This window comes from Blautia sp. An81 (assembly GCF_002161285.1).
Classification (GTDB): domain Bacteria; phylum Bacillota; class Clostridia; order Lachnospirales; family Lachnospiraceae; genus Blautia; species Blautia ornithocaccae.
In genome coordinates, this window is the sequence record NZ_NFHH01000001.1 from 1 (window position 1) to 57,671 (window position 57,671).

50 protein-coding genes, 1 tRNA gene and 1 other RNA gene (1 of these 52 running past the window's edge) are annotated in these 57,671 nt (G+C 45.2%); 6 read left to right on the top strand and 46 right to left on the bottom strand.

Going from position 1 to position 57,671, the window contains the following annotated elements; genetic code table 11:
* Positions 1–303 precede the first annotated feature (303 nt).
* The 25 genes from B5G33_RS00005 to glgB all read right to left on the bottom strand — a co-directional run bounded on the left by B5G33_RS00005 (position 304) and on the right by glgB (position 23,003).
* The gene (locus tag B5G33_RS00005; protein ID WP_242974365.1) at positions 304–630 is read right to left on the bottom strand and encodes a hypothetical protein; all 327 of its coding nucleotides are present in this window, start codon (positions 628–630) and stop codon (positions 304–306) included.
* Entirely contained in the window at positions 620–1,897 is a 1,278-nt protein-coding gene (locus tag B5G33_RS00010) for an AAA family ATPase (protein ID WP_087416336.1), read from the bottom strand. The genes B5G33_RS00005 and B5G33_RS00010 overlap by 11 nt, the downstream gene beginning before the upstream one ends.
* Before the next feature lie 252 nt (positions 1,898–2,149).
* Positions 2,150–2,329: a hypothetical protein gene (locus B5G33_RS21515; RefSeq protein ID WP_204247309.1), complete on the bottom strand. Its 180-nt coding sequence runs from the start codon at positions 2,327–2,329 to the stop codon at positions 2,150–2,152.
* Positions 2,316–2,552 carry a hypothetical protein gene (locus B5G33_RS00015; RefSeq protein WP_140403168.1) on the bottom strand — a complete coding sequence of 79 codons (237 nt, stop codon included), beginning with the start codon at positions 2,550–2,552 and terminating at the stop codon, positions 2,316–2,318. Before B5G33_RS00015 ends, B5G33_RS21515 begins: the two co-directional genes overlap by 14 nt.
* 150 nt (positions 2,553–2,702) lie before the next feature.
* Entirely contained in the window at positions 2,703–3,596 is an 894-nt protein-coding gene (locus B5G33_RS00020; protein WP_087416337.1) for a dihydrodipicolinate synthase family protein, read from the bottom strand.
* A 17-nt stretch (positions 3,597–3,613) separates the two neighbouring features.
* Positions 3,614–5,341 (bottom strand): dihydroxy-acid dehydratase, encoded by a 1,728-nt coding sequence (gene ilvD / locus B5G33_RS00025; protein ID WP_087416338.1) that lies wholly within the window; start codon positions 5,339–5,341, stop codon positions 3,614–3,616.
* A 159-nt stretch (positions 5,342–5,500) separates the two neighbouring features.
* A complete protein-coding gene (locus B5G33_RS00030; protein WP_087416549.1) occupies positions 5,501–6,262 on the bottom strand; it encodes an SDR family oxidoreductase in 762 nt (253 codons plus the stop codon).
* Positions 6,262–7,983, bottom strand: a complete 1,722-nt coding sequence (gene ilvD / locus B5G33_RS00035) for a dihydroxy-acid dehydratase (RefSeq protein ID WP_087416339.1) — start codon at positions 7,981–7,983, stop codon at positions 6,262–6,264. The genes B5G33_RS00030 and ilvD (B5G33_RS00035) overlap by 1 nt, the downstream gene beginning before the upstream one ends.
* A 123-nt stretch (positions 7,984–8,106) precedes the next feature.
* Complete coding sequence (locus tag B5G33_RS00040; RefSeq protein WP_087416340.1) at positions 8,107–8,835, bottom strand: FadR/GntR family transcriptional regulator; 729 nt, start codon at positions 8,833–8,835, stop codon at positions 8,107–8,109.
* 62 nt (positions 8,836–8,897) lie between these two features.
* The gene (locus tag B5G33_RS00045) at positions 8,898–9,227 is read right to left on the bottom strand and encodes a DUF1648 domain-containing protein (protein ID WP_087274009.1); all 330 of its coding nucleotides are present in this window, start codon (positions 9,225–9,227) and stop codon (positions 8,898–8,900) included.
* A gap of 15 nt (positions 9,228–9,242) precedes the next feature.
* Positions 9,243–9,671, bottom strand: coding sequence for a DUF3887 domain-containing protein (locus B5G33_RS00050; RefSeq protein ID WP_087416341.1), 429 nt, complete (start codon positions 9,669–9,671; stop codon positions 9,243–9,245).
* Positions 9,672–9,691: 20 nt separating this feature from the next.
* Positions 9,692–10,471: a DUF3784 domain-containing protein gene (locus tag B5G33_RS00055; protein ID WP_087416342.1), complete on the bottom strand. Its 780-nt coding sequence runs from the start codon at positions 10,469–10,471 to the stop codon at positions 9,692–9,694.
* Positions 10,472–10,545: 74 nt separating this feature from the next.
* Positions 10,546–11,715 carry a sensor histidine kinase gene (locus B5G33_RS00060; RefSeq protein WP_087416343.1) on the bottom strand — a complete coding sequence of 390 codons (1,170 nt, stop codon included), beginning with the start codon at positions 11,713–11,715 and terminating at the stop codon, positions 10,546–10,548.
* Between the two features lie 52 nt (positions 11,716–11,767).
* On the bottom strand, positions 11,768–12,481 hold the full coding sequence (locus tag B5G33_RS00065; RefSeq protein WP_087274033.1) for a LytR/AlgR family response regulator transcription factor: 714 nt from the start codon (positions 12,479–12,481) through the stop codon (positions 11,768–11,770).
* A 117-nt stretch (positions 12,482–12,598) separates the two neighbouring features.
* Positions 12,599–12,790 carry a DUF6472 family protein gene (locus tag B5G33_RS00070; RefSeq protein ID WP_087274000.1) on the bottom strand — a complete coding sequence of 64 codons (192 nt, stop codon included), beginning with the start codon at positions 12,788–12,790 and terminating at the stop codon, positions 12,599–12,601.
* A gap of 68 nt (positions 12,791–12,858) precedes the next feature.
* On the bottom strand, positions 12,859–14,379 hold the full coding sequence (locus B5G33_RS00075; RefSeq protein ID WP_087416344.1) for an AAA family ATPase: 1,521 nt from the start codon (positions 14,377–14,379) through the stop codon (positions 12,859–12,861).
* Positions 14,376–15,764, bottom strand: a complete 1,389-nt coding sequence (locus B5G33_RS00080; RefSeq protein ID WP_087416345.1) for a vWA domain-containing protein — start codon at positions 15,762–15,764, stop codon at positions 14,376–14,378. Before B5G33_RS00080 ends, B5G33_RS00075 begins: the two co-directional genes overlap by 4 nt.
* A 12-nt stretch (positions 15,765–15,776) precedes the next feature.
* Complete coding sequence (locus B5G33_RS00085) at positions 15,777–16,610, bottom strand: leucine-rich repeat protein (protein ID WP_087416346.1); 834 nt, start codon at positions 16,608–16,610, stop codon at positions 15,777–15,779.
* A complete protein-coding gene (locus B5G33_RS21275; protein ID WP_158229554.1) occupies positions 16,603–16,749 on the bottom strand; it encodes a hypothetical protein in 147 nt (48 codons plus the stop codon). Before B5G33_RS21275 ends, B5G33_RS00085 begins: the two co-directional genes overlap by 8 nt.
* Before the next feature lie 237 nt (positions 16,750–16,986).
* Positions 16,987–17,059, bottom strand: a tRNA-Thr gene (locus tag B5G33_RS00090).
* A 56-nt stretch (positions 17,060–17,115) separates the two neighbouring features.
* Complete coding sequence (locus B5G33_RS00095; protein WP_087273992.1) at positions 17,116–17,559, bottom strand: hypothetical protein; 444 nt, start codon at positions 17,557–17,559, stop codon at positions 17,116–17,118.
* 759 nt (positions 17,560–18,318) lie between these two features.
* Positions 18,319–18,735, bottom strand: coding sequence for a hypothetical protein (locus tag B5G33_RS00100; protein ID WP_087416347.1), 417 nt, complete (start codon positions 18,733–18,735; stop codon positions 18,319–18,321).
* Positions 18,728–19,261 (bottom strand): flavodoxin family protein BilS, encoded by a 534-nt coding sequence (gene bilS / locus B5G33_RS00105; RefSeq protein WP_087416348.1) that lies wholly within the window; start codon positions 19,259–19,261, stop codon positions 18,728–18,730. The genes B5G33_RS00100 and bilS overlap by 8 nt, the downstream gene beginning before the upstream one ends.
* A gap of 128 nt (positions 19,262–19,389) precedes the next feature.
* The gene (locus B5G33_RS00110) at positions 19,390–20,265 is read right to left on the bottom strand and encodes a mechanosensitive ion channel family protein (protein ID WP_087273984.1); all 876 of its coding nucleotides are present in this window, start codon (positions 20,263–20,265) and stop codon (positions 19,390–19,392) included.
* Between the two features lie 116 nt (positions 20,266–20,381).
* Positions 20,382–23,003, bottom strand: a complete 2,622-nt coding sequence (gene glgB / locus B5G33_RS00115) for a 1,4-alpha-glucan branching protein GlgB (protein WP_087416349.1) — start codon at positions 23,001–23,003, stop codon at positions 20,382–20,384.
* Between the two features lie 215 nt (positions 23,004–23,218).
* On the opposite strand from glgB, the gene B5G33_RS00120 reads away from it, so the two are divergent.
* Genes B5G33_RS00120 through B5G33_RS00130 form a run of 3 tightly spaced genes read left to right on the top strand, consistent with a single transcriptional unit; the run spans position 23,219 to position 27,270 of the window.
* The gene (locus tag B5G33_RS00120; protein ID WP_087273981.1) at positions 23,219–23,698 is read left to right on the top strand and encodes a complex I 24 kDa subunit family protein; all 480 of its coding nucleotides are present in this window, start codon (positions 23,219–23,221) and stop codon (positions 23,696–23,698) included.
* A complete protein-coding gene (locus tag B5G33_RS00125; RefSeq protein ID WP_087273979.1) occupies positions 23,695–25,569 on the top strand; it encodes an NADH-ubiquinone oxidoreductase-F iron-sulfur binding region domain-containing protein in 1,875 nt (624 codons plus the stop codon). The genes B5G33_RS00120 and B5G33_RS00125 overlap by 4 nt, the downstream gene beginning before the upstream one ends.
* 12 nt (positions 25,570–25,581) lie before the next feature.
* Positions 25,582–27,270, top strand: a complete 1,689-nt coding sequence (locus B5G33_RS00130; RefSeq protein WP_087416350.1) for a [FeFe] hydrogenase, group A — start codon at positions 25,582–25,584, stop codon at positions 27,268–27,270.
* Positions 27,271–27,370: 100 nt separating this feature from the next.
* Here the strand turns inward: B5G33_RS00130 and B5G33_RS00135 are convergent, their stop codons facing one another.
* From B5G33_RS00135 to tgt, 10 genes are all read right to left on the bottom strand, one after another.
* Positions 27,371–28,606 (bottom strand): DUF1015 domain-containing protein, encoded by a 1,236-nt coding sequence (locus B5G33_RS00135; RefSeq protein ID WP_087416351.1) that lies wholly within the window; start codon positions 28,604–28,606, stop codon positions 27,371–27,373.
* 162 nt (positions 28,607–28,768) lie between these two features.
* Positions 28,769–29,932, bottom strand: a complete 1,164-nt coding sequence (locus B5G33_RS00140; protein WP_087416352.1) for a phosphoglycerate dehydrogenase — start codon at positions 29,930–29,932, stop codon at positions 28,769–28,771.
* A gap of 2 nt (positions 29,933–29,934) precedes the next feature.
* Positions 29,935–31,017, bottom strand: a complete 1,083-nt coding sequence (serC, locus tag B5G33_RS00145; RefSeq protein ID WP_087273970.1) for a 3-phosphoserine/phosphohydroxythreonine transaminase — start codon at positions 31,015–31,017, stop codon at positions 29,935–29,937.
* Positions 31,018–31,171: 154 nt separating this feature from the next.
* Positions 31,172–32,854 carry a biosynthetic-type acetolactate synthase large subunit gene (gene ilvB / locus B5G33_RS00150; RefSeq protein ID WP_087273968.1) on the bottom strand — a complete coding sequence of 561 codons (1,683 nt, stop codon included), beginning with the start codon at positions 32,852–32,854 and terminating at the stop codon, positions 31,172–31,174.
* Between the two features lie 20 nt (positions 32,855–32,874).
* Positions 32,875–34,545 carry a dihydroxy-acid dehydratase gene (ilvD, locus tag B5G33_RS00155; protein ID WP_087273966.1) on the bottom strand — a complete coding sequence of 557 codons (1,671 nt, stop codon included), beginning with the start codon at positions 34,543–34,545 and terminating at the stop codon, positions 32,875–32,877.
* A gap of 24 nt (positions 34,546–34,569) precedes the next feature.
* Positions 34,570–35,652, bottom strand: coding sequence for a 3-isopropylmalate dehydrogenase (leuB, locus tag B5G33_RS00160; RefSeq protein WP_087416353.1), 1,083 nt, complete (start codon positions 35,650–35,652; stop codon positions 34,570–34,572).
* Positions 35,653–36,188: 536 nt separating this feature from the next.
* A complete protein-coding gene (gene sdaAA, locus B5G33_RS00165) occupies positions 36,189–37,082 on the bottom strand; it encodes an L-serine ammonia-lyase, iron-sulfur-dependent, subunit alpha (protein WP_087416354.1) in 894 nt (297 codons plus the stop codon).
* A 14-nt stretch (positions 37,083–37,096) separates the two neighbouring features.
* Positions 37,097–37,765: an L-serine ammonia-lyase, iron-sulfur-dependent subunit beta gene (gene sdaAB / locus B5G33_RS00170; protein WP_087274031.1), complete on the bottom strand. Its 669-nt coding sequence runs from the start codon at positions 37,763–37,765 to the stop codon at positions 37,097–37,099.
* A gap of 111 nt (positions 37,766–37,876) precedes the next feature.
* Positions 37,877–38,155, bottom strand: coding sequence for a preprotein translocase subunit YajC (yajC, locus tag B5G33_RS00175; protein ID WP_442856347.1), 279 nt, complete (start codon positions 38,153–38,155; stop codon positions 37,877–37,879).
* Between the two features lie 157 nt (positions 38,156–38,312).
* Complete coding sequence (gene tgt / locus B5G33_RS00180; protein WP_087273959.1) at positions 38,313–39,449, bottom strand: tRNA guanosine(34) transglycosylase Tgt; 1,137 nt, start codon at positions 39,447–39,449, stop codon at positions 38,313–38,315.
* 316 nt (positions 39,450–39,765) lie between these two features.
* On the opposite strand from tgt, the gene B5G33_RS00185 reads away from it, so the two are divergent.
* Complete coding sequence (locus B5G33_RS00185; RefSeq protein ID WP_087416355.1) at positions 39,766–44,013, top strand: 2-hydroxyacyl-CoA dehydratase; 4,248 nt, start codon at positions 39,766–39,768, stop codon at positions 44,011–44,013.
* A gap of 66 nt (positions 44,014–44,079) precedes the next feature.
* Here B5G33_RS00185 and B5G33_RS00190 read toward each other — a convergent pair whose 3' ends face one another.
* The 5 genes from B5G33_RS00190 to ssrA all read right to left on the bottom strand — a co-directional run bounded on the left by B5G33_RS00190 (position 44,080) and on the right by ssrA (position 49,296).
* Positions 44,080–45,720: a putative polysaccharide biosynthesis protein gene (locus B5G33_RS00190; RefSeq protein WP_087416356.1), complete on the bottom strand. Its 1,641-nt coding sequence runs from the start codon at positions 45,718–45,720 to the stop codon at positions 44,080–44,082.
* 5 nt (positions 45,721–45,725) lie between these two features.
* Positions 45,726–46,409: a uracil-DNA glycosylase gene (gene ung / locus B5G33_RS00195; protein ID WP_087416357.1), complete on the bottom strand. Its 684-nt coding sequence runs from the start codon at positions 46,407–46,409 to the stop codon at positions 45,726–45,728.
* A gap of 96 nt (positions 46,410–46,505) precedes the next feature.
* The gene (locus tag B5G33_RS00200) at positions 46,506–48,014 is read right to left on the bottom strand and encodes a sensor histidine kinase (protein WP_242971374.1); all 1,509 of its coding nucleotides are present in this window, start codon (positions 48,012–48,014) and stop codon (positions 46,506–46,508) included.
* A gap of 3 nt (positions 48,015–48,017) precedes the next feature.
* Entirely contained in the window at positions 48,018–48,692 is a 675-nt protein-coding gene (locus B5G33_RS00205) for a response regulator transcription factor (protein ID WP_087273950.1), read from the bottom strand.
* Positions 48,693–48,943: 251 nt separating this feature from the next.
* Positions 48,944–49,296: a transfer-messenger RNA gene (gene ssrA / locus B5G33_RS00210) on the bottom strand.
* A gap of 195 nt (positions 49,297–49,491) precedes the next feature.
* Here ssrA and B5G33_RS00215 point away from each other — a divergent pair.
* The gene (locus B5G33_RS00215) at positions 49,492–50,580 is read left to right on the top strand and encodes a LysM peptidoglycan-binding domain-containing protein (protein ID WP_242974372.1); all 1,089 of its coding nucleotides are present in this window, start codon (positions 49,492–49,494) and stop codon (positions 50,578–50,580) included.
* Positions 50,581–50,700: 120 nt separating this feature from the next.
* On the opposite strand, the gene B5G33_RS00220 is transcribed toward B5G33_RS00215, so the two are convergent.
* Positions 50,701–51,261, bottom strand: coding sequence for a hypothetical protein (locus tag B5G33_RS00220; RefSeq protein WP_087273946.1), 561 nt, complete (start codon positions 51,259–51,261; stop codon positions 50,701–50,703).
* 228 nt (positions 51,262–51,489) lie between these two features.
* Here B5G33_RS00220 and B5G33_RS00225 point away from each other — a divergent pair, with 228 nt between their 5' ends.
* A complete protein-coding gene (locus B5G33_RS00225; RefSeq protein WP_087416358.1) occupies positions 51,490–53,169 on the top strand; it encodes a DUF975 family protein in 1,680 nt (559 codons plus the stop codon).
* Positions 53,170–53,227: 58 nt separating this feature from the next.
* Here the strand turns inward: B5G33_RS00225 and B5G33_RS00230 are convergent, their stop codons facing one another.
* From B5G33_RS00230 to B5G33_RS00250, 5 genes are all read right to left on the bottom strand, one after another.
* Complete coding sequence (locus B5G33_RS00230) at positions 53,228–54,184, bottom strand: ABC transporter ATP-binding protein (protein ID WP_087416359.1); 957 nt, start codon at positions 54,182–54,184, stop codon at positions 53,228–53,230.
* Complete coding sequence (locus B5G33_RS00235) at positions 54,177–55,184, bottom strand: ABC transporter ATP-binding protein (protein ID WP_087416360.1); 1,008 nt, start codon at positions 55,182–55,184, stop codon at positions 54,177–54,179. Before B5G33_RS00235 ends, B5G33_RS00230 begins: the two co-directional genes overlap by 8 nt.
* A 4-nt stretch (positions 55,185–55,188) precedes the next feature.
* Positions 55,189–56,190 (bottom strand): ABC transporter permease, encoded by a 1,002-nt coding sequence (locus B5G33_RS00240; protein ID WP_330396600.1) that lies wholly within the window; start codon positions 56,188–56,190, stop codon positions 55,189–55,191.
* A 4-nt stretch (positions 56,191–56,194) separates the two neighbouring features.
* Positions 56,195–57,148 (bottom strand): ABC transporter permease, encoded by a 954-nt coding sequence (locus B5G33_RS00245; protein WP_242974374.1) that lies wholly within the window; start codon positions 57,146–57,148, stop codon positions 56,195–56,197.
* A 176-nt stretch (positions 57,149–57,324) separates the two neighbouring features.
* A protein-coding gene (locus B5G33_RS00250) for a peptide ABC transporter substrate-binding protein (protein ID WP_087416361.1) crosses the window boundary here: on the bottom strand, positions 57,325–57,671 show its 3' portion. 1,339 nt of this gene lie beyond the right edge of the window; 347 of the gene's 1,686 nt are visible here — the last part of the coding sequence; the start codon falls outside the window, past its right edge — the gene reads right to left on this strand; its stop codon occupies positions 57,325–57,327.

Genomic DNA, 57,671 nt, shown 5'->3' on the forward strand with positions numbered 1-57,671 from the left:
ATAAACAGATAAGTAATTCGACAGCCAAAAAGCAGAAGTTCCGACAAGACAATTATACATATCTGTTTCTTATCAAAGAAGAATTTTTCCCATAGACACAGAAAATTTTACGCCCTCCTGTCGTTGTGGAAACACCTCTTTCCATAACGACAGCTTTCAATTTCAAATCCTGCATCAATGTCGCTTTTTCAGCTTTAGATTATCTATTTTTCCAATTCTGCATTAATCTCATCAATCCATCTGCTGTCTTCACTTTCAAACAGCTCCATAAACTTTCCAAAATTGCTGCTTCCGGCAACTGTATCAGTTGTTTCTAATCCGTCCACCCGGTGACGCATAATCCACTCCATGAAACTCATTAACTTTTCGTTTGATATCTACATACTGTTCGTGAGGTTTCTTTTCTGTATCGCAAAATATAAGCACTAATTCATATGTACCATTCTGGTAACGATCCTGATATCTTGCCGGAATATTTCCATTTCCGCCTGCATTGTCAAGGAAAATTTCGTACTGATCATTCCATACGTTCATGGACTTTAATTTGTCCAGATAAGCATACTCCTCATTTCCTTCACAGATAATACATATCTTTTGCTTGTCAGAAAAAACAGGAAGCCTATTTATCATCCGTAACGCCTCCCTTTTCATTTCCCTTAATGTTTAAAAGAGAATTAATTAAATCAGGATCTGGAAGTGCCCCTAATGCTCCTTTTCTATATTTTTCCATAATATCTGTAGTATCACGCACACCCTGCTGCGCAGTAAAATCTGCCAGTGAGTACACATATACCCCTTCTTTATCTTTGTGCACAAACCAGATCTGCTCTTTTCGGAACATTTTTTTACAATCCATGAGATTTATATCATGAACAGTAAATATCATCTGTGCATTTACGTTTAGTTCATTATTAAACATTGCTACGATTGCTCTGGTCAGTTTAAAATGTATACTGCTGTCAAGTTCATCTATTACAAGAATCCTTCCCTGTTCAAGTCCTTCTATCACATACCCTGCCAGTGCAGCGATTTTCTTTGTTCCGGTAGAATCAAACAGCATACTTGGAACATGGACACCTTTATAGGTAGATACAAGCCGAATTTGATCCATAATTGTCTCTGGAAGCTCCAGAACCTTCTCATCCGGCTTTTCTCCTTCATCTTCTGCCCTCAATTTAATCTGATCCATATCCACGTATTCATAATTATCCATATAAAGATCCGCATTTTTAATAAAATCAACAATCTTCTGCTGAAGCTGATCTCGATTTTTCATCAGCTTAATCGTATGCTCCATAGGAATATTATTCATATTAATGATGTCGATTTTTTCTGCAAAAGCAATAATAATCTTTTTCATCTCTTCCAGATGTTCAAATTTACTGGTATCAATCAAATAACACAGCAAATTATTTTTTGCCATTAAGGGCATCATCTGAATAGCATCTTTATCGGCGCAAAAATACTGCTCTTGTATAGCATCCTTTACCAGCCAAGATACTTCTTTTTCATTTCCATACTGATCTTTTAATAATTCAGAGAAATTTTCATAAACAAATTCTTTTTTTTCAGCATCATATTTAAAATCATATGAAAACTTCCTGCCAAATCCAAGGAAAGTCACACCCAACTCGCAGATTGAACTGTCTGTAAAAATATTCGTCATTAGTCCCGGTTTTTTATTAAGTAAAATTTGTCTGATTGCCTTTATACATTTTATAAGACAAGTTTTTCCAGCGTTATTAGGGCCATAAATCCCAGCCGTTTTCAAAATGTTAAAATTGTTTTCTTTATGCACATTCGAAGCAAACTTCCTATTTCTCATATCAGCTTTCATAGAAAAGGCAATCTGTTCATCAAAGGCAAAACAGTTCTTTGCTCTAATCTCTATAATCATAAGTATTTCCTCCGTACTACAATTTTGTCGTTCTTTATATATTATATACCATTCTTTATTTTTTATGCAATTTTTTTTCATAAAATATATATTTTGTCAATAATTGTTCTTTTTCTTATTATATATATTACAGTACATACATTGGAGTAGATTGCAAAAGTGTTCCAAAGTTGTTGCTACACTCCCGAAAGTGCAAAAAGAGAACGGCCAATCTCTCAAAATGCTTGGCCGCTCTCTTTCCAATTTTATTTATCATCTCAAACCAAATGCTTTTTCTACCAAGGTCAGTGTTTGCTCAATACTTCTGTTTTCATCTCTATGTATTACATGAAACCCAGAATATAAAAAACGGTCATACCGCTCTTGAGAATGAATTCTCATTAAGCTCTGCCGATAGTTTTCCAATGCCTGCTCCGGGTCAGGTTCTTCCATGGTCGGCAATAGCTCTCAGCGTTTCAATGGAAATATTGGTATCTACAAAAATCGGCTTTTCTTCTTGGCTCATATCCGATAATATTTTCAATTCTAAGGTTTCGCATTCTTTCGATGCCCCATCAATCCATGCTTCATATTCTTCTGGCGTTCTTCTGATAAAATCATGCCAATCAGTTAAATCTCGTGTATACGTCAGACAAGGAAAATCTTCTTTGCTCAATTCAGGTAATAGCTTGTCATGATAATTTTCTTCGCACGCAATTCTTGGAAAGTATCTGAAAATGGCACTTCTGGATGACCTTGTAGGCATTCTGGATATTATCCAGGTTGTGGATGCCGTGGCGGAACGGACCCGTTTTCCTTTATCTCCTTACAGCAGATTTCCCTCTTCCAAGATCCTGCGGATTTTCTCTGTCTCTTCTTCAGTAGACGCCAGCAGAGGCTGGGTGCAGAGAGGCTCCATCTCCACTCCTCTTAAAACCATTGCCTTCTTAATAGTGGGAATAAACTGAGGCGCCACGTCATAAATAGCCATAAGGCCATCGATCTGCTGCTGACACTTCTTCATTCCCTCCAAATCATCTGCTCTTGCCGCAGCGGCATAGGCAGAGGCCACATCCGGAGCAAAGTTAGACAGACCGGCTACACAGCCGTCTCCTCCGGATAATACATTGTGACCGAAAAACTCATCAAATCCCGAATAAACCAGAAAACCCGGAAACTCTTTTTTCACTTTCTGGATAATCCCTCTGGTATGGCCCATAGTAGCTACTGTATCTTTGATTCCCACAATATTTTTATGTCTGGATACCAAAGTATAAATCAGGTCCGGCGACAGGTCATGTCCCGTCCTGTCGGGAAAATTATATAATAGCAGCGGGCCATTGACCCGGTCTGCCAAAGTGTCATAAAAATTCAGCAGAGCGCTGTCAGGAAGGCTGAAATAGTAAGGAGAGATCACCATCACCCCGTCTGCACCTTGTGCCAATGCATAGTTGGACAGTTCCACACACTGCTCAAACTCCATATGGCAGGTTCCCACATATACGGTCACCCGATGGCTGATATGAGCTATAGCCTCTTTTATAAGCGCCTTTTTTTCTTCCATGGAAATAGCAAAAAACTCTCCGATACTGCCGAAAAGCAGGATCCCGTCCATTCCATGATCAATCAGGAAGTCATAAATTTTTTTATTGGCTTCAATATCAACATGTCCCTCTTTATCCAGCGCCGTCACTGCCGGCGTGATCCATTTTGCTTTCATCTTCCTACTCCTTTTCTCTAACAGTCATAGCCGGCCCCTTCCATAGCGGAAAGAGCGTGGCTGGTATAACGCTTCAGCAGACCTTTTCTCTCTGGTCTTGGCAGTATTCCTGCTTTTCTTCTCTCCTGAAGTATCTCTTCAATCTCTTCCGGAGACTTTTCTTCTCCCCGGGTTCCTACAATATCCAGGCTCCGGTTTTTTACACTGTAGGCCAGGAGATCCCCGTCCTCAACAAAAGCCAGAGGACCTCCTGCCGCAGCTTCCGGAGAAACATGACCGATAGCCGCCCCTCTGGTCGCACCGGAAAACCTTCCGTCTGTAATAAGCGCCACTTCTCCATTTAACTCTTCATCGCAGACAATGGCTTCCGTAGTCATCAGCATTTCCGGCATACCGGACCCTCTCGGCCCTTCATACCGTATGATCAGCATATCTCCCGGAGCTACTTTTTTATCCACTACTGCCTGATAGGCATCTTCCTCACAGTTAAATACCCTGGCAAGGCCCTTCCGTTCCCGCATGTCTTCTGTGCAGGCTGAATATTTGATCACCGCCCCGTCCGGAGCCAGATTTCCTCTTAAGATAGCCACCGAGCCCTTTTCTCTGGCTTTTTCCACTGGGAAGATCACCTGTTCTCTCTCCAGACCGTAATTGTGGAGATAACCCAGATTTCTCTGGAAAAAGTTTTCTTTTTCCAAGTCTTCCAGGTTTTCTCCCAGGGTCTTTCCTGTAACCGTCATCACATCCAGATGGAGCATATCCCGCAGCTCCAGCTCTACCATGGGAATTCCTCCTGCAAACCAGAATGCCTCGGTAAGGTGTTCTCCGCTGGGTGTAATATTTCCCAGATGAGGCACCTGATGATTGATCCGGTCAAAAAGTTCCGGTTCCAGAATAATTCCCAGTTCTCTGGCAATCGCCGGAAGATGGATGGTTGCATTAGTGGAACCTCCGATGGCGCTGTGAATGATCACTGCATTTTCCAGAGCCTCTCTGGTCACAATATCGCTGACCTTGATCCCCTTATCCACCAGTTCCATGATCTTGCGCCCTGCCATTCTGGCGCTTCCCAGAATATCCCGCATAGTAGCCGGCATAAGAGCCGCTCCTGGCAGGGTCAGTCCAAGAGCCTCTGCCATACACTGCATGGTGCTGGCAGTTCCCAGGAAGGTACATGCCCCACAGGAAGGGCAGCCGGTCAGTTTATAGTCCCGTACCTCCTGAGGAGTAACTGCGTCCTTCCTCTTCTGCCGCAGAGAAATATCCCCTGCCACCAGAGAGGTGGTCATATCCGGTCCCGGACGCATACTTCCTCCGGGAATAAAAATCGTAGGGATATCCAGTCTGGCCGCTGCCTTTAGCTGTGCAGGAATCGATTTGTCACAGGAGGCTGCCAGGATCATGCCGTCCCAGGGATAGACCGAACCATGGACTTCGATCATATCGCAGATAGCCTCTCTGGAAGCCAGAATATAATTCATGCCGTCATGGCCCTGAGCGCAGCCGTCACAGATATCTGTGGTATGGTACTGGGCGGGAAAACCTCCTTTTTCAAATACCCCGTACTTTGCCTGTTCCATAAGCCCCGCCAGGTGAACGCTGCCTGGATGGCTGTCTCCAAATACATCCTCCAGGAGTATCTGAGGCTTTGTAATGTCCTCTTCGTCCCAGCCTGATCCCATCTGCAGGGCGTCAAACTGGGCCCACAAAAGCCGCTGAGGCGCACTTTTCTGTCTGTTTTTCATTTTTCCAGTCCTCACATTACCTTAAAATTTTATCTTTATTGTACTACGGAAGATCGGGTTCCTCTATACAGTTATTGCTGAATTAAAGCAAAAAACGGGACATGGAAATGCCTTCTCTTCTTTCCGGCTGTCCATGTCCCGTTATCCTGTATGCCTTATTTATTTTACCAGATAGCCGCCGTCTACAGGAATCACTGCTCCGCTGACATAGTCGCTGGCATGGGAAGCCAGAAAAATAGCGGTTCCCTTCATATCCTCGCCGGTTCCCCAGCGGCCTGCCGGAATCCTCTCTGAAATACTTTTGAACCTGGGGTTCTCCGGATCCATCAGTGCTTTGTTCATTTCTGTGGCCATATAACCCGGGGCAATGGCATTTACATTTACTCCTCTTCCCAGCCAGTCATTGGTAAGCTCTTTGGTAAGCTGAGCAACACCGCCCTTCGCCGCCGCATAGGCCGGGATGGTCTGTCCTCCAAAGAAAGAATTCATAGAGGCAATGGTAATAATTTTCCCATACCCTTTTTTCAGCATGATCTTTCCTGCTTCCTGACAAAGAATAAATATAGAAGTCAGATTGACATTAAGTACTTCATCCCATTCCTCTACTGGAAATTCCTCGGCGCTGTGACGTCTCTGTATTCCATGGGCCGTAAGGAGAATATCCACATCGCCGCCCAGCTTTTCCAGACACTGATTAAAGACTGCATAGACTTCTTCCCTCACGCCAAGGTTTCCCTTTACACCCTGGCAGTTAAAGCCTCTGTTCCTGAAGTCTTCTGCCACATCATAAACCTTATCAGAAGTTCCGACGATCACCACCTGTGCACCGGCTTCCAGATAGCCCTCTGCAATCCCATATCCCAGACCTCTGGTTCCTCCTGTGACAATGGCCTTTTTCCCTTTAATATCAAACAGATTCATCATTCCATGTAACCGCCCTTCATAGGAGATACAGCTTTTTCGGAGAAAATCTTCAGCACGCCTTTCTCATATTTGGCCGGCTTAGGTGTCCAGCGTTTCTTTCTCTCCTTTAATATCTCTTCAATTTCTTCCGGCGTCTTTTTCTCCCCGGCGATTCCCACGATCCGCAAGATACGTTTGGGAATGTTCACTTCGATCAAATCCCCTTCTTCCACCAGAGCAATAGGGCCTCCTGCCGCCGCCTCGGGAGAGATATGTCCGATAGCAGGACCTTTGGAAGCTCCTGAGAATCTGCCATCAGTGAGAAGAGCAATGGAAACTCCCAGCTCAGCGTCAGAGGCAATGGCTTCTGTAGTATAGAACATCTCCGGCATACCGCTGCCCTTTGGTCCTTCGTAACGGATAATCACCGCATCACCTGGTTTGATCTCATGAGTCAGAACTGCATGGATAGCATCCTCTTCACAGTCAAAAGGACGGGCTTTCAGAGTCGCCTCAAACATTTCTTTAGGCACTACTGTGTGCTTCACCACGGCGCCATCAGGGCAGAGATTTCCATACAAAATGGCAATACTTCCGTCTGTTCCAAACGGCTTGTCAAAGGGACGGATCACGTCTTCTCTTTTCAGACCTACCTTTGCCAGATAAGCGTCGCACTTATCATAAAATCCGTTTTTCTTCAAGTCCTCCAGATTTTCTCCCAAGGTCTTTCCTGTAACGGTCATTACATCCAGATGAAGCATATCCTTGATCTCTTCCATGATCGTAGGAACTCCTCCTGCATAGTAGAAGAACTGTGCGGGCCATTCTCCTGCAGGACGGATATTCAGCAGGTAATGGGCTCCTCTGTGCAGTCTGTCAAAAGTATCGCCGTCAATTTCAATACCAAATTCATGGGCAATGGCCGGCAGATGAAGAAGAGAATTGGTAGAGCCAGAAATTGCTGCATGTACCATTATAGCGTTTTCAAAAGATTTCATGGTCACGATCTTGTCCGGAGTCAGATCATGAAGAGCCAGCCATACGGCCTGTTCCCCGGCTTTTCGTGCCACCTCTCTTAAATCCGGGCTTGTGGCAGGCATCAGGGCACTTCCCGGAAGCATCAGTCCCAGAGCTTCCGCCATGATCTGCATAGTGCTGGCCGTTCCCATGAAAGAACATGCGCCGCAGGAAGGGCAGGCATTGTGTTTATAATAAGTGAGCTTCTCCTCTGTAATCTCTCCTCTTTCACACATGGCGCTGTATTTTCCGATCTGTTCCAGGGTCAGAAGGTCCGGGCCGGCATCCATAACTCCTCCGGTCACAATGATGGAAGGAATATTGACTCTCCCCACACCCATAAGATGGGCAGGCATTCCCTTATCGCAGCTTGCAATAAACACCCCGCCGTCAAAAGGCGTAGCATTTGCATGAATTTCAATCATATTGGCGATCATATCCCTGGATGCCAGAGAGTAATTGATGCCGTCGTGTCCCTGGGCTTCTCCGTCACAGATATCAGTGGTAAAATATCTGGCTCCGTGTCCTCCGGCCTGAGCCACCCCTTTTCTGGCCTCTTCCACCAGTTCCAGCAAATGTCCGCTGCCTGGATGACTATCTCCAAAAGTGCTCTCGATCATAATCTGGGGTTTTGACAGATCCTCCAGTTTCCATCCCGTTCCCAGACGCAGCGGGTCCAGTTCCGGAGCAATTTTTCTTAGTTCCTGACTTCTCAGCTTCATAACTTTTCTCCTTTTCTTTTATCATATCAAGATCAACTGTTTCTGTATTTCATGGTTACATAACAGACATGAAAACAGTCTATGTCATAACACGTATGACGTCTTATGTTAAGAATAAACCTTTTATCCTTCTCCGTCAATAAAAGTTTCGGATTTATTCTCCCATAGCTTCTCCTGTATTTTTTTCTGATTCAGGAGAAGATGTTCCTTCATAGCTTCTCTGGCCCCCTGGGAATCATGATCCTGTATAGATGTCACGATCTTCCGGTGGGTCCTTAAAGTTTCTTCCGCCAGAGAAAGCTCCGTGACTTCTATAAACAGGGAAACACCCTCCTGAATAATAGGCACTAATCTAGGCATTACATAGTTTCGGCTGATCCGGGCCAGCAGTTCATGAAACTCCATATCTTTTTTCAGATAAGATTCTCCCTGCCTGCAAAGTTTTTCGATCTGTTCCTGGATCACCTCCAGTTTCCGGATCTCTTTTTCTCCTGCTCTTTTGGCCGCCAGGGCCGCCAGTTCCGGTTCCAGGATCAGACGGACCTCACACAGATCCAGAGCCAGTCTCTCCTTATCTTCCACCAGGGCAAGGCCCAGAGGATCCTCCATCAGTCCCGGATGCTCACATACAAATGTCCCCCTTCCTCTTCTGATCTCCACGATATTTCTGGATTCCAGGATTTTCACAGCCTCCCGGATGGTTCCCCTTCCCACAGAAAGCTGCTGGGCCATATCAAATTCATTAGGCAGCTTTTCCCCTGCCTGAAGCTGGTTTTCCCGGATCAGTTTTATGATCTGTTCCGCAGCCTGCCGGGGAAGCAGCTTTTTATTGTTATTTAATGATTCAAGCATAGTCCTAACCTCTCTTGGATTCTTATCTGTATTATAGCAGGACCGAGTCTCGGATTCCAGAATTAAAATACATACCAGATACTCAAACCTTCCACAAAAGCCAGAAGGAAAATGATAAAAAAGATTCTAAAGTAATACTGGCTCTCATTTCCTTCCATCCCCGTTTTATTAACCAGGCACCACTGTTTTACCCCAGGGATCCGGCTCACAAGCAAGATTCCTGCCTGAAGGGCCGGGAAGAGAAAAACCGCCCATTTTCCCGCAAATCCGTCTGCTGTTCCGGCGCTCCAATGCACCGGTATCTGTTCCGGCAGAAAAGGGAAAGCCACCCCTGCGGCCAGGAGAGTGATTGCCCACAGGATCCAGGATTTTTTATTATTAAAAAATAACATTGCAAGATTACTCCCCTATTTCACATAAAAGCCTGCGCATTTCATATCCGTGTCAAAGGAAATGGTAAACATGACTTTGCCATCTTCATAGGCTGCCAGGACCATGGCTGTGGCATAAGGAGTTCCAGTATCCCGGTCTGTGATCCCCCGGACCTGGATCCTGTTAAAGTCCTGAAATTCTCCTTTATCCTTCATATAATAGTCAATATTTTCCTGAAGTTCTTCCGGATCTGTCCCATTCTGCATGACCACATTAAAGGTATCTTCCCATACTCCTTCCAGTTCCCCGGCATTGATTCTTTCTACCATTTCTTTCGCTTCTGCAATGACCTGGTCTTCCTGAAACTCATCTGAAAGAGATTCCTGACAGCCGGACAAAGCAGCCAGTGCCAGAATCCCCAAAAAGCCTGCCAGGATCTTTTTTCTCCATTTTCCTTTTGTCATAAACTTTCTCCTTTCTGCCCCTACTCCAGCCCGGATGCCGCCAGGATCTTCTCATACAGCGTTCTGGTCTCTTCCGGAGTTTTCCCATTTATCACCAGCACGCCGTCTGTTGTTTCCATCACCACAAAATCTTTACATCTGGCATAACTGTATATGGTGTACTCTCCAAACTCTTTGTTTTGAAAAGTTCCCTCATTAAGCTGCAGACTGTTGACTCCCATACGCTTACTGCCTGTTTCAAAGTCCTCCCGGTAAGTAACGGCCTGTATTTCTGAAAGAGGCAGCTCATAGTCTGACCAGTAAGACCCCCGGATCTCCAACTGGTCATTCTGGATCACAACCTCCACATTTCCGGTAAAAAGCAGCACTGCCGAAAACACCAGAGCAGCTCCGGTAATGAGGATGGTAATGATAGTCCCTGTCTTCCGGGCCTTTTTCCTTTTTAATTCCTTTTCTGGACTTTCCTCCAGCAGGATTTCCTCTCCCGGTTTTATCCTGCAGCCCAGATTTGCATAGAGAAGAGTAGGGATCAGTCCGATAAAGACACCACCCGTGGTCAGCGCCAGATACCAGTCCGGTATATTCTCTCCCATGATCTCCGCCCCCAGGACCAGGACTGTGATCAGAGCCAGATAAGTTCCTGTGGTCCTGCACAGTTTTTTCTCATTATATTTTCTCTTCTCTTTTTCTGAAGCTGTATTATACCCTGCTATGAGAAAACTACCCTTTCCCATCAGGAGCGCCAGAGAAATCCCTCCTCCGATCAGGATCGTCAGCAGAATCACGATTCTATCCATCATTTACTCCGCACCTCCTCTGTTTTCCTTCTTCTCCATAACCAGTCATATGACTTGCCGTATTTTTTATCCGTAGACTATATCCGTCCATCTTTTTTCGCTGTATTGGGGATAAGGATCACTGCCAGAAACCGTTTCTCCTCATCTGTAATGGTACAGTTCCCTTCATATGGTTTTATGGCTTCACTTACGTTTTCCAGCCCCAGTCCCTGATGGCCTTCCCACTTTTCCGGGTGCCTGGACTTGGAATTTTCCACCTGGATCATGAGAAACTCTTTTTCTCTTTTTGCCAGGATCTTCAGATACTTTTCTTCCGGTTCCTTATCCCTGCCCATGGCCTCAATGGCATTATCCAGAAGATTTGCAAAGATCGTTGTAATATCGATCTCCTGTATTCTGTCCAGACAGTTCTCCTCTATGTCAAGCTCCAGTCTGGCGTCCCGGAGATTTTCATGGCAGAGTTTTTCATTCAGGATAATATTCAGCATCCGGTTCTCCGTATACCAGGCGTGATTGTTCTGGTTCAAAAGATGGAAAACTTCTTCTTTATATTTTTCTGCCTCTTCTGTCTGGCCTTCCTCATAAAGCTTTCCCAGGGCCTGGATATGATTCTTTACGTCATGAACGATCTTTCTGGACTGACGATAGCTTTCTTCCAGCTTCTGATAATGCTGGTACACCAGCATTTCTTTCTGCCGGTAAAGCCTGGACTTCTTTTCTGCCTCATTGCTCTGGGCCGCTGTAATATAAAAATATACCACAAATATATTCATAAACAGAAGGAGCAATACATTTACCAGCACCAGCAGATAGCCGTTCCAGCTTGCATAGTAATCGCTTAAGGTCAGAAAAGAGATCATCATCACCAGGGAGAGCAAAGGCATGACCAGACAGATAAAAAACTGGCCTTTGCTCAGATGGCCCCTCCTGCCCCGTTTCAGGATACTGCTAAGGAACCAGGCCCAGCCCCCTTGAGCCGCCCAACGGATGACTCCTGCGATCAGCTGGGCATTTCCATAGGGATTCAAAGTAGTGTTAAATCCGGAAAAGTTCAGCATATATCTGGTATAGATCTCATAGAGCAGTACCCGGGACAGGGCCCAGATCAGGACGATCCCTGCCAGATACAGCAGTCCGCTGAAAACATAATAGCCTTTGGACCGGACATTTTTCTTCCGGAGACGAAATATAAACCAGACAGAAACTCCCAGAATGATCAGAATATCCGGCAGCCATAAACTATACAAAGTACTCCTCCCCTTTCTCTTCTTTTCTCCTGCGGCAGGTCAGGCAGCCCCCTTAAAAAGAGCTCCCGTTTTTTTCTGCCAGAAATCTTCCCAGACATTCCTTAAAAGAAACTGCCTGTTTCTGGGACAGCGGAAGGATCTCCCCGCTCATCATGTAAATATCGTAGCCTTTGATATTCCGTATCTGATCCAGGTTTACCACAAAGCTTTTATGGGGAGAAGCAAATCCATAGTCCTTCATTCTTTCCCGAAGATCACCGATCTTTCCCCGCATTTCATAGCAGCCCTTTTCTGCCGCCAGCTTGATCTGTCTTCCCCGGATCTCAAAATAGTAAATATCTGCTGTATGGAGCCTGGTCCTTCCCTGGGAAGTCTCAAACTCCAGAACTGGACTGGGCTTCTGCTCCTCCTCCCGGTAAGCCAGGGCATCTGCCACCTGCTTGAGCACACTGGTCTTCTTCACCGGTTTGAGCAGATAGCCGAAAGCATGGACGGAAAAAGCTTTCCCTGCATATTCACTGTAGGCAGTCACATATACGATCTTTACTTTTTTATCCTTCAGCCGGATCTTTCTGGCGGTCTCTATGCCGTCTATCCCTTCCATATCAATATCCAGAAACAGAAGATCATACTGTTCTGTTGACCGGAGAAGTTCTTCGCCGCTGAAATATACGTCTGTTTTCTCTATAGGTTCCGGGCACTCTTCAAGGATTTCCAGAAGGGCCTCCGAAGCTTTTTTCTCATCATCACAAATTGCTATCTTCATTTTCTGTTTCTTTCCTTTGTTTTCTTTATTATAATTGAAAATATTCTCATAACACAAGAAATCTTCCCTCAAATACAGAAAAGACTGCACAACATACAATGCAGTCTTTCCTCTTTTTTACATCTGTTTTCTCACTACTGCGTATTCATCCTGATTCCGGTAATAAGGACACTGATAGTACCGGTCCGACAAAATCCTCACATAGTCATCCTCGTCCATATTCATGTCGCACAGATAGGCTTCGTATTCCTCATCATAGACATAGAAGGTGCAGGTCTCACAGCTTCCCCGTTCTTTTCCCTTTTTCATGGGCCTCATTCCTCCCTGCTCTTTTTCTCCGGCTCTGTCTGCAGGATCCCGTTTCGGACTTCCTGCTTTTAGAGCTCCTCTTCAATATTTTCCAGCTCTTCCAGGATCTCTCTCTGCTCCTGGTCGAAAAGGAGTTTTTTGTTATATTTATAATAACTGTCGCAGCCATTCTCACTGATAAATTCCATGCTGTAGGGGTTGGTATTCAGTTCTGTAACAAAGACTACCAGTTCCTGTCCTTCCTGGAAAACCAGCTCCAGGAAGTCAAAAGTATTCTGGAGCTTTTCTCCGGTGTCTTTTATCAATTCCTCACGCTCCCCGGCCTGGTCCTGGAAGGCTTCTTTAACTTTCTGGAAGATTTCTTCTTTTCCTTCTCCCCGGGCCTCTCCTTCTTTTGCCAGATCCCGGTAAATTCCCAGAAGTTTCAGGATCTCCTGTTTCAGATGTTCTTCCTCCCGTGTAAGAAGGTCTGCCTTCTTCTTTTCTTCCAGATCCTTTTCTCTCATAAAGATCCGGTCCTCTAAAGCCTGCCAGGGATGTTCTGCAGATTCCAGAGCCTTTTTCCATCCTTTCAGGACTTCAAAAAATTCTGTGACCAGAAGGTCTTTTTCATGATAAGCTCGGCACCTTTCTCCCAGTTTTCCCATAAACAGTCCCACTACTGCAAACCGCTCGTCCATAGAAGCCAGCCGGAGCTTTTCCACGGCAAATTTTTCAAAATGTCCCGCCAGGACCTGATCCACCTGGTAATCTGTCTGATATTTTTCAAACAGCTCCAGATAATTGGCAAAATCCTTTGCCACCTTCCAATGCTGGATATACTGGCATACTACCTCCCGGTCCGGCCTTTTTCCCAGCTTTTCATATACATACAGAAGCTGGGAAAGATCCTCCCATCCTCTGGGGGTGGCAAACATTCTCCCGTCAATACTGGTTTCCATACGGTAAAAGTTTTCTCTCCGGATATCCAGATAGGAAAGCACCGCCGGGTGGATCCCTGCCTCATAGGCATATTCTTTCCAGACTCCGAAGTCTTCCCGCACATCGATCTTCTTTACCCGGTCCAGAGTCACCACGTCAAAGTCCCGGACAGATTTATTGTACTCCGGAGGATTTCCCGCAGCCACAATGATCCAGCCGGAAGGCACCTGCTGGTTTCCGAAGGTCTTGCACTGGAGGAACTGGAGCATGGCAGGAGCCAGAGTCTCCGAAACACAGTTGATCTCATCGATAAACAGGATTCCCTCCCGGATTCCCGTAGCTTCCATTTTGTCATACACGGAAGCGATGATCTCGCTCATAGTATACTCAGTGACTGACCGGGCCTCTCCCCCGTAGCTTTTCTCTTTGATAAAAGGCAGTCCTATGGCGCTTTGCCTGGTATGGTGGGTAATGGTATAAGACACCAGGTTAATGCCGCATTCTCTGGCTGCCTGCTCCATGATCTGAGTCTTGCCGATCCCCGGAGGTCCCATAAGCAGTATAGGCCGCTGCCTTATAGCCGGGATACAGTAATCCCCGTAATCGTCTTTTAAAAAATAGGCTGCCACCGTATCTTTGATCTCCTGTTTTGCTCTTTTTATATTCATTTTTCTGTCCTCTCGTTCCTCTCTAAAAGTTCTTCCTCATCCAGATACAGCTTCATGGCCCAACAGGGCACTTCAATCTCTTCATATTCCTTCTGCATCAACAGAAAAGCCACATCATAGGGAGGCATACACTCCGGAAAGATTCCTTTCCCGTCTGTAAAATACAAAAGCCCTTTTAGCCCCCTGAGTTCTCCTTTTCTCTGTTTTTCCTGAATGTATTGAAACACCGGACGAAAATCTGTCCCGCCCTTTCCTGCAAGCTCCAGGTTTTCCATATATTCTTTCAGTTCTTCCTGGCTGGTGATCAGCCGGTCACTCTGGATCCTCTCGTCACACTGGATCACATGGATCTGCATTCTCCTGAAAAAGCATTCCTGCTCCCGGAGCACGGAATAGGTTTCTCTTAAAAATCCCCGAACCAGTTCTCCGGAACAGGACATGGAAGTGTCAATGGCAATGACAAAGTCCTGGATCTTTTTCACTTCCCGGGTCTCCTGAGGTTCCAGGAGAGGCATATTTCCGTAAAGGGACATGCCGTAGCTGTAAAAAATATAGTCGAAGCTATCCAGATCCACCATCTGCTCTTCCCGCAGCACTGCAAACTTGCTAAGAAACCGCCGGTAGTCTCTGGTGTCCCGGTTTTCTGCCTTGATCTGTTCCTTCAGGCCGGCCTGGCCCCGTGCCATATCCTGTCCAAAAGTTTCCATCTCTGTCTCCATACGGTCCCGGATATCCTCCCAGTTTTTCTCCGGCCTCTGGAAGGGAGGATTCTTCCTTCCTCCCTTCCAGAGCCTGTGGTCGTCACAGTGAAACTCCCTTTCCCAAAGAAGGGCCTGCTCCTGGGAAGGCTGCATTTTCACCAGTTCTTCAAAAACCCCCTCTGCATTCAGGGTCTTCCTTTTCTTTCTGAGACTGGCATAGAGATTTCTCCGGTCTCCGGACATAGGCTTTCGCACACAATGAAGAGCCAGGCCGTCAATAATAGATTCCACACTGATATCGCAGGCCAGATCCCAGAGAATATCTCTCAGATCCTCTTGCCCATTTTCTCCATCTTTCCAGGAAATCCCAAGAGTCTTGGCTGCCAGCTGCTTCCGGATCCTTACCTTTTTCCAAAGATGAGCAAAGAGACAATGGAGCATCATGTGAAGATAAGCCCGGTTTACCTCCCGCCGTCCCTGGCGGTAAAGACCGCCCAGATATCCGGGATCATAATAGATCCCCACGCCGTCGGTACCCAGTTCTCCATTCTGTTCTCCCATCACATATATAAAGGCTGACAGTGCCACATCAAAGAAACGCAGATGGATATAGAGTTCATTTCTGGAAGATATAAGAATCCTGCTGCAGACTTCCTCTATTCTCTTTTCCATTTCCCTGGCCATATTTTCTCTCTCCTATAGGTCAAAAGTTCTCTTTCGTTTTGCAAACAATCTCCGCTTCTCTTCCATGAGATAGCTGACCATCTCCGCTCTTCCTTTACCGGAAGCTTCCTTGATCACCTGATCCATGGCCTTCTCCGTCCACAGATTTCTCTGTCCAAGATAAGAAAAGGCCCGGTTCCACTCTTCCTGTTCCATATAATAAAGACCGCATTCCAGCACATGTTCTTTAATATATTCCAGATACTCTTCTTCTGCCTGGCTGCCAAGTTCCCAGGGCCAGAGCAGTCTTCCCATAGCCATAGGCAGAAGGATCTCCGGTTTTTCATTGATCTTTGCCAGATAAAACAGCCGGTCATATCCCTGGTAATCCACTTTCTTTTCCAGAAAGCACTGGCGGTATTTGTAGCCGCAGCCATGATAATGGGTCTCCAGGATCCTTGCTGGAGTGTTCTCCACTCCTTCCTCATAATATTCCGGGAAGATCAGCTCTGCTCCCTCACTGCTGTTCCGAAACCTGATGGAAACATAGACTTCATGGAAAGTTTCACTGACCACATCCCGAATACAAGAGGTTCCCCCCGGCTCCATAAGCATATGAAGTTTCCGCAGGGCGCCGCAGCCGGTAAAAGAACCGCCCCCAATAGTTTTCACAGAATCTGTCATTTCCAAAGTCACCAGATTCCTGCATCCGTAAAAAGTATAATTTCCCAGCTCCCGGACCCCGTCGGGGATCCGGATCTCCTGGATCTCCTGAAGTTCCCTCTGCTCCTCTTTGCTCCGGCCTTCCTTCCATGGAGACCAGGCGTAAGAGGGCAGGGAAACCCTGTTCTCTTTCTTCTCACACATATGTATCCTGTCCTTTATCTGATTCTAACTCCCATACCAGTTCCAGATTGTCCTCTTCTTCCTTCTCGTTACAGCCTGTAAAAGCAGTTCCCAGAACTGCCAAAAGCAGCAGCATTATCCCAATTCTTATTTTCATCATAAATCCTTTCCGTCCTGCAGTTTTATGTGTACTTCTGCATTTCTATACGCCTCAGCATTTTGTATGCCATTGTATCTGAGTACAGTATGCATGCTTGACGGGATTTTTATACATCCTGGCTAAAGTCACCTGCAAAATGGTTTGAAATAGATAGCTCGCTCTGCCGGCTGCATATTATCATATATAAAGGGAAATGGCTGCAATCCTGCAAGCGGATCACAGCCATTTCCCCGGATAAGCTGAAAATGGGACTCGAACCCACGACCCCTTCATTACGAGTGAAGTGCTCTACCAACTGAGCTATTTCAGCAATTCTCTGCAAGAATTGATTTTACTGGATTTTTTAAGATATGTCAAGAATTTCTTTCACAAAAGAATCGCCAATGCCTTAGAATATTTGTTCTTAAGTCTTTCGGTCAGAGTGTCCCGCTGGCTTAGATGATCTTTCATATCTGCCAGCTTCACCCACCATACCTCCGGATAAATGGTCTGGGCATTTTTGATAGAGATTATATAGTCCTCATAGGATTCTTCATTTTTCCCATGAGTGATGTAATTCATATACTTTACCAGCCTCCTGGTTTCATCCAGGGCAAGTATCTCTGCTGTCCCGCAGTCGGAGTCCTCCCACACATCATGGATCCAGGCCAGGGCAATACACCGCTCCCTCAAGTGTTCCGGTATCATGCGGTTCTGTTCTGTATACCTGGCTACTCTCTCTGAATGCTGGTAGGTTTTCTCATCAAGATACTTTTCGGCAAGTTTTTTCGCTTCCTCTATCACCCTGACCACTCCTTTTCTGAAGGACATCTTTTTATCTGATTTAACAATACCTTATATTTTCGCATTTTGCAACTTGTGATTTTCACGAATTTCACATTTTTAATCCTCTTGCTAAAATATCTGACAAAAGACATTTCGGGTTCAAATGCTGATGATGCAGCGGGAAAGGGCATGACAGTAATGTTCCTCTGTACAGGTATCCTGGAATTTTTTTCAGTATCTTCTGGATAAAAAATCGGAGTATCCGGGAGATATCCAGAACGGACTAGACAACTACTTAAAGAAAGCCTGTTTAATAGTCAGCGTACGGTTCATATTGCAAAAATCTAATTTTAAACCGTATAATTTGCCTGTAAACTACGGTTCAAATTCACAAAAACTGTTTCTGAACCGTACAACTACCTGTAAATATACGGCTCAATTCCACGAAAACTGGTTCTAGACCGTATAACTACCTGTAAATATACGGCTCAATTCCACAAAAACTGGTTCTAGACCGTATAACTGCCTGTAATTGTACGGTTCAAATTCACAAAAACTGTTTCTGAACCGTACAACCGCCTTAAATATACCGCTCAGATTAGCAAAAACAATTTCTGGACCGTACAACTGCCTGTAAATGGACGACTCAGATAAAAATCTTCCGGGTAAAAGATTTTTAAGCTTATAAATTGCATATAAAAAGACCATTTCTCAAAGATCCAGGCCTTAATCTAAGCCTGCATCTCAGGAAATGGTCTCTTTTTTTACTAATTAGAACATCAAAATCGGCATTAGCCTATAACCTTAACTTTTTTTCACAAATTCTGCTCCGCATTTCGGACAGCGGATACTGATCTTCCCTTTTCCTCTGGGAATCCGAATCTTCTGTCTGCACTGAGGGCAGGTATAGATATGAAAGTCTTTTCTCTGTTCCTGTATGTATTTCTGTTTTCCGAAAAATCTTTTCACCTTATTTTCCAGCACCAGATACTTCTGGTTTTCTGCATATCTTTTGCTGATATTTTTAGAAAACATCCGGTAATAAATCAATATCAGCAGCAGAAATTCCCATGAAGTAAGAAGGATGCTGAAATATCCGGTCCGCACAAAGAGATTAATCACTGCGCAGACCAGAAGCACGATTACCATAAATATATTCAGTCGGTCACTTCCATAGCGTCCATACATAAATCTTGAAAGCTTTTCTTTTAACTTATCCATTTTCCTGCTCTTCTTTCTCTATTTTTTCAAAGACTTCTTTTACAAATTTCCTCGCTCCCTGAAGATCCTGTTCATCAGGATGAAGCATCGCCATATCAAAATTCTGAATCATAGCCTCCACCTGCTTCTTATTGCTGGAATTCTTCATATGCTCATATTTTTCCCTTACAGTCATCGGCATCTTTCCCTGGCAGATATAGGCTCCCATATATTCATTATCATCCTCTATAAAAACCCGTATATTATCTTCGATCTTTTTATAGTAGTCTGGACTCTGGCCCATACCGCAGGTGCCGAAAAGTGCGATCCGCTTTCCCTGAAGGCTGCCCAGATAGTCCAGCACATCCATGCTGGCGCTTCCCCGGTCTGTCCAGAATCCTATGAAGTATATATCTCCCATATCATAGTCTGTCTGTCCCTGAAACGGAGCAATATCTTTATTTTTTCCGGGTATTGCTTCAAAAATGGCTTTTGCCAGCTTCTCTGTGTTGCCCGTTCTGCTTTTATAGAGTACTTGTGTTCTCATTTCACTATTCCTTCCTGGTATCTGATAATTTGTCCTAAAGTATATTCTAACACCAAGTATTTCGAAAAAGTATTTCTGGAATCTTAAAAATTATAAATTCTCTATAAAGCAGAATCTGTAAAAAGCCCCTATTGTTTTATATGCACATCCATCTGAGTATATGGCAGTTCAATACCTTCTTCGTCAAATGTCAGCTTAATCTTTTCATTTAGTTTCCATCTGGTAGGCCAGTAATCATCAGATCCTACCCAGGCTCTGAGTCCAAGCACTACCCCATCTGCTGCAAGCTGATCTACAAAAACCTGGATCCCGTCATCATGTAAAATACAGGCTTCTCCATAAAGCATGTTCTCCAAGATTCCTTTTGCCTTTTTCAGATCCGAACTGTAGGAAATCTGAACTTTCAAGTCCAGCTGCCGCTTATCCTGGGCAGTTACATTTACAATACTTGCACTGGTAAGCGTTCCGTTTGGGATCGTGATCCGGCGGTTGTCTACTGTAGAAAGTGTGGTATAAAACAAATCAATCCTGACTACAGTTCCTTCCTGCTTATCTGTATTCTCAATAATATAATCTCCCACCACAAAAGGCTTTAGTGCCAGGATAATAACACCTCCGGCCAAATTGGATAGACCTCCCTGGAGGGCCAGACCAATGGCAACACCACCAGAAGCAACTAATGCAGCAATGGAAGATTCTTTCACCCCGAAGCTGGTAGCAATGGATACTACCAGCAGACAGTACAGTGCCGCCTTCACCACTGATGAAACAAACTGGGTCACTCCCGTATCCACATTTGCCTTTCGCATGGAAGCGACAATAAATCTGGTAAGTTTCTGGATCAGTTTACTGGCTATGATGTAGACTACAATAGCCAGGATCACTCTGCCCACAAAGGTTCCGATGACCGGGAGCTGCTTTTCCCAGAAAGCCCAGGTAAAATAGTGGTGAAAGAAGTCGCGGATACTTTCAAATTCCAGCGTTTCTGATAAAAAAATGTTCATAGTCTTTATGTTTCCCTTTCCTTGTTTCCTTTCGCATAGAAAGGGACTGTTGCAGAATTCCTTTTTATTTTTAAGATTTATTCTGCAAAAGCCCCTCTCCCTGTAATTCTATTTAACTATTTTTTCGTAGTTCCTCTGGACCTTGTCCCGGTTTTTTTACCAGAAGCTTTTTTCTTCTCCTGTACTTTTTTCTCCGCCTCTGGTTTATATGTTTCTTCCTTACTTGTCTCTAATTTTTCCGGTTCCTTCTTGCTGGTCTCCAGTTTCTCCGGTTCCTTCTTGCTGGTCTCCAGTTTCTCCGGTTCTTTCTTGCTGGTCTCCAGCTTCTCCGGTTCCTTCTTATTGGTCTCTAATTTCTCCGGCTCTTTTTTCACTGTCTGGAGTTTTTTCTGAGGTTCTTTTGGAAGAACAATTTCCTGTTCCTTCTCTGCTTTTATTCTTTCCTCTTCAATCTTCTGCTCCAGTTTCCTGCGCACTGTAGATACAGTTGTCTGTTCTTCTTTTTCTGCTTTCTTTCCGGTCCTCTTTGTCTCATTCTTTGTATAAGAGAAAATCTGTACGGAAAGGGGCGCCACATTGATTACAATAGAGTTCTTTCTCTCATCCCACTCTTCTTTCTTGGAGACCTTGACTCTCGGATTCCCTACACCTGTTCCTCCATAGACTTTTGCATCACTGTTAAAAATCTCTTTATACTTTCCAGGATAGGGAACTCCCATCTGATATTTCTCATAGGGAAGTGCAGAAAAATTACAAACCACCACCAATGTACTGTCCTTTTTCTTACCTTTTCTGATAAAGGTAAGCATGTTTTTCTCAGTCTCCATAACATTGATCCACTCAAATCCTGCTGGATCGTAGTCTTCTTCATAAAGAGCCGGCTGTTCTTTATACAACTTCAGCAGAGCTTTCATATAATCCTGCATCTGCTTGTGGTCTTTCTCCTCCAGAAGATTCCAATCCAGTTCTCTTTGTTCAGACCATTCTCTTTCCTGAGCAAATTCCTGTCCCATAAACAGCAGTTTTTTGCCGGGATGGACGATCATATAGCCAAGAGCTGCCCGAAGATTTGCCATCTTCTTCTCCTTTTCTCCTGGCATTTTATTCAGGAGAGAACATTTTCCATGAACCACTTCATCATGAGACAGACTTAAAAGGAATTTTTCACTATACGCATAAATCATGCTGAAGGTCAGCTCATCATGAGCCCCGCTTCTGTATATAGGATCTTTCTTCATATAATCAATGAAGTCGTTCATCCATCCCATGTTCCATTTATAATCAAATCCAAGGCCATCATCTTCTACATCTCCGGTAATCTTCGGCCAGGCTGTAGACTCCTCTGCGATCAGAAGCACATCTGGGTGTTTCTTCTTGAAAACAGAATTCAGATGCTTCAGAAATTCGATAGCTTCCAGATTCTCATTCCCGCCGTAAATGTTGGCTACCCATTCTCCGTCATTCTTTCCATAATCCAGATAGAGCATAGATGCCACAGCATCCATACGGATTCCGTCCGCGTGATACTTCTCTGCCCAGAACAGAGCATTGGAAATCAGGAAGTTTTTCACCTGAGGACGTCCGTAATTATAGATTAAAGTTCCCCAGTGAGGATGCATCCCCTGTCTTGGGTCCAGGTGCTCATAAAGGCAGGTGCCGTCAAAGTTGGAAAGTCCAAAAGTATCTTTTGGAAAATGAGCAGGAACCCAGTCCAGAATCACACCTATTCCCTGCTGGTGCATGTAATCCATAAAGTACATAAAATCTTCACAGCTTCCATAGCGGCTGGTAGGCGCATAATATCCTGTTACCTGATATCCCCAGGACTCGTCCAGAGGGTGTTCCATAATGGGCATCAGTTCCACATGGGTATATCCCATCTCTTTAATATAATCAGCCAGAATAGGTGCAATCTCCCTGTAATTGTAGAAAAGTCTTCCTTCCTCCTCCGGTTTTCTCCAGGAGCCCAGGTGCATCTCATATACCGCCAGAGGTTTCTTCTCATCTTGGAGCTGCTTTCTGGATTTCATCCAATCTCCGTCACTCCACTGATAACCTTTCAGATCTGTAACAACAGAAGCTGTCTTTGGCCGAAGCTCTGATTCGTTTCCATAAGGGTCTGACTTCAGATAAACCAGAGAGCCTTTTGCCTTAATTTCATATTTGTACAAAGATCCTGCCTTGACTCCGGGAATAAAGAGCTCATAAATTCCCGAAACACTGAGGCGGTTCATCTGATGCCTTCTGCCATCCCAGTGGTTGAAGTCTCCCACGACACTGACACGTATAGCATTAGGCGCCCAAACAGCAAAATAAACACCGGACACTCCATGGATAGTCATGGGATGCGCACCTAATTTTTCGTAAATATCATAACAGATTCCCGCACAGAACTGCTGCTCCTGTTCCACGGTAATCTGTTTATCAAAGGCATAGGGATCATAAAATTTCTCTACAACGCCTTCATCATACACTGCTTCATATTTATACTTGGGAATTTTATCCCCTGGGATCAGAACAGCAAAATATCCAGCCTCATCTTCCTGTTCCATCTCATACTCCTGTTTTCCCTTGGTGAGAACTACTTTCACCTGCCGGGCATCAGGAAGAAAACACTGGATCAGAATTCCCTCAGGGGTGACTCTGGGTCCCAAAAGTCTTCTTGGTTCACTTTCCTCAGAATATACAATGGCCTCAATTTCCGGCCAGTCCATCATCTCATATAATTTTTCAGACATAATGCTCCTCCTTTGTTTTATTTTATCATCAAATTTTGGGGTTGTAAAGTTTCAAACTGCCGCGGTAAAGGGGATATCTGTAAATTGTATAAATTTTATTTTTCTTCTACAAAAATGTTGTGCATTTTATACACATAAAGTATAATTAGGATAACTTCGCATATAAATTTTTCTTAACAGCGATTTTACAATCACGAACAAGGAGGTACTAATGCATGCTCGACCAAAGCTACTACGAAAAAGCCGATGAGATCATTGACTACTATGGACGGAAAGCAAGTTCTCTGATTCCCATTATGCAGGATATCCAGGGAGAATATCGTTATCTTCCCGGAGAACTTCTCACTTATGTAGCCAAGGAAATCGGCGTGACAGAGGCCAAGGCCTACAGTGTTGCAACCTTTTATGAAAACTTTTCTTTTGAGCCAAAAGGAAAATATATCATCAAGGTCTGTGACGGAACTGCCTGTCATGTGCGTAAATCTATCCCTATCCTGGAGGCCCTGCAGAAAGAGCTGGGACTGAGCCGGAAAAAGCATACCACAGACGATATGCTGTTCACTGTAGAAACTGTGTCTTGTCTGGGCGCCTGCGGACTTGCTCCTACCCTGACAGTAAATAATGAAGTCCATCCTTCCATGACGCCTGAAAAAGCTCTGGAACTGATCACAGAACTGCGAGGTGACAATGTATGATAATTGAAAACAGAGACGCTCTGTTAAAAGAGCGGGAACTTGCCCAAAAAGAAATCGATTCCTTTGACTGCCGTATTCTGGTATGTGCAGGAACCGGCTGTGTTGCTTCCGGTTCAGAAAAAATCTATGAAAAAATGAAAGAATTATGCCAGGATTTACCTGGAGTATCTGTAGAATTCCAGAAAGATGTTCCTCACATCGGTACCGTAAAGACCGGATGTCAGGGAATCTGCGAATTAGGACCATTGGTGCGTATTGAGCCTTTACACTATCAGTATGTAAAAGTAAGCGAAGAAGACTGCCTGGAAATCTTCCAGCGAACAGTGCTGAATAAAGAGCCTGTGGAGCATCTGTTCTATAAAAAAGGCGGACAGTCTTACGCCTCACCTGATGAGATTCCTTTTATCGCTAAGCAGACCAGGATTGTTTTGGAAAACTGTGGAAAATTCGATGCAGAATCTCTGGATGAATACATAGCTTCCGGTGGATATGACGCCCTGACAAAAGCTCTTTTTGATATGACTCCGGAAGATGTTCTGGAAGAAGTAGACAAGTCCAAATTAAGAGGCCGTGGAGGCGGCGGTTTTCCAGCAGGAAGAAAATGGAAACAGGTAGCTGCCCATAAAGAAGAGCCTGTGCATTACATCGTCTGTAACGGCGACGAAGGAGACCCTGGCGCATTCATGGATGGAAGCGTAATGGAAGGGGATCCCTACCGTCTCATCGAAGGTATGACCATAGGGGCCTATGCCACTGCCTGTCATGATGGCTATATCTATGTACGTGCAGAATATCCCTTATCCGTAGCCCGTTTGCGCAAGGCTATCCGCCAGGCAGAAGAAAAGGGGCTTTTGGGAGAGAACATCCTGGGAAGCGGCTTTTCCTTCCGCCTCCACATCAATCGGGGAGCCGGTGCCTTTGTATGCGGCGAAGGTTCTGCACTTACCGCCTCTATCGAAGGCGACAGAGGTATGCCCCGTGTGAAGCCTCCCAGAACTGTAGATCATGGTCTCTGGGCGAAGCCTACAGTTTTAAATAATGTTGAAACCTTTGCCAACGTGCCTGGCATTATCTTAAAAGGCGCTGACTGGTTCCGCACTATCGGAACAGAAGGCAGCCCGGGAACCAAGACCTTCTCCATTACCGGAGCTATTGAAAATACTGGTCTTATCGAAGTTCCCATGGGTACTACCCTCCGGGAGATCATCTATGATATCGGAGGAGGCATCAAAGGGGGAGGAGACTTTAAAGCTATCCAGATCGGCGGCCCCTCAGGAGGATGTCTTACCAGTGAACATCTGGATGTAGGTTTGGATTTTGACAATGTTAAGAAATACAACGCTATTATGGGTTCCGGCGGTCTGGTTGTCATGGATGAAAATACCTGTATGGTGGAAGTGGCCCGTTTCTTTATGAGCTTTACCCAGCGGGAATCCTGCGGTAAATGTGTTCCCTGCCGCGAGGGAACCAAGCGCATGCTGGAAATTCTGGAACGGATCGTAAACGGGGAAGGAAAGTTGGAAGATCTGGATACTCTGGAAGAGCTGGCTGCTATGGTCAAAAATATGGCTCTGTGCGGTCTTGGAAAGAGCGCTCCTCTTCCTGTTATCAGCACTTTAAAAACCTTCCGTAAGGAATATGAAGAACATATACTGGAACACAAATGTGCGGCAAAGAGCTGTACGGCTATGCGCAAGTACATTATTAATCCGGAATTCTGTAAAGGCTGCGGCAAATGTGCTAAGAACTGTCCTGTAGGCGCCATTTCCGGTGTGCGCAAACAGGCCTACCACATCAATCCGGATGTATGTATCAAATGTGACGCCTGCCGTGAAAACTGTGCATTTGATGCGGTATACGTTGAATATTAGGAGGGATAATTTATGGGATTTATGACAATAGACGGCAGAAAAGTTGAATTTACAGACGAGAAAAATGTCCTTTCTGTCATTCGGAATGCCGGTATCAATCTGCCTACGCTTTGCTATCATTCAGAAGTGTCCACTTTCGGTGCCTGTCGCTTGTGTACTGTAGAGGATGACAGAGGAAGAACCTTTGCCTCCTGCTCTGAGGTGCCGAGAGACGGCATGGTGATCTATACCAACTCCGGCAAAATAAAAAAATACAGAAAACTGATCGTAGAGCTGCTTCTTTCCGCCCATTGCCGTGACTGTACTACCTGTGTAAAAAGCGGCGAATGTGTGCTTCAGGACCTGGCTCACAGAATGAATATCACCACAGTTCGATTCCAGAATACCAGAGAGATCCGTCCTCTGGACACCAGTTCTCCTGCATTAGTCCGTGATCCTAATAAATGTATTCTCTGCGGTGACTGTGTCCGTGCCTGCAGCGAAATTCAGGGATTGGGTGTTTTAGGCTTTGCTTTCCGAGGCACTGATGCCATGGTTATGCCGGCCTTTAATAAGACTCTGGCTGAAACGGGCTGTGTAAGCTGCGGCCAGTGCAGGGTCTACTGTCCTACAGGCGCTATCAGCGTAAAGACCCACATGGATGAAGTATGGGAGGCCATTGCCGACCCCGATACCCGGGTAGTTGCACAGGTAGCTCCTGCTGTCCGGGTAGCCGTAGGGGACGCTTTCGGACTGGACAAGGGTCACAGTGTTATGGGCAAACTGGTAGCTGTACTCCATCGTATGGGATTTGACGAGGTATATGATACAGCCTTTGCCGCTGACCTGACCATCATGGAAGAATCCAAAGAATTCCTGGAACGTCTGGGACAGGGCGACAAACTTCCTCTCTTTACCTCCTGCTGTCCGGCATGGGTAAAATTCCTCTGCGACCAGTATCCGGAATATAAAGATAATCTTTCTACCTGCCGTTCTCCTCAGGGAATGTTCTCCGCAGTTATGAAAGAATATTACAGAGGCTATGAAAAAAATCAGGGCAAAAAGACCTTTGTGGTTTCCATTATGCCCTGTACTGCAAAGAAGATGGAGATTCTCCGTCCCAACAACTTTACAAAAGGTGAGCAGGATACCGATGTGGTCATCACTACCACAGAAGTTATCCGCATGATCCGCAACTCCGGCATTGAGTTTGCTACCCTTGTGCCGGAAGCCTGTGACATGCCCTTTGGTTTCGGTTCCGGGGCTGGCGTGATCTTTGGCGTAACCGGTGGTGTTACGGAAGCTATGCTTCGCCGCTTTGCTGACAAACATGACAAGGCTACTATGGACTCTGTAGCAGAGGCCGGAGCCAGAGGCGATGAGGGAATCAAAGAATTCTCCGTTACCTACCAGGGAATTCCTCTTAATGTCTGCGTAGCCAGCGGTCTGGCTAATGCCCGGACAGTTATGGAAAATATCAAGAGTGGAAAAAAACATTATCATATCGTAGAGATCATGGCCTGCAGAAGAGGCTGTATCATGGGAGGAGGACAGCCCCCAAGAGCTGGCAACCGCACTAAATCCGCCAGAAGAGACGGCTTGTATCAGGCAGATAATGTTACCAGCATCCGGAAAGCTGATGAAAATCCGCTGATTCTTTCCCTCTATGACGGTCTGTTAAAGGGCAAAGTGCATGAACTTCTTCATGTAGACAGCTATTAAATCAAACGATAGGCAGCAGGTCTTTGAAACTGTCTGTTATAATAAAAAGGAGCGGGACTCTGGTTTTGACACAATCCAGAATCTCCGCTCCTTTTCTTCGTTATATCCTGTGGATAAACAGGCCGCTTCTCAGCTTCGGCTCAAACCAGGTAGACTTTGGAGGCATGAGCTTACCCTCATCTGCCACTTTCACCAGTTCTTCCATACTGGTGGGATAAAGGGTAAAGGCAGCTCCATCTGTCTGGTCTGCCTCCTGCTCCAGTTCCTGGAGGCCTTGGACCCCGCCTTCAAACTGAATTCTGGGGTCTTCCTTGGGATTATGTATTCCCAGGACCGGTTCCAGGAGATAATCCTGAAGAATCGATACATCCAGGCTTTTTACAGAATCAGAAGAACGATATTCTTCCTTTATTTTCAGATTATACCAGGATTTTCCCACATAAAGACCAAAAGTACCTTTTTTCTCAGGCTTCACCGGTGAGTCTCCGTTTTCCTTTACGAAAAAGTATTTTTCCACCTCACTTAAAAACTCTTCTCTGGTTTTTCCTGCCAAATCTTTCACCACGCGGTTATACTCAATAATACGCAGCTCATCCCAGGGAAAAAGTACACTCATGAAATAGTTAAAAGGCTCTTTTCCTGTATACATTGGATTCTTTTCTCGCTGTTTCTGGGCAATCTTTACTGCTGCCGCCGCTCTGTGATGACCGTCAGCAATGTAGATACTGTCCATTTTTCCAAAAAGCTTCTGGATTTTTTCTATCACATTTCCCTGATATATGACCCAGACTTTATGGCGCACTCCATCCTCTGCCAGGAAATTATAAGAAGGGTAGCTCCGTTTCCGTATATCCAGAAGTCTTCGAAGTTCCGGGTCAGGACGATGAGCCAGATAAATAGGCCCTGTCTGGGACTGACATCCCTGGATATGACGGATTCGGTCCAACTCCTTTTCCGGACGGGTATTTTCGTGGCATTTGATCACATGGTTCAAATAGTCATCTACAGACACACAGGCAGCCACCCCTGTCTGAACATGTTTTCCGTCATCAAGTTCATAGATATAGTAGCATTCTTCCATGTCCTGGCATAAGTCTCCTTTATCCAGGAGCTCCCAGAGATTATCTCCGGCTTTTTTGTAGACTTCCGGACTGTACATGTCTGTCTCATCAGGAAATTCCGTTTCCGGACGGTCAACCCGCAAAAAGGACAGGGGATGTTTTTTAATCTCTTCTCTGGCTTCCTCTTTGGTCACCACATCATAGGGAAGGGCCGCGATTTCTGCCGCTTTCACTGCCTGAGGCCGAATTGCGGAAAATGGTTTTACTACTGCCATAAAAACCTCCTAATCCTTGTGAATTTTCAATTTTTCAAGGAATTTTATCGTTTTGCCGATTCTTTTACGGTTCCTCCTTATAGAACCAAACAGTGTTTTTGCTTTCTTCATCTGTTTCAGCTTTCTTTGAAAAGATGTTTTCGTTTTCATTACTACCCCGTTTTATTTTACAATACGAACTCTGTATACGCCTTTAATGTTCTTTAAGGCTTTTGCCACCTCTTTGGAAATAGGGGAGGATACGTCGATCATTGTATAAGCGTAGTCTCCCTTACTCTTATTAGTCATATTTGAAATATTCACTCCGGCATCTCCCAAAGCTTTTGCAAACTGGCTGATCATATTTGGGATATTTTTGTGATTGATCGTCACACGCCCCACATCTACACAGGCTCCTGCATCGCAGTTGGGATAGTTTACGGAATTTTTAATATTACCGTTTTCCAGATAATCCATAAGTTCCTGGACCGCCATTACAGCACAGTTGTCCTCAGACTCTTCTGTAGACGCTCCAAGATGAGGGGTCACCAGGGTGTTCGGTGTGCTGGCCACCAGAGGGTTGGCAAAGTCTGTCACATATTTCTTTACTTTTCCTTCCCGGAGGGCTTCTGCAAGAGCCTCCTCATCTACCAGCAGATCTCTGGCAAAATTCAGAAGAACAACACCTTCCTTCATCTGGGCAATTTCGTCTCTTCCGATCATATTTCTGGTGCTGTCCATAAGAGGCACATGTATGGTTATATAGTCACAATCCCGATAAATCATATTCACATCATTGATATGATGAATACTCCTGGACAGACTCCAGGCTGCATCTACAGAAATAAAGGGGTCATAGCCGTAAACTTCCATCCCCAGGTGTACTGCTGCGTTGGCTACTCTCACGCCGATGGCTCCCAGGCCGATGATTCCCAGCTTTTTCCCGCTGATCTCACAGCCGGCAAATTTTTTCTTCTGCTTCTCCGCCTTCTTGGCAATATCATCAGAAGCCTCCTGCTGTTCCAACCATTCAATACCGCCTACAATATCTCTGGACGCTAAAAGCATACCTGCAATGACCATTTCCTTTACGCCATTGGCGTTTGCACCGGGAGTATTAAAAACAACCACACCTTTTTTTGCCATATCCTCCAGAGGAATATTGTTTACGCCTGCCCCGGCTCTGGCTACAGCTACGGTCTTGTCAGAAAGTTCCAGGCTGTGCATATCCGCACTTCTTACCAATATGGCATCTGCCTGGGTAAGTTCCTCTGTATTCTCATATTTTCCCGGAAATTTCTCCAGGCCCACCGGTGAGATGGGATTTAAGCAATGATACTGAAACATGATCATCCATTCTCCTTTTCAAAGTTCTTCATAAAGTTCACAAGGGATTCCACCCCTTCTACCGGCATAGCATTGTAAATGCTGGCTCTCATGCCGCCTACAGTCCGGTGTCCCTTCAGATTTTCAAATCCTGCTTCCTGGGCTTCTTTTACAAATTTGGCGTCCAGTTCCTTATTTCCTGTGATAAACGGTACGTTCATAAGGGATCGGTCTTCCGGCACCACTGTACCTTTAAACAGGCTGCTGGAATCCAGGAAATCATAGAGGATTTTCGCTTTTCTCTCATTGCGCTCTTTCATTGCAGAAAGGCCGCCCATTTTCTTCAGCCATTTAAATACCTTGCCGCACATATAGATACAGTAGCAGTTTGGCGTATTGTACATTGAGCCTGCGTCAGCATGGGTTTTAAAAGTCAGCATAGTAGGCGTTCCCGGCAGAACATCCTCGGTGATCAGGTCTTCCCGGATAATGGAGATTACCATGCCTGCAGGGCCGATATTTTTCTGTACTCCGCCATACAGAATGCCGTATTTGCTCACCTCTACCGGTTCGGAGAGGAAACAGGAAGATACGTCTGCTACCAGGGTTTTTCCTTTTGTATTTGGAAGCTTTTTGAACTTTGTTCCATAGATAGTATTGTTCTCACAGATATATACGTAATCCGCATCAGGACTGATGGGAAGGTCAGAACAGTCCGGTATATAAGAATATGTTTTATCTTCGGAAGATGCGATTTTATTTGCCTTTCCGTATTTCTGGGCTTCCTGCCATGCCTTTTTTGCCCACTGGCCTGTAACGATATAATCTGCCACCCGATTCTTCATAAGGTTCATGGGAATCATGGCGAACTGCTGGCTGGCTCCTCCCTGAAGAAACAGTACCTTATAATTTTCCGGAATTTCTAGCAGGTCTCTTAAGTCAGACTCAGCTTCCTGGATAATGTTTTCAAACATTTTGGAGCGGTGGCTCATCTCCATAACGGACATTCCGCATCCCCTGTAATCCAGCATCTCCTCTGCTGCTTCTTTTAAAACTTCCTCCGGCAGTACCGCCGGACCTGCTGAAAAGTTATAAACTCTGCTCACGACTCTTTCCTCCTCTTAGCTTTATTATAAAAGAATGAGGTGCCGCAGTCTCTCATGACTTGCTGCTGCGTCACCTCATATCTACGTACTGTACTTATTCTAATCCTTTGATATATTTTTGTCAATAAAAACATTTGTCTTTTTCAGGAAGACATTAGTTATCCGTTTTCAGATCCTCTGCATCAAAGGCGTCTTCAATGTTGGCTCCCGGTGACACCATAGGGAATACCTTATCATCACTGTCAATCACGCAGTCGATCAGAACTGTGGTGTTTAAATCAATAGCTTTGCGGATAGCGCCTGGAAGATCTTCCTTCTTTGTGACCCTTATACCTACAGCTCCCATGGCTTCTGCCAGCTTCACATAGTCTACTTTATCCTGAAGTATGGTATTGGAATACCGTTTTTCATAATAAAGAGTCTGCCACTGACGCACCATGCCCAGGACCTGATTATTGATGATCACCTCCACCAGAGCCATATTGTTTCTGGTGGCTGTTGCCAGTTCATTCATATTCATACGGAAACATCCGTCTCCTGCCACATTAATGACTACCTTATCCGGATTTGCCATCTTGGCTCCAATAGCTGCTCCCAGGCCATATCCCATAGTGCCTAAGCCACCGGATGAAAGAAAAGTCCTTGGATTCTTAAATTTATAATACTGGGCCGCCCACATCTGGTTCTGCCCTACCTCTGTAGTGATAATGGCATCTCCCTTGGTCTGCCTGTACAGCTCTTCGATGACTGCCGGACCTGTAAGGCCCTGAGGATTATAAGTAAGAGGATATTTTGCCTTCAGGCCTTCGATTTCTTCTATCCATTCCTCATGTTTTGCCGGCTGTACCATAGGCAGAAGCTGTCTCAGCACTTCCCTGGCGTCTCCAATAATACGGCAGTCCACTAAAACATTTTTATTAATCTCTGCTCCATCCACATCAATATGGATGATCTTGGCATTCTTTGCAAAATTTTTGGCATTTCCAATTACACGGTCAGAAAATCGCACGCCTACAGCTACCAGAAGATCACATCTTGTAACGCCCAGATTGGAGGTTTTGGTTCCGTGCATCCCCAGCATACCTGTGTAGTAGGGGTCCTCTCCTGAGAAAACACCTTTCCCCATAAGGGAATCTGTCACTGGTGACTGTATCTTATAAGCCAGTTCCCGGACTTCTTCCCAGGCATTGGAAGCTACTGCCCCTCCGCCTACAAAAATATATGGCTTTTTCGCTTTATTGATCATATCTGCTGCTGTCTGAAGATCTTCCTGTGTGATTTCCTCTACAGATGGCTTCACTTCCTTTGGAACAGCAGGGATAAACTCTGTTTTATTCGCAGTCACGTCCTTGGTAATATCTACCAGAACAGGGCCTGGCCTGCCTGTTTTTGCGATTCTGAAAGCTCTTCTGAGTGTCTTAGCCAGAGCTGCCACATCTTTTACAATAAAGCTGTGTTTTGTAATGGGCATGACCACTCCTGCAATATCTACCTCCTGAAAGCTGTCTTTTCCCAACAGGGGGAGACCAACATTACAGGTAATAGCCACCAGCGGGATAGAATCCATATGGGCTGTAGCGATTCCAGTAACCAGATTAGTAGCTCCCGGACCACTGGTAGCCATGCACACGCCTACCTTTCCTGTAGAACGGGCATAGCCGTCTGCCGCATGGGCGGCTCCCTGCTCATGGGATGTCAGGACATGATGGATTTCATCCTGATGTTTGTATAATTCATCATATATATTCAGAATGGTACCTCCCGGGTAACCAAAGACCGTATCCACCCCCTGTTCTTTCAGACATTCAATAACAATTTCCGCTCCTGTAAGCTGCATAGAAATCTCCTCCCCTTTTTCTATCTTTTTGGTACCTCCAGTACAGCTCCTCTGTTTCCGCTGGTCACCATAGCTGCGTATCTTGCCAGATAGCCGGTGGTCACCTTCGGCTCTCTAGGCTGCCATTTTTCTTTTCTCTTAGCCAGTTCTTCTTCTGAAACTGCCAGTTCCAGTTTATTTTCCGGAATATTGATCCGGATCAGATCTCCTTCTTCTACCAGAGCAATGGGGCCGCCCACTGCTGCTTCCGGAGAAATATGTCCGATAGAAGCTCCTCTGGAAGCTCCTGAAAACCTTCCGTCTGTGATGAGAGCAACGGAAGAGCCCAATCCCATTCCCGCTATCGCTGAGGTTGGATTCAGCATTTCTCTCATGCCAGGGCCGCCTTTTGGTCCTTCATAGCGGATGACTACCACATCTCCAGGCACGATTTTGCCGCCTTTTATAGCGGCAATGGCGTCTTCCTCACAGTCAAAGACTCTGGCAGGACCTTCATGTACCATCATTTCCTCACATACAGCACTTTTCTTTACTACTCCTCCGTCAGGAGCCAGATTTCCTGTAAGCACAGCCAGTCCTCCGGTCTGTGTATAAGGATTGTCAACCGGGCGGATAACCTCTGGATTTCTGTTCACACATCCTTCAATATTTTCTCCTACGGTCTTTCCTGTTACTGTGATGCAGTCCAGGTTCAGCAGGTCTTTTTTTGCCAGCTCGTTCATTACTGCATAAACTCCTCCAGCCTCGTTAAGGTCCTCAATATAAGTGGGGCCTGCTGGGGCTAAGTGACAGAGATTGGGGGTCTTCTCACTGATTTGGTTAGCAAAAGTAATATCAAAATCCCAGCCGATTTCATGGGCGATAGCCGGCAGATGGAGCATACTGTTTGTAGAGCATCCCAGGGCCATATCTACCGTGAGGGCATTTAAAATAGCCTCCTTTGTCATAATATCTCTGGGACGGATATTCCTTCTGTACATTTCCATAACCTGCATACCAGCATGTTTTGCCAGTTTAATACGCTCAGAATATACAGCAGGAATGGTTCCATTTCCTTTCAGTCCCATTCCCAGGACCTCAGTCAGACAGTTCATACTGTTGGCGGTGTACATTCCGGAACAGGAACCACAGGTAGGACATACTTTGTTTTCAAATTCTTCCACTTCCTCTTCTGTCATAGTCCCTGCACTGTAAGAACCTACTGCCTCAAACATGGAGGAAAGACTTCTCTTCTGTCCATGAACTCTTCCTGCCAGCATGGGGCCGCCGCTTACAAATACTGTTGGAACATTAATCCTGGCTGCTGCCATCAGCAGTCCGGGTACATTCTTATCACAGTTAGGCACCATGACCAAAGCGTCAAACTGATGGGCCATAGCCATAGCTTCTGTGGAATCTGCGATCAGGTCTCTGGTAACCAGAGAATATTTCATGCCGATATGGCCCATGGCAATACCATCGCACACAGCAATAGCCGGGAACACTATCGGAGTTCCTCCTGCCATAGCCACTCCCAGCTTCACGGCTTCTACGATTTTATCCAGGTTCATATGTCCCGGTACAATCTCATTATATGAGCTGACAATTCCCACCAGAGGCTTGGATAATTCCTCTTTTGTCAGTCCCAGTGCATTAAATAAAGAGCGGTGGGGTGCCTGCTGCATCCCTGTTTTTACGGCGTCACTTCTCATAATCTCTTTTCCTTTCTATGTATACTATATGCGTTCTGCGATCAGATCTCCCATTTCTTTTGTGCCGACCTCTTTCATGCCTTCTGACATAATATCCACCGTACGGTATCCTTCTTTCAGCACCTGCTGTACCGCTGCCTCCACAGCGTCTGCTTCTTTATCCAGGTCCAGGGAGAACCGAAGCATCATAGCCGCAGAAAGAATAGTAGCAATGGGATTTGCGATTCCTTTTCCGGCAATGTCCGGAGCAGAACCATGACTGGGCTCATAAAGGCCAAACTTTGTCTCGTTCAGGCTGGCAGAAGAAAGCATTCCAATAGATCCTGTGACCATGCTGGCTTCGTCAGATAAAATATCTCCAAACATATTCTCTGTAAGAATCACATCAAACTGTCCCGGATTATGTACAAGCTGCATAGCACAGTTGTCTACCAGCATATGCTCCAGGGTAATGTCCGGATAATCTGCAGCCACCTCTTCCACCACTTTTCTCCAGAGTCTGGAAGAATCCAGCACATTAGCCTTATCCACACTGGTAACTTTCTTTCTTCTCTTTCCTGCAATTTCAAAGGCCTTTACAGCAATTCTGCGGATTTCTTTCTCATCGTAGGTCAGGGTGTCAACAGCTTTTCTCACCCCGTTTTCTTCTACCGTCTTTCTTTCTCCAAAATAAAGACCTCCTGTCAGTTCCCGGACAATGATCATATCAAATCCGTCTCCTATAACCTCTTCTTTCAAAGGGCAGGCGCCTTTCAGCTCCTCATATAAATAAGCAGGCCTCAGATTCGCAAAAAGATTCAGAGCCTTTCGGATAGCCAGGAGACCAGCCTCCGGTCTTTTGGAAGGTTCCAGCTTATACCAGGGAGAAGTTTTGGCATCTCCGCCGATAGACCCCATCAGCACTGCATCAGAACTTTTGGCAGTATCAATAGCTTCCTGGGTAAGAGGCACTCCACAGGCATCAATGGAAGCTCCTCCTAAAAGAACCTCTTCATAATTAAATTTATGCCCGTACTTTTCGCAGACCCTGTCTAATATTTTTTTAGCCTCGCCTACGATTTCCGGGCCAATCCCATCTCCGGGAATCAGAGCAATTTTATATTCCATAACTGATGTTCTCCTTTCCTATCCTTATCTCAATGTGCAAAGAGCCAAAGTGTAATTAGTAATATGATAATCCTTTTCTAAGTACAATTCAAGTCATAATACGATAACCAGCTATGAATTTTCGTTATGCCTTCCATTCTTTTCAGAGGATTTTCCATACATTCATACTTTTTTATCAGACTTTAGAAATCCTTTATTTTCCAGACACAGAGCCGTCACAATTATCCCCTATACTCATAAGTGTTCAGAAAGAAGACAGCGGCTGCACAGTCTGAAGCTGTTGTGGCCGCCGGGCTTCGCCAAAAAGTTCTCCTGCCTTACCGGCAGGTTTATATACAATATTTTTTCTCCTTTCTTTCCCAAATGCGGGGCTTTCCCCCTTTGGGAATTTTTTTGTGCCGTAAGGTCGGAACAGGTATCTCTTTTCTTGCTCAGCCTGCGCTCCCTTGAGTCTTACGTCTCAAGAGATGCTCGGCAAATTCGCAGAAAAGAGATACCTGTTCCTACGTTTCTGGCAATCCTATGAGCCTTACGTCTCAAGAGATGCTCGGCAAATTCGCAGAGAAAATCTCACAGACCCGGGCGCAGGCGGCGGGAGTCTGGGCGCAGCCGCCCAGGGCGCTTTCCCTCAGTTCAAAGGGGAGGCTCCTTCCTACGTGATACATGGCCTCTGCCATCTGGTCAAAGGGTATTACCTGGGTAATTCCTGCCAGAGCCTGCTGGGCACAGATCATAGCGTTAGCCGCCCCTACGGAATTTCTGTTCTGACAGGGGGCTTCTACTAAGCCTCCGATTGGGTCGCAGACCAAGCCCAGAAGATTTGCCAGAGCGCCAGAAGCTGCATGGAGACACATGGCCGGGGTCCCTCCCATAACCTCTACAACGGCAGCGGCAGCCATTGCAGAAGCTGCTCCTACCTCTGCCTGACAGCCTGCTTCGGCTCCTGCCACTGAAGCATTCCGCATAAGCAGATATCCTACTGCTCCTGCAGTATACAGACCCTTTATGATTTCTTCATCTGACAGATCATATTCCTCCTGAAGAGCCAGAAGCACCCCTGGCACTACCCCGGCGGAACCTGCCGTAGGCGCGGCTACGATAACGCCCATAGATGCGTTTACTTCCAATACAGCCATGGCATAGGTAATGGCTTTTGACATCAGGCCCCCACAGACACTTCTGCCTTTCTCCTGATATTCCTTCAGCTTTTTCGCTTCTCCTCCGATCAGGCCTCCAATGGAAGGCACTGGATCTTTTAATGGCTTTCTGGCAGACTCTTTCATGATTTCCAGAGCCTTTTTCATTTTTTCTTCTACTTCTTCCTGAGTAATGCCTGAAAAGTCTGCCTCTCTCTTTTTCATAACCTGGGAAATGGGCAGTTTTTCTTTTTCACACAGCTTTAACAATTCTGTTCCATGATTAAAATCCATTTTTCTCTCCTCCTCTAAAGCTGTACCAGCATAATGTCAGAAACCAAAGGATTTTCTTTGATCTTTTCCGGAATGTCTTCAGGTATCTTTTCATCGGATTCCACCACTGTATAGGCAGCAGCCCCCTTTTCTTCCCGAAACAGCCGCATAAAGGCAATATTCACCCCAGCTTCGCTCAGGACCTTGGTAATATGAGCCACTACTCCAGGCTTATCTGTCTGACTGACGATCAAGGTGCTGTATTCTCCTGTAAAATCCACAGAAATATTATTCAGCTTCACGATTTTAACCTTTCCCCCTCCTAAAGATTCTCCCCGGACGAAAAGCTTCTCTCCCTTTGTTCCCTCAATATCCATGTCTGCCGTATTGGGATGGATACCGTCTGTCTCTTCTGAAGTTGTAAAGGTAAATGCAATCCCTGCTTTTTCTGCCAGTGAAAGAGAATCCCGTATTCTCAGATCGTCCGTCTCAAAGCCCAGCATGCCTCCCATCAAAGCCCGATCAGTGCCGTGTCCCCGATAGGTTTTTGCAAAAGAACCATAGAGGGTAAAATCTACCTTTCTGATTTCTCCGGGAAACAGCTTTCTGGCCAGAAGGGCCATAGAAGCTGCACCTGCTGTATGAGAGCTGGAAGGTCCTACCATATTTGGACCGATTACTTCAAATAAACTGATAAACGCCATAATTAACCTCCGGATATGAAAAAAGACTGCTGCATCCACATATATCAAGATATATTCCAGACTAATGTAAATGCAGCAGCCGCAAGTTTTCATTCTTATTCTTCCATTTTTTTATTCTGCTATTCCATCGCTTGCTTTTTCCACTTCTGCGATAGCGGATTTTCTCATGGGAATTCTGCAGTTTCTGTTATTTCCGAATTCAACGATCACGTCTTCCTCAGTAATATTGATCAGGACTCCATAGAAGCCGCTGGTAGTCACTACTGTATCTCCTACTTCCATAGCGGCCAGCATATTCTTTACTCTCTGCTGTTCTTTCTTCTGCGGTCTCATGATCATGAAATACATTAACAGAAAAAATACCGCAAGAGGCAATACCAGACTCAGCATTGCACCGGCACCGCCTGCTGTTGATGTTGATAATAACATGTTGCTTCCTCCTAAAACTAAATACTAAACTTTCTCTGCCCACAAATAGACACTATGGCTATCATACACAATTTTTCCTTTTTCTTCAAGTCTTTTCTGGGATTTTTCGCAAATCCCTTCAGTCCCTGGGACCTGCAGCCATACCTGCCAGCTTCTGCGCCTTATATTCCTCATATCTTCCCTGGTCCAGAGCATCCCGGATTTCTTCCATCATGGTATTATAAAAATAGAGATTGTGGAGCACACAAAGGCGCATTCCCAGCATTTCCTTTGCCTTCAGCAGGTGGCGGATATAAGCTCTGCTGTAATGCCGGCAGGCAGGACACTGACAGCCTTCCTCAATAGGCCTGGAATCCAGCTCATATTTTGCATTAAATAGATTGATTTTGCCAAAGTTTGTATACACATGGCCATGGCGTCCGTTGCGGCTGGGATATACGCAGTCAAAAAAGTCCACGCCTCTTGACACAGCTTCCAGAATATTGGCCGGCGTTCCCACACCCATGAGATAAGTTGGCTTATTTACCGGAAGATGAGGAACTACACTGTCCAGTATCCGGTACATTTCCTCATGAGTCTCTCCTACAGCCAGACCGCCTACAGCATAGCCGTCCAGATCCAGTTCTGAAATCTCATCTGCATGAGCGATACGAATGTCATCATAAACTCCTCCCTGATTAATTCCAAAGAGAAGCTGATGAGGATTCACCGTATCCTCCAGGGAATTCAGCCGGGCCATCTCTTCCTTGCACCGCTTCAGCCAACGGGTAGTACGGGCCACAGAATTTTCCACATACTTCCGGTCCGCCTTGCTGGGCGGGCACTCATCAAAGGCCATGGCAATAGTAGAGCCCAGATTGGACTGAATCTGCATACTTTCTTCAGGACCCATAAAAATCTTTCTTCCATCTACATGAGAATGGAAATAGACCCCTTCTTCTTTAATCTGTCGGAGCTTTGCCAGAGAAAAAACCTGGAATCCACCGGAATCCGTAAGAATAGGGCGGTCCCAGTTCATAAACTTATGCAGTCCTCCGAGCTGCTTCACTACCTTGTCTCCTGGTCTTACATGAAGATGATAGGTATTGGAAAGTTCCACCTGGGTCTTTATCTCATGGAGGTCCATGGTAGATACTGCTCCCTTAATAGCGGCAGCTGTTCCCACATTCATAAAGACCGGAGTTTCAATTGTTCCGTGTACGGTTTCCATCCGGGCTCTTTTAGCCCGTCCTTCCTGTTTCAATACTGTATACATAAATTCTTTCCTCTTCTTACTTTATTTTTACATCTTTTCTTTCTCTCAGAAAAAATAGTCTGTAACATTAGAGAATCTGACCAAAAATAGTCCTGTTTCTTCCTATTACCCGACCATTCTATCATATGGGCTTCTCAAAGGCAATGGCTGACAAATATTTGTAATTGTTTTTTTTCATACTTTGTCGTATAATGTACTGTGATTTTTCACAAACAATAAAAATAGGAAGAAACCCAAAAACAAAGCCAAAGCCCACGAATTGCTGCATGCTTTGAGACTGGGCTTTTAAAGTAAATTAAGAGGAGGTCTTCTGACTATGTCAGCAGATAATACAATGAAGCAAACTCTATACCCATTAGGTATCGACATTGGCTCCACCACTGTAAAAATCGCAGTATTAAACGAGCAGCATGAGCTGCTGTTTTCTGATTATGAGCGTCATTTTGCCGACATTCAAAATACTCTGGCAGAGCTGTTAGATAAGGCTTATCAGGAATTAGGTGAAATCCAGGTATCCCCTGTGATCACCGGTTCCGGAGGTCTGACCCTGGCTAATCATCTGGAGGTTCCTTTTGTTCAGGAAGTTATCGCCGTATCCACTTCTCTTCAGGAAATGGCTCCAAAAACAGATGTTGCCATTGAGCTGGGAGGCGAAGACGCCAAGATCATTTACTTTGAAGGAGGCAACGTAGAACAGCGCATGAACGGCATCTGTGCCGGCGGTACCGGTTCCTTCATCGACCAGATGGCGTCTCTCCTTCAGACAGACGCTCCAGGGCTGAACGAATATGCAAAAAATTATAAGGCCCTTTATCCCATTGCAGCCAGATGCGGTGTTTTTGCCAAAACAGATATCCAGCCCCTGATCAATGACGGAGCTACGAAAGAGGACCTGGCTGCTTCCATTTTCCAGGCAGTGGTAAATCAGACCATCAGCGGTCTTGCCTGTGGTAAACCTATTCGGGGACATGTGGCTTTTCTGGGCGGTCCCCTTCACTTCCTTTCCGAGTTAAAGGAAGCCTTTATCCGTACCTTAAAACTGGATGAGGAGCATACCATTGTTCCGGAAAATTCTCATCTGTTTGCAGCCATCGGCTCTGCTCTTAATGCAAAGCCAGAAGCTCAGGGAATTTCCGTAACTGCCATGAGAGACCGGCTGAAAGCTTCCATAAAAATGGATTTTGAGGTAAACCGTATGGAGCCTCTCTTTGCCACAGAAGAGGATTATGAAGAATTTAACCGCCGCCAGAGCCAGTACAATGTAAAGACCGGCGATCTTTCTACATATGAAGGAAACTGCTACCTGGGCATCGATGCCGGCTCTACCACAACTAAGGCAGCCGTAGTAGGGGAAGACGGAACTCTGCTTTACTCTTTTTACAGCAACAATAACGGAAGCCCTCTGGCTACCTCTATCAAGGCTATCCAGGAAATCTATTCCCAGCTTCCAAAAGGCGCCAAAATCGCTTACTCCTGTTCCACTGGATATGGAGAAGCCCTTATCAAAGCGGCTCTCATGCTGGATGAAGGAGAAGTAGAGACTGTGGCCCACTATTATGCTGCATCTTTCTTTGACCCAGAAGTAGACTGTATCCTGGACATCGGCGGTCAGGATATGAAATGTATCAAAATCAAGAATCAGACTGTAGACAGCGTACAGCTTAACGAGGCATGCTCCTCAGGCTGCGGTTCTTTCATAGAAACTTTTGCCAAATCCTTGAACTACAGCGTTCAGGACTTTGCCAAGGCTGCTCTCTTTGCTGAGCATCCCATTGACCTTGGAACCAGATGTACAGTATTTATGAACTCCAAGGTAAAACAGGCACAGAAAGAAGGAGCTTCTGTGGCAGATATCTCCGCCGGACTGGCCTATTCTGTCATTAAGAATGCTCTTTACAAAGTTATCAAGGTTTCGGATGCCTCAGAACTTGGAAAACATATTGTGGTCCAGGGCGGTACATTCTACAATGATGCCGTACTCCGCAGTTTTGAAAAAATCGCAGACTGCCATGCCATCCGTCCGGATATTGCAGGAATCATGGGAGCCTTTGGTGCCGCTCTCATCGCCAGAGAACGGTACGAACGTGGAAAAGCCACCACTATGCTCCCAATTGAAAAAATCAATACACTGGAATATAAGACTACCATGGCCAACTGTAAAGGCTGTACCAATAACTGCCGTCTGACCATTAATAAATTCTCCGGCGGACGTCAGTATATCTCCGGCAACCGGTGTGAGCGGGGTATTGGAAAAGAAAAGAATAAAGACCATATTCCCAACTTATTTGAATACAAATACAAGAAACTCTTCTCCTACACGCCTCTCTCTGAGGACAAGGCCGTGAGAGGAAAAGTAGGTCTTCCAAGAGTTCTGAATATGTTTGAAAACTATCCTTTCTGGTATACCTTCTTCACAAACCTGAAGTACCAGGTAGTTTTATCTCCTACCTCTACCAGAAAAATTTATGAGCTTGGCATTGAGTCCATTCCCAGTGAATCTGAATGTTATCCGGCCAAGCTGGCCCATGGTCATGTAAGCTGGCTGATCAAGAAGGGCGTTAAATACATATTTTATCCCTGTATCCCTTACGAACGTCCGGAATTTGAAGATGCTGTAAACCATTACAACTGCCCCATTGTTACTTCTTATGCTGAAAATATAAAGAACAATGTGGATGAATTAAAAGATCCGGATATCCGGTTCCACAATCCTTTCCTGGCTCTTACCAGTGAAGAGGCGGTCACCCAGAGACTGGTGGAGGAATTCCCGGATATTCCTGAAGAAGAAGTCCGCCATGCAGCCAGAGAGGCCTGGCTGGAAATGGACCGGTGCAGAAAAGATATTATGCGCAAAGGTGAAGAGACTCTGAAATATCTGGAGGAAACAGGAAGGCGTGGTATCGTTCTGGCAGGACGTCCTTACCACATTGATCCGGAAATCCACCACGGTATCCCGGATTTGATCAATTCCTATGGACTGGCTGTGCTGACAGAGGATTCTATTTCTCATCTGGCGCCTATTGACCGCCCTCTTCGTGTCAACGACCAGTGGATGTATCATACAAGACTATATGCTGCCGCCAACTTCGTAAAGGAAAAAGAGAATCTGGACCTGATCCAGTTAAATTCTTTCGGCTGCGGTCTGGATGCAGTAACTACTGACCAGGTAAATGAAATCTTATCCGACAGCGGCAAAATTTATACCTGTTTAAAGATCGATGAAGTAAATAACCTGGGTGCAGCCCGTATCCGTATCCGCTCTCTTATTGCTGCAATCCGCAATAAGGAAAAACAGCATGAAAAGAGAGACGTTGTTCCTTCTTCCATTGAAAGAGTACCTTTCACAGAGGAAATGCGGAAGAATTACACCATCCTTTGTCCTCAGATGTCACCTATCCATTTCTCCATTCTGGAGGCTGGCTTCAATGCCTGCGGTTATAATCTGGAGGTACTGCCGAATGACAACAAAGAGGCTGTAGATGTAGGTCTGAAATACGTAAACAACGATGCCTGCTATCCTTCCCTTATGGTAGTGGGGCAGATCATGCAGGCCCTGTTATCAGGAAAATACGACTTACATAAGGTTGCCATCATCATGTCCCAGACAGGAGGAGGCTGCCGTGCTTCCAACTATATCGGCTTTATCCGCCGTGCCCTGAAAAAGGCAGACATGGACTTTATTCCTGTAATCTCTATTAACTTAAGCGGTCTGGAAGAAAATCCCGGCTTTAAGATTACGCCAAAACTGGCAATCCGTCTTGCCTACGGAGCTGTATTCGGAGATATCCTGATGAAGTGTATCTACCGCATGCGTCCCTATGAGAAGGTAAAGGGTTCTGCCAATGCCCTGCACAAAAAATGGGAAAAGAGATGCAAATCCTTCCTTTCTGGAAGACACGCCTCTTTTGCTCAGTTTAACCGTATCTGCCGGCAGATGATCCGGGAGTTCGATTCTCTGCCTATTACAGACGAGAAAAAGCCAAGAGTTGGAATCGTAGGAGAAATCCTGGTAAAATTCCTTCCTGCTGCCAACAATTATCTGGCAGAACTTCTGGAAAAGGAAGGAGCTGAACCTGTATGCCCAGACCTTATCGACTTTATGTGCTACTGCTTCTACAATCTGAACTTCAAGTCCAACTATCTGGGCTTTAAGAAAACTTTGGCAAAAGAAGGAAATCTGGGGATTGCCGCTATTGAATTTGTAAGAAGTGCAGCCAATAAAGAGTTTGCCAAGAGTAAACATTTTACCCCTTCCGCCAAGATTTCAGACCTTGCGAAAATGGCAGAGCCTATTGTATCTCTGGGCAATCAGACCGGAGAGGGTTGGTTCCTGACAGGAGAAATGATGGAACTGATCCATGGAGGCACTCCCAATATTGTGTGTATCCAGCCTTTCGGCTGCCTGCCGAACCACATTGTAGGAAAAGGCGTTATCAAGGCCATCCGCAAGGATTATCCGGAGGCCAATATCGTAGCCGTGGACTATGACCCAGGCGCCAGTGAAGTAAACCAGCTGAATCGTATCAAGCTGATGCTCTCCACGGCCTTCAAGAAATTGAGTTAAGTATCTCTAAAAAAATCCCGTGAAATCCAGGCTTTTCAGCTTTGGATGCTCACGGGATTCGTCCATCTATCTATTCAGTATATGAAGCTTTTCCCCGATTTCTGCCAGCTTTCTTCCTCCAGGAAGTCCTGCCAGGTCTTCCTCCTTTGGATTAGAGATAAGCAGATAAATCAGGAAATAAATACATGCAGCAATTCCTATGGCAGGTATAAGAGCGATCAGATTTCCTCCTGGAAGATTTCTTGTAAGGAAATACACGCCTCTGTACACCAGAAATGCTGCCGCTCCCATAGGCAAAGATGCCAGGAAAGGCATCAGATAAGCTTCTTTCCATGGGTTCCTGTAGTCCAATTCCTTCCGCATAGACATATGGTTCAGAATGCACATCACCAAAGCATAAGCGATCATTGCGATAGGGATACTGTAAATTCCAAGATTTGTAGCAAACATCAGCACTACCATGACCACAATGTCCACCACCAGAGCTGCTGCCGCATGAATCATAGGCAGATGGGCCTTCCCGATACCCTGAAGGACGCCATTGGAAATATTGGACATTCCGTTCATGATCACTGTAACAACGCCGATCATCATCAGATATCCTGCCACTCCGTCTGTTGCAGGAAACAGCAGTCTGGTAATGGGGCCTGCCAGAACAAACAAACCTACCGAACAAGGTATCGAAATAAACATGCTCAGCCAGGTTGCCTTGTTAATCTTTTCCTTGGCCTCTTTGATATTTCCTGTGGCGTATGCACCAGAAACTTCAGGCAGCATAGAAGTAGGCGCCGTACTGGCCAGCGTCAGAGGGATATTGATCAATGTCATAAAATATCCGCATTCTGCATATAAGCTTTCGATAAGACTGCTGTCCAATCCCTGCATACCTGAAATCTGGGAATAAATCCGGCTGTTCAAATAAGTATTTACATTATATAAAAAAGAGCTGAGGATAATAGGGGACACTATCAAGATGATATTCTTCATTACAGAAGAATAACTCTCATTTACAGATACTGTATCCTTCTCTATTTTCTTCCCAATAATCTTTCTGTTGACCCAGTAAACCAGAAGCATAAAGATCAGGGCCGTAGCCACTCCTGCTCCGGTTCCCATGGTAGCCCCCGCCGCACTCCAGCTTCTCAGCACGTCTGTTTCCGCATCGGCGAAGTAATTCACCATAAAGTTTGCCATGACCAGGGCCACTACTGCCACTGCGATCTGCTCAAAAATCTGTGACAGAGAAGTTGGCAGCATATTCCTGTATGCCTGGAAATATCCACGGAAAACTCCCAGAATACCAGACAGGAAAATAGTCGGTGAAAGGAACTGAAGGGCCAGTCTTGCATTGGCCATACTATCCGGTATAAGGATAGGCGCTCCTACCACACAAAAAATCGCAACTACACCGCCTACGATCACAGCGTAAAGAAGGGCTCCTTTAAAAATCCTCTGAGCGTCTCTGTATCGTTTAAAAGCAATCCTCTCTGCCATAATCTTTGACACTGCCTGAGGGATGCTGTAAGAAGCGATCATCAGAAGGATCAGGTACACATTCTGGGCAAAACTGAAGCACCCGAAGCTCTCATTCCCAAGTGTGGCTGAAAGAGGACTTTTATAGATCAATCCGATAATCTTAGATACCAAAGCCGCCACCATAAGGAAAGAAGCATTTTTTAATAAAGTATTGTCATTTTTCTTTTCCATGTATCTTAGTTCCCCTGTCTGTTTTCTATCTGCCAGTCAATAGGCTCCAATCCGTGCTCTTTCAGGAAAGCATTGGCCTTGCTGAAATGCCGGCAGCCAAAGAATCCCCGAAAAGCAGAAAGGGGACTGGGATGAGGGGCCTCAAGGATAAGATGTCTGGGATTATTCAGCATGCTTTTTTTCATCTGAGCAGGCCTGCCCCAGAGCATAAAGACTATAGGCCTGTCCTGCTCATTCAGCACCCGGATAGCCGCGTCTGTAAAGTCTTCCCAGCCAATTCCTCTGTGAGAATTGGCCTGATGAGCCCGGACAGTCAGGACTGTGTTTAACAGAAGCACTCCCTGCTGGGCCCACTTTATCAGATAACCATTATCCGGGATATAACATCCGCAATCGTTATGAAGTTCCTGATAAATATTTACCAGAGAAGGAGGAATTTCCACCTCCGGTTTCACAGAAAAGCAAAGCCCGTGGGCCTGTCCCTCATTATGATAAGGGTCCTGCCCTAAAATTACTACTTTCACCTGATCCAAAGGAGTCAGATGAAAGGCGTTAAAAATATCATCAGGGGCGGGAAAGATCCTTCTTTGCCGATATTCCTGCCCCACTTTTGTAAATAATTCTTTATAATAGGGTTTCTTAAACTCTGGCTTTAACGCCTCAAGCCATTGTCCCTGTAAAGGCGGCATATTCCATTCCTCCTAAAAAGATATCTGCTTATTTTCATCCTTTTAGTTTAACAGAATACTACCAAAAATGCAAATTTCTCCTACAGATTTTTACAATCACTCAGGGAAAATAGAGATTTCTGCCGGCCCGGCGCTTTGGAGTTCAAACCAGAATTCCACCCCATTATCATAATTCACCACACCGCACTTCTGATTCATGCTGTCCATAATGGCCTTTACAATAGACAGGCCAATCCCGCTGCCTCCATAGGCTCTGGTCCTTGCCTTGTCCACCTTATAAAACTTAATCCAGATTTTATCCAGGTCCTCCTGGGGAATAGGATCTCCTGTATTAAAAACAGATACCCTTACCAGGTTTCTCTTCTGAATAATCTTTACTTCAATCTTTTTATCATAATCCACATGATTCAGAGCATTGGATACATAGTTTGTAACAACCTCTTCAATCTTAAACTCATCTCCCCAGACATAAACCGGATCTTTCTGGACAAAACGCAGCTCTGCTTCTTTCTGGGAAGCCAACAGCTGTGCAGAGTGGATAACGCCCTGAATCAAATCGGTAATATTAAACCTCTCCATAGTCACCTGGTCATTTCCGAATTCCAGCTGATTTAAAGTAAGAAGCTTCTTCACCATATTATTCATTTTTCCAGCCTCATCAATGATTACATCACAGTAAAATTCTCTGCTCTCAGGGTCGTCATTGATGCACTCCTGAAGTCCCTCTGCGTAACCCTGGATCAAAGCGATAGGGGTTTTCAGCTCGTGGGACACATTGGATAGGAATTCTTTCCGCATTTCGTCAATCTGGGTCTTTCTTTCAATATCTTTCTGCAGCTCATTATTGGCTGTCTTTAGTTCCGAAATAGTCCGCTCCAGTTCCTCTGACATTTTATTCAGGTTATTCCCCAGAACTCCTACTTCATCCTGACTGGGACTGTCATATTTTACGTTGAAGTTCAGATTTGCCATCTCCTGAGAAAGCTCAGACAGCTTATGAAGAGGACTTGTAATTCTTCCCGAAAGGAGCAACACTACTACGGAGCTCAGGACAATCATCACACCTCCAATAGCCACATAGAACAAATTAGAAATCCTAGCACTTTCCTTCAGACTTTCTATAGGGGTAGTAATCAGAAATTCATCTCCGTTGTCCAGATTTCCATACATATTGATAGAATCTGTAATACTGGGAGTATTTACTCTTCTCTCCAAAATATAATTCTGGGAAGACCGGAGAATCTGCTGCTCTCCTTCAAGATTGAGCCGCAGACCAAAAATCAGCCGGTCTCTCATATCTTCCGCATCCTTAGCAAAAGATACGATCAAGGAAGCGTCTTCATCCAAAATGATCAGGGAAAGATTGTTTTCCAGAAGATAGTCTATAAAATCCCGGTTAGATGCCAGGCTGCTGTAGTTTTTCACATCATTGATCATATCATAAGTCTCAAAGAAACACTGCTCTCTGCTGATCGTATAAACTCTTTCCAAGAAAAAGGTATTGATCAGGATTATAACCACCAGAAACAGCGCCATCATTCCAATAAAGGTCACTGCCAGCCGGTTCCTGATGGATTTTCCCATAAAGTTCTTGATAAATTTCATGGCTTACACCTCGAATTTGTAGCCCATGCCCCAGATTGTCTTGATATACTCTCCTTTTTTCCCCATTTTGCTCCGCAATTTCTTTACGTGAGTATCGATAGTCCGGGCATCGCCGAAATAATCATAATTCCACACTGAATTGAGGATTTTTTCCCTGGACAGGGCAATGCCCTGATTTTCCATAAAGTAGGTGAGAAGTTCAAATTCTTTGTAGCTCAGCTCCATAGGCTCGCCGTCAATAGTGGCAATATGAGCGGATTTGTTGATTTCAATCCCCCCTGCCTGCAAAATATCCTCTGTACCTCTGGCGTTAGTCCTTCTCAGGATAGCTTCCACTCTGGCCACTAAAATCTTGGGGCTAAAAGGTTTTGAAATATATTCATCAACTCCCAGTTCAAAGCCTAAAAGCTCATCCCGCTCATCTCCTCTGGCAGTAAGCATGATAATCGGTACTTTAGAATTCTTTCTTATCTCTCTGCATACTTCCCAGCCATCCATTTTCGGCATCATTACATCCAGAATAACCAGAGAAATATCCTTCTCTTCATAAAAAACATCCAGAGCTTCCTCTCCGTCACCGGCCTCCAGGACGTCAAAATCCTGCTTCACCAGGAAGTCACGGACCAGTTTTCTCATTCTGCTTTCATCATCTACTACTAAAATCTTACACTTATCCATAATAAACTCCGCTCCTTTATTTAGCTATACCATAAAGCAAGGAGCCAAGCGAGCATTGAATCTCAATTTGGCGACTGCTGATGATATTAGTGTACTGGCAGTACCATAATTCATTCAATGTCATTAGTTGAATTATAGTCGCAGCAGTACACTAGCTACTATGTAGTTAGTATACCAGAGAATTTTGTCTGAAGTGTGAACTTTTTATACAACGCAATAGAAAAAAAGCCCAGCAAACACTGAGCTCTTTCCTATGGACCTGAGGGGAATCGAACCCCTGTCCGAAAGTCTATCCCTTGAAGCATCTCCCATCACAGTTATTCTTTTAATTTTCCCTTACCCCAACGCCGAATAACAGGCTTTCGGGCTCGGTAGCTTCATAAAATCTTCCCCAATCTCAAAGCTTTGAAAGTGAAGTTCCCCGCAAGGTCGATGCCAGATTCCCGGACAGCGGGTGATCCAGGGCTGACAAGCTGCAATTAGGCAGCTAACGCTACTCTATTATTGTTTGCGTTTATATTTAAGTTCCAGGTTGATACGCAGTCCCGGAGTCTGCGGATGGCTTCCTCAACTTCAAAACCCCCGTCGAAACCAGTACAAGCCCTCATATAAAAAGCTTTTCCTGTAACGCAAACCGGCAGTTTCAAGCATCCTTATCTTATAATTTTTTTTCTCCTTTGTCAAGGCGTAGCCGGTATTTTTCACGGAAGCATGAAATCAAAAAAGCATGAAATCCATGACCTTCGGACCCTGGTATCATATGATAAAGAGAGGGGATTTTTTGAAGGGAGGATTTTTTATGGCTTTAAATGGAATTGATGTTTCTCAGTATCAGGGGAATGTGGACTGGAATCAGGTGAAGGGGGCCGGTATTGCTTTTGCTATGCTCCGAGGCGGGTACGGAAAGAATAATGTGGATCCCTATTTTCATCAGAATGCCTCTGCCTGCCAGAAGCTGGGAATCCCCTTTGGCATTTACTGGTTTTCTTATGCATATAATGCCCAGATGGCAGCACAGGAAGCAGAATATTGTGCAGCTCTGGCAAAGCAATATAAAGTTACATGGCCCCTGGCCTATGACTTGGAGTATGACACTGTCCGCTATGCTGCACAGCAGGGTATAACTATCGGAAAAGCTCTCGCCACTACCATGACCGCAGCTTTCTGCGACAAGGTGAAGGCTTCCGGTTATATTCCTATGTATTATTCAAATCTGGATTATTACCGTACAATGTTTGATACAGAGCGTCTGCCCTATGACTTATGGTTCGCCCAGTACGCATCTGCCGCTTCTGTATCGGATATGGCAATGTGGCAGTATACTTCCACAGGAAGCGTTCCTGGCATTTCAGGAAACTGCGACAGGAATTATAGTTACAAAGACTACGGAAAGGGCACCGTATCACCTGAACCTGCCCCCTCTGTTCCCGATATATATACCGTTCAGTCCGGGGATACTCTCTCAGGTATTGCCCTTCGTTTTGGCACTACAGTCAGCAGTCTTGCAAAAATAAACGGAATCTCAGATCCTGACGTGATTTATCCAGGACAGGTGCTCCGTCTCAGCGGCAGCCCCGTCTCCGGCCAGACTATCTACACTGTAAAAGCAGGAGACACACTCTCAAAGATTGCCGCAGATTTTGGCACCTCTTATCAGACTCTTGCACAACTAAACGGCATCTTGAATCCTGACCTCATTTATCCCGGTCAGAAGCTTAGTATCCCATCAGGCTCCTCGACCAGTATTTCCTACTATACCATACGTCCGGGAGACACACTCTCAGGAATCGCCCTCCGTTTTGGCACCACAGTCAGCCGCCTCCAGAGTCTGAACAATATTTCCGATCCGGATAAAATCTATGCAGGAACTAAAATCCGTATAAACTGATAAATATTTCAGCAGAGAACGAGTAGTTTATTTAATTCCCTAATAGCAAAAATCCCCAGAGACTGGATGGAACCAAATTTTCCAGTCTCTGGGGCAAGTTATGTAGCAAGGCTGAAATCCTTATGACTGGATTGCCTCTGCAATTTCTGCCATATTACTGATATTCAGATAACTGACCTGTCCTTTCTCGTCGGTCTGGGCGCTTCCCTCAATACCGATACTCTCTTCACTTTCCTCCCCACGGAGCTTAAGTTCGCCGCTGATTTCGTAGTCTCCCTGTACCTGCTGGACATCCAGATGCTCTAAAGACATTTCCCAGTTATTTTCACAGGCTTTCACAGAAATCTCATAAAATGCTGTTCCCGTCAGGTCTTCATATCCTTCTTCTGTCATATATTCCTGAAATCTTTCCTGAACCCATTGAGGAAGTTCTGCCGTAACAAGATTTTCTGAAGCAGCTTCTCCACTGTCTGGGCTTATCAGCTCTTCATACTCTGATTCTTCCAGATTTTGAAAAAGATTTTCTACTACTGCTTCCACATTTTCTGTTCCGTTGTTCATCTGCCCTTCACTGCATCCTGGAAATGCCAGACACAGGGCCGCTGCCGACAGTATTGCCAATATTTTTTTCATATTCACCGCCCCTCTCTTCTTTTCCTTTTTATATACATAATCTTCCATGAGAGAAAACCTCTCAAGTATTTACACACATTTCATTAGTTACACTATCTATACAGCCAGTATACCCTATTCCACCCTCTGTTACAATATACATGGGAGTATATTTCTTGCATTATTCCTACAGCTTTTGCTATACTGTAAATACCGGCTGTTCCTATTATATTTTTTAGAATATCCGGGTTTAGAAATAAAGGAGAAATCCGGATATGCCACCGGAAGAAAAGACAAATGCTGACACGAAAAGAATTGAAACAACGCGGAAAACACTCTCTGAAAAAACATTACCTGATTTTTACAGCCATATGCCTGATTTCCGCTTTTCTGGCCTCAGAATTCAGAGGATCCCTAAATTTTTCTACCCTTAGAAATTATGAAGAATTTATAGATAATCCCGTATTTGAGGGAGGGAAAGGCCTCCTTTTAAATATAATCCAGCAGCTGAACTCCGGGTCAATCCTGGTCACTATGTCTGCCTCTGTCAATTCCCTTGCAGTAACGGAAAAAGGCGGAATTGTTCTGCTGATCCTAACAGGCACTGTGGCCATGTTTGCATTCTGGGTGTTTATCCAGAATACCTTTGGCGTCATACTGCGGCGTATTTTTCTGGAAAGTCATACTTATGAGTCTGTTCCAATATCCAGGGTCCTGTTTCTTCTGAAAATAAAAAAATGGATGAAAGCCGCCTGGATCATGCTGGTAAAATCTGTTTTTCAGCTTCTGTGGTCTTTAACTATTATAGGAGGGATCATCAAACACTATTCCTATTTCCTGGTTCCTTACATTACTGCAGAAAATCCAGATATGACCGCCCGCCAGGCTGTCACCCTGTCCAGAAAAATGATGAAAGGCCATAAATGGGAATGTTTTGTATTTGAGCTGTCCTTCCTTGGCTGGGAGATCCTGGGCATTCTGACTCTGGGAGTCTTCAATATCCTATATACGAATCCCTATAAGACTGCTGCTTTTACAGAATATTTTGTGCAGCTGCGTCAGGAATCGAAAAAAGCCAAAATTCCAGGCACAGAGCTTCTCAATGACATTTATCTTTATGAAAAAGCTGATGCACTGCTGCTTATGGAAAAGTATGTAGATATCCTGGATATTATGGAAACACCATCTCCTCAGGAACCGGAACTTCCAGGTATCAGAGGCTTTTTTGCCAGGAATTTCGGTATTCTTTTGTTCTGGGGCAAACAGGAAAAACGCTATGAACAACTCCAGGCCCAGCATGTCCGGAATGCTGAATTATATGAGGCATTAAAAGGTACTATGTATCCCACCCGTCTCCATCCGATTCCTGAAGAGAGTAAACGAAATCAGATTGAGTCTCTCAATTATATGCGTCAGTACAGCATCTGGTCTCTGATCCTCATTTTTCTTGGGCTTTCCTTTTTCGGCTGGCTCTGGGAGGTAACCTTCCATTTGCTCCTCAGCGGAGAATTTGCAAACCAGGGATTTCTGAATGGTCCATGGATTCCTATATATGGCAGCGCCTCTGTTTTAATCCTGACTTTACTGTACAGGCTGAGAAAAAATCCCGGCATGGAATTCCTTGCCTCCATTATTCTCTGCGGTTTTCTGGAATATATGACATCTCTGGTCCTGGAAACAATATCCGGAGGCATAAAATGGTGGGATTACAGTGAATATTTTCTGAATCTCAACGGAAGAGTCTGTGCTGAAGGGCTTCTTGTCTTCGGGGCAGGGGGAATCATCGTTGTATATGTACTGGCCCCTTTAGCAGACAATCTTCTCCATGCAGCAGACCAAAAGCTTCTGAAACTTTTTACCCTTGTCCTTCTGGTCCTGTTTTGTGTGGATGCAGCATATTCTCCCTTTCATCCTAATACAGAAACAGGCATCACAGAAACCAGTTTTTCCATTCCTATCAGAAAAGGGCTTTCCTAATAAAAAATCTGCCTTACAGCCGGTGTACTGACACCAGAGCTGTAAAGCAGATTTTTTATTATTCCATATCCAGATGACAGGATACAAAGTGTCCTGGCCGTGCCTCTCTAAGCTTCGGTGATTCTTTATGGCACTTCTCTGTGGCATATTTACACCGGTTAGCAAATGGACAGCCTGGTTTTGGATTGATCGGACTTGGTACGTCTCCTGAAAGGACGCTGGCCTCTTTCTGAGCTTCCTTATCCGGGTCCGGAATAGGAACTGAGGCCAGAAGAGCCTGGCTGTATGGGTGAAGTGTATGAGCATAAATCTCATCACTGTCTGCCAGCTCTACCAGATTTCCAAGATACATAACCGCAATACGGTCAGAAATATATTTTACAATGTTCAGGTCATGGGCAATGAACATATAGGTAAAGCCATTTTTTTCCTGAAGGTCTTTTAACAGGTTGATGATCTGACTCTGAATGGAAACGTCCAGAGCGGAGATTGGCTCGTCACAGACAATAAATTCTGGTTCTACTGCCAGAGCCCGGGCGATACCGATACGCTGACGCTGTCCGCCGGAGAACTCATGAGGGAAACGGTTGGCGTGTTCCCTGTTCAGTCCTACAGTTTCCAGAAGTTCATAGACTCTCTGGGTACGTTTTTCCTTATCGTACATTTTATGGATCTCCATACCCTCGGCAATAATGCTTCCTACCGTCATACGGGGATTCAGAGAAGCATAGGGATCCTGGAAAATGATCTGAGCTTTCCGGGAATAATTGTAGCGGTCCTTTGTATGCTTCATGTTTACTTCTTTTCCATCGTAAAGGATTTTTCCGCTTGTGGCAGGGTAAATTCCCATTACCACACGTCCAAGAGTAGATTTACCACATCCGGACTCGCCTACCACACCCAGAGTCTCACCTTTATAGATGTCAAGGGAAATATCATTTACAGCCACCAGGTTCCTGCCTTTTCCTACATGGAAATGTTTGGACACATGGTCTAATGTGATCAGTTTATCCATTTACCTTTCCCTCCTTTGCTCCCGGGAAGTCCGGGTGAAGTCTCCAGCAGGAAGCGGTGTGTCCCTCTCCCAGCTCAAATACAGGCGGCTGATTTGCCTTACAGATCTTCATACAATGCTCACACCTGCTGGCAAATCCACAGCCCTGAGGCGGTGCATACAGATCCGGAGGAGTACCTGGAATAGAGATCAGCTCCTCATCTTTCTTGGTATCAATAGTAGGAAGGCTGCGAAGAAGAGCCACTGTATAGGGATGTCCCGGGTTGTAGAAGATATCTCTTACGGAACCTTTCTCCACAATCTTACCTGCATACATAACAGACACTTCATCAGCCAGATTTGCCACAACTCCAAGGTCATGGGTAATCAGGATGATAGCGGTCTTTGTCTCTTCTTTGATCTTTGCCATGAGCTGCATGATCTGAGCCTGGATGGTCACATCCAGAGCCGTAGTCGGCTCATCGGCAATGAGCAGCTGAGGGTTGCAGGCCAGTGCCATAGCGATCATGGCTCTCTGACGCATACCGCCGGAAAATTCATGAGGATACTGTTTTGCTCTTTCCTCCGGGTTGGGGATCTGCACCAGTTTCAGCAGACGGATGGCTTCTTTCTCCGCATCTGCCTTGGAAATCTTCTTTTTCTTTACCAGAGTTTCTGTCAGCTGTTTTCCGACTTTCATAGTAGGATTCATACAAGTCATAGGGTCCTGGAAGATCATGCTGACCACCTGGCCCCTGATTTCCTGCATTTCTTTTTCTGAGGCAGCTACGATGTCTCTGCCGCAGAGATCAATGCTTCCCTCCTTAATGCGGGCGGGAGGCATAGGGTTTAATTTCATGATTGTCTGGGCAGTAACACTTTTTCCACAGCCGGATTCTCCCACTATGGCCATTACTTCCCCTTTCTTTACCTCCAGGCTGACACCGCGGACAGCGTGAACCTCTCCTGCGTAAGTATCGAAGGAAACATGGAGGTTGTCAATCTTTAATACATTTTCCATTTTCTTACCTCCTTAATTTCGGGTCGAATGCATCACGGAGCTGGTCTCCCAGCAGGTTAAAGGACAACATGGTCACACAGATAAACAGAGCTACCACGATCAGCTGTGTAGGATACATCTGGAATACCTGAATAGCATTATTTGCCATCATACCCCAGGAAGACTGAGGCGGAGCAATACCAAGGCCCAGCATGGACAGGAATGCTTCCGTAAAAATAACATTCGGGATATCCAGAGTGATATTTACAATGATAACACTAAGTACGTTTGGAACCAGATGTTTTCCGATGATACGGGCTGGAGAAGCACCCATGGATTTGGCTGCAATAACAAATTCCTGCTCCTTTAAGCTTACCACCTGGCCTCTTACCAGACGGGCCATACCGGTCCAGCCTGTAAGGGAGTAGGCCACGATGATGGTTCCCATTCCTCTTTCCATAACAGTCATCAGAAGGATAACGATGATCAGATAAGGAATACCGCTGATGATCTCCAGGATACGCATCATAATTGTATCCACCGCACCGCCGAAGTATCCGGAAATACCGCCGTAGAGAACACCTACAAAACAGTCGATAAGAGCCACGGCAACAGCGATAGTCAGAGAAATCCTGGCGCCGTACCATACTCTTGCAAATACATCACGGCCCAGATTATCTGTTCCGAAAATATGCATCTGTCCTGTAACAGAATCCGGGGACATGATGGGTTTATTCTGAAAAGCAACATTTTGCTGTTCATAGCCAAAAGGACATATCATAGGAAGGAAAATAGCTCCCAGTATGATCAGTGCCAGAATCGTCATACAGACAATGGCCACTTTACTTTTCCGTATACGGTTCCAGGCGTCTTTCATAAAGCTGATAGAAGGACGGGCAATAGCCTCCATGGAAGAAGCGTCAGAACCGATGACTTCGAAAGCATCTCCTCCGATCTTTCCGCTGACATCATAGGGAGTGTATTTCGTCGCTTGAGTCGCCTGCAGTTTTTTCTTCTTTGCCATCATACTTTTACTCCTTTCTGCCTGTCAGTTTGATACGTGGATCGATCAGGCCGTAGATAATATCTACTACCAGATTGGCAAGAATCAGGAAAGTTCCATAAAATACCGTAGTACCTGCGATCAGCGTATAATTACGGGTCTGTACACTGGTTACAAAGTATCTGCCCAGGCCCGGGATTGCAAAAATGTTTTCTACTACAAATGCTCCTGTAAGAACAGCAGCCACCAAAGGTCCCATTACTGTAATAACCGGCATGATGGCATTCCGGACAGCGTGTCTCCAGATGATCTGTCTCTGGCTCAATCCTTTTGCCTTTGCCGTTTTAATATAATCCTGGCTTAATACATCCAGCATACTGGTACGCATAAGACGGCTTACTGTAGCCATGGAACCAAAGGCCAGAGCAAAAGCCGGAAGGATTTTACTGTGCCAGTCAGTCCATCCAACAATGGAGAAGACCTGTACGCCTGTAGCCTGTCCAAGCTTCAGTGCAAGGAAATACTGTAATAATGCGCCCATAATGAAAGAAGGTACAGACACACCTACCAATGCCAGGAACATAGCGCCGCTGTCCCATGCAGTTCCTCTTTTTACCGCTGCAACGATACCCAGAAGGATACCCATGATAAATGCAAACAGCAGAGCCCGGACACCCAGATCAAAAGAGACTGGAAACGCATCCTTAATAATATCCGTGACCGCTCTTCCGTCCGGAATGGAAATTCCAAAATCTCCCTGAAGGGCATTGCCAATGTACATGATCAGCTGCTGAAGCACCGGTTTGTCCAGACCGTACTTTGCTTTCAGGGCTTCCATAACCGTATCAGGAATATCTTTTCCGCCGGTGAAGGGATCGCCCGGGAGCAGCTGCATCAGAAGGAAGGTAACACTTGTCAGAACTAAAATTGTGATAAAGGAATAAATAATCCTCTTTAAAATATAGCGTAACTGATTCGCCAAGATAACAGCTCCTTTCTTTTGTCTTTTATTTTTCACTTTACTGTTTATGTAAATCGCAAAGGTTCTTTGCGATTTACATAAACAGACAGGAGCCCTGCCGGGAAGTTTTCTGCTCCCTGACAACGGCTCCTATCCGTTAAATCACTTTATACCTTTGTCAGCCGTATAAATCCGAATTATTTTGCATCTGTAAAGTCAAACTCCTGGAATCCGGTACGTGTCATATTCTGTACCTTGTCAGATACTGCATAAGTAACACCGCTGAAGTACAGTGGGAAGATAGCCGCGTCGTCATTTGTAACAATCTTCTCTGCCTGAGCCAGCATATCCTGACGTGCAGCAACGTCTCCCTCTACCAGAGCACTTGCAACCAGGCTGTCATATTCTGCATTGGAATATTTACCATAGTTATTTCCGTTGGTAGTTGTGAACATATCCAGGAACGTCATTGGGTCATTGTAATCTGGTGACCAACCTGCGTAAACCATATCAAAATCACCGTGCTTCATAGAATCAAGACGGG

Bases quoted from the DNA above. Each gene is read 5' to 3' on its own strand.
- B5G33_RS00220 (WP_087273946.1), bottom strand. From the start codon at position 51,261: ATGGAAGATTATGTATATAAAAAGGAAAAGAAGAGAGGGGCGGTGAAT.
- ilvD (WP_087273966.1), bottom strand. From the start codon at position 34,545: ATGAGAAGTGACGCCGTAAAAACAGGGATGCAGCAGGCACCCCACCGC.
- B5G33_RS00045 (WP_087274009.1), bottom strand. From the start codon at position 9,227: ATGTTATTTTTTAATAATAAAAAATCCTGGATCCTGTGGGCAATCACT.
- B5G33_RS00130 (WP_087416350.1), top strand. From the start codon at position 25,582: ATGGGATTTATGACAATAGACGGCAGAAAAGTTGAATTTACAGACGAG.
- sdaAA (WP_087416354.1), bottom strand. From the start codon at position 37,082: ATGGATTTTAATCATGGAACAGAATTGTTAAAGCTGTGTGAAAAAGAA.
- B5G33_RS00120 (WP_087273981.1), top strand. From the start codon at position 23,219: ATGCTCGACCAAAGCTACTACGAAAAAGCCGATGAGATCATTGACTAC.
- sdaAB (WP_087274031.1), bottom strand. From the start codon at position 37,765: ATGGCGTTTATCAGTTTATTTGAAGTAATCGGTCCAAATATGGTAGGA.
- B5G33_RS00230 (WP_087416359.1), bottom strand. From the start codon at position 54,184: ATGGATAAACTGATCACATTAGACCATGTGTCCAAACATTTCCATGTA.
- B5G33_RS00005 (WP_242974365.1), bottom strand. From the start codon at position 630: ATGATAAATAGGCTTCCTGTTTTTTCTGACAAGCAAAAGATATGTATT.
- B5G33_RS00050 (WP_087416341.1), bottom strand. From the start codon at position 9,671: ATGACAAAAGGAAAATGGAGAAAAAAGATCCTGGCAGGCTTTTTGGGG.
- ilvD (WP_087416339.1), bottom strand. From the start codon at position 7,983: ATGAAGCTGAGAAGTCAGGAACTAAGAAAAATTGCTCCGGAACTGGAC.
- B5G33_RS00110 (WP_087273984.1), bottom strand. From the start codon at position 20,265: ATGAACATTTTTTTATCAGAAACGCTGGAATTTGAAAGTATCCGCGAC.
- B5G33_RS00075 (WP_087416344.1), bottom strand. From the start codon at position 14,379: ATGAATATAAAAAGAGCAAAACAGGAGATCAAAGATACGGTGGCAGCC.
- B5G33_RS00070 (WP_087274000.1), bottom strand. From the start codon at position 12,790: ATGAAAAAGGGAAAAGAACGGGGAAGCTGTGAGACCTGCACCTTCTAT.
- B5G33_RS21515 (WP_204247309.1), bottom strand. From the start codon at position 2,329: ATGGAAGAACCTGACCCGGAGCAGGCATTGGAAAACTATCGGCAGAGC.
- B5G33_RS00240 (WP_330396600.1), bottom strand. From the start codon at position 56,190: ATGATGGCAAAGAAGAAAAAACTGCAGGCGACTCAAGCGACGAAATAC.
- B5G33_RS00190 (WP_087416356.1), bottom strand. From the start codon at position 45,720: ATGGAAAAGAAAAATGACAATACTTTATTAAAAAATGCTTCTTTCCTT.
- B5G33_RS00020 (WP_087416337.1), bottom strand. From the start codon at position 3,596: ATGAAAGCAAAATGGATCACGCCGGCAGTGACGGCGCTGGATAAAGAG.
- B5G33_RS00125 (WP_087273979.1), top strand. From the start codon at position 23,695: ATGATAATTGAAAACAGAGACGCTCTGTTAAAAGAGCGGGAACTTGCC.
- B5G33_RS00185 (WP_087416355.1), top strand. From the start codon at position 39,766: ATGTCAGCAGATAATACAATGAAGCAAACTCTATACCCATTAGGTATC.
- B5G33_RS00135 (WP_087416351.1), bottom strand. From the start codon at position 28,606: ATGGCAGTAGTAAAACCATTTTCCGCAATTCGGCCTCAGGCAGTGAAA.
- B5G33_RS00030 (WP_087416549.1), bottom strand. From the start codon at position 6,262: ATGAATCTGTTTGATATTAAAGGGAAAAAGGCCATTGTCACAGGAGGA.
- B5G33_RS00065 (WP_087274033.1), bottom strand. From the start codon at position 12,481: ATGAAGATAGCAATTTGTGATGATGAGAAAAAAGCTTCGGAGGCCCTT.
- B5G33_RS00055 (WP_087416342.1), bottom strand. From the start codon at position 10,471: ATGATGGATAGAATCGTGATTCTGCTGACGATCCTGATCGGAGGAGGG.
- yajC (WP_442856347.1), bottom strand. From the start codon at position 38,155: ATGCTGAGTCTGGTATTGCCTCTTGCGGTATTTTTTCTGTTAATGTAT.
- B5G33_RS00010 (WP_087416336.1), bottom strand. From the start codon at position 1,897: ATGATTATAGAGATTAGAGCAAAGAACTGTTTTGCCTTTGATGAACAG.
- B5G33_RS00225 (WP_087416358.1), top strand. From the start codon at position 51,490: ATGCTGACACGAAAAGAATTGAAACAACGCGGAAAACACTCTCTGAAA.
- bilS (WP_087416348.1), bottom strand. From the start codon at position 19,261: ATGAGAACACAAGTACTCTATAAAAGCAGAACGGGCAACACAGAGAAG.
- B5G33_RS00085 (WP_087416346.1), bottom strand. From the start codon at position 16,610: ATGTGTGAGAAGAAAGAGAACAGGGTTTCCCTGCCCTCTTACGCCTGG.
- glgB (WP_087416349.1), bottom strand. From the start codon at position 23,003: ATGTCTGAAAAATTATATGAGATGATGGACTGGCCGGAAATTGAGGCC.
- B5G33_RS00100 (WP_087416347.1), bottom strand. From the start codon at position 18,735: ATGGATAAGTTAAAAGAAAAGCTTTCAAGATTTATGTATGGACGCTAT.
- B5G33_RS21275 (WP_158229554.1), bottom strand. From the start codon at position 16,749: ATGATGAAAATAAGAATTGGGATAATGCTGCTGCTTTTGGCAGTTCTG.
- ilvB (WP_087273968.1), bottom strand. From the start codon at position 32,854: ATGCAGCTTACAGGAGCGGAAATTGTTATTGAATGTCTGAAAGAACAG.
- B5G33_RS00200 (WP_242971374.1), bottom strand. From the start codon at position 48,014: ATGAAATTTATCAAGAACTTTATGGGAAAATCCATCAGGAACCGGCTG.
- B5G33_RS00140 (WP_087416352.1), bottom strand. From the start codon at position 29,932: ATGTTTCAGTATCATTGCTTAAATCCCATCTCACCGGTGGGCCTGGAG.
- B5G33_RS00215 (WP_242974372.1), top strand. From the start codon at position 49,492: ATGGCTTTAAATGGAATTGATGTTTCTCAGTATCAGGGGAATGTGGAC.
- ung (WP_087416357.1), bottom strand. From the start codon at position 46,409: ATGCCGCCTTTACAGGGACAATGGCTTGAGGCGTTAAAGCCAGAGTTT.
- B5G33_RS00080 (WP_087416345.1), bottom strand. From the start codon at position 15,764: ATGGCCAGGGAAATGGAAAAGAGAATAGAGGAAGTCTGCAGCAGGATT.
- B5G33_RS00205 (WP_087273950.1), bottom strand. From the start codon at position 48,692: ATGGATAAGTGTAAGATTTTAGTAGTAGATGATGAAAGCAGAATGAGA.
- B5G33_RS00095 (WP_087273992.1), bottom strand. From the start codon at position 17,559: ATGTCCTTCAGAAAAGGAGTGGTCAGGGTGATAGAGGAAGCGAAAAAA.
- tgt (WP_087273959.1), bottom strand. From the start codon at position 39,449: ATGTATACAGTATTGAAACAGGAAGGACGGGCTAAAAGAGCCCGGATG.
- ilvD (WP_087416338.1), bottom strand. From the start codon at position 5,341: ATGAAAAACAGACAGAAAAGTGCGCCTCAGCGGCTTTTGTGGGCCCAG.
- B5G33_RS00040 (WP_087416340.1), bottom strand. From the start codon at position 8,835: ATGCTTGAATCATTAAATAACAATAAAAAGCTGCTTCCCCGGCAGGCT.
- B5G33_RS00235 (WP_087416360.1), bottom strand. From the start codon at position 55,184: ATGGAAAATGTATTAAAGATTGACAACCTCCATGTTTCCTTCGATACT.
- leuB (WP_087416353.1), bottom strand. From the start codon at position 35,652: ATGGAATATAAAATTGCTCTGATTCCCGGAGATGGGATTGGCCCGGAA.